At 68.8% G+C, this 54,693-nt stretch carries 52 protein-coding genes, 1 tRNA gene and 1 pseudogene (2 of these 54 cut by a window edge); 24 read left to right on the top strand and 30 right to left on the bottom strand.

The genetic code is table 11. The annotated features are described in order from the left end of the window. Window positions 1–845 carry the end of an AsmA family protein gene (locus AC1IQ6_RS23615; RefSeq protein ID WP_102775458.1) on the top strand. 1,246 nt of this gene lie to the left of the window's left edge, so only the last 845 of its 2,091 coding nucleotides appear in the window; the start codon falls outside the window, past its left edge; its stop codon occupies window positions 843–845. A gap of 13 nt (window positions 846–858) precedes the next feature. Here the strand turns inward: AC1IQ6_RS23615 and AC1IQ6_RS23610 are convergent, their stop codons facing one another. After that, window positions 859–1,470: a TetR/AcrR family transcriptional regulator gene (locus AC1IQ6_RS23610; RefSeq protein WP_102775459.1), complete on the bottom strand. Its 612-nt coding sequence runs from the start codon at window positions 1,468–1,470 to the stop codon at window positions 859–861. A 116-nt stretch (window positions 1,471–1,586) separates the two neighbouring features. On the opposite strand from AC1IQ6_RS23610, the gene AC1IQ6_RS23605 reads away from it, so the two are divergent. Together AC1IQ6_RS23605 and AC1IQ6_RS23600 are read left to right on the top strand one after the other, a co-directional pair. After that, on the top strand, window positions 1,587–2,333 hold the full coding sequence (locus AC1IQ6_RS23605) for an SDR family oxidoreductase (protein ID WP_102775644.1): 747 nt from the start codon (window positions 1,587–1,589) through the stop codon (window positions 2,331–2,333). A gap of 119 nt (window positions 2,334–2,452) precedes the next feature. Beyond that, window positions 2,453–2,528, top strand: a tRNA-Lys gene (locus tag AC1IQ6_RS23600). A 246-nt stretch (window positions 2,529–2,774) separates the two neighbouring features. On the opposite strand, the gene AC1IQ6_RS23595 is transcribed toward AC1IQ6_RS23600, so the two are convergent. Beyond that, complete coding sequence (locus tag AC1IQ6_RS23595; protein WP_102775460.1) at window positions 2,775–3,365, bottom strand: hypothetical protein; 591 nt, start codon at window positions 3,363–3,365, stop codon at window positions 2,775–2,777. A gap of 366 nt (window positions 3,366–3,731) precedes the next feature. Between AC1IQ6_RS23595 and AC1IQ6_RS23590 the strand changes: the two genes are divergently transcribed. The 5 genes from AC1IQ6_RS23590 to AC1IQ6_RS23570 all read left to right on the top strand — a co-directional run bounded on the left by AC1IQ6_RS23590 (window position 3,732) and on the right by AC1IQ6_RS23570 (window position 6,383). Beyond that, window positions 3,732–4,052, top strand: coding sequence for a hypothetical protein (locus tag AC1IQ6_RS23590; protein WP_485865386.1), 321 nt, complete (start codon window positions 3,732–3,734; stop codon window positions 4,050–4,052). A gap of 119 nt (window positions 4,053–4,171) precedes the next feature. Continuing rightward, window positions 4,172–4,465 (top strand): antibiotic biosynthesis monooxygenase family protein, encoded by a 294-nt coding sequence (locus tag AC1IQ6_RS23585; RefSeq protein ID WP_102775645.1) that lies wholly within the window; start codon window positions 4,172–4,174, stop codon window positions 4,463–4,465. Between the two features lie 103 nt (window positions 4,466–4,568). Further along, window positions 4,569–5,216 carry an HAD family hydrolase gene (locus AC1IQ6_RS23580; protein WP_485865385.1) on the top strand — a complete coding sequence of 216 codons (648 nt, stop codon included), beginning with the start codon at window positions 4,569–4,571 and terminating at the stop codon, window positions 5,214–5,216. A 107-nt stretch (window positions 5,217–5,323) separates the two neighbouring features. Beyond that, a complete protein-coding gene (locus AC1IQ6_RS23575) occupies window positions 5,324–5,971 on the top strand; it encodes a YiaD family glycine zipper/OmpA-like lipoprotein (RefSeq protein ID WP_102775463.1) in 648 nt (215 codons plus the stop codon). Between the two features lie 82 nt (window positions 5,972–6,053). Next, the gene (locus AC1IQ6_RS23570) at window positions 6,054–6,383 is read left to right on the top strand and encodes a 4a-hydroxytetrahydrobiopterin dehydratase (protein ID WP_111826384.1); all 330 of its coding nucleotides are present in this window, start codon (window positions 6,054–6,056) and stop codon (window positions 6,381–6,383) included. Between the two features lie 55 nt (window positions 6,384–6,438). Here the strand turns inward: AC1IQ6_RS23570 and AC1IQ6_RS23565 are convergent, their stop codons facing one another. The 3 genes from AC1IQ6_RS23565 to AC1IQ6_RS23555 form a co-directional block, all read right to left on the bottom strand. Then, window positions 6,439–7,137 (bottom strand): DUF6776 family protein, encoded by a 699-nt coding sequence (locus AC1IQ6_RS23565; protein WP_102775465.1) that lies wholly within the window; start codon window positions 7,135–7,137, stop codon window positions 6,439–6,441. A gap of 171 nt (window positions 7,138–7,308) precedes the next feature. Beyond that, window positions 7,309–7,995, bottom strand: coding sequence for an N-acetylmuramate alpha-1-phosphate uridylyltransferase MurU (gene murU, locus AC1IQ6_RS23560; RefSeq protein ID WP_111826385.1), 687 nt, complete (start codon window positions 7,993–7,995; stop codon window positions 7,309–7,311). After that, window positions 7,995–9,035, bottom strand: a complete 1,041-nt coding sequence (locus AC1IQ6_RS23555; protein WP_111826386.1) for an aminoglycoside phosphotransferase family protein — start codon at window positions 9,033–9,035, stop codon at window positions 7,995–7,997. Before AC1IQ6_RS23555 ends, murU begins: the two co-directional genes overlap by 1 nt. 188 nt (window positions 9,036–9,223) lie before the next feature. Between AC1IQ6_RS23555 and AC1IQ6_RS23550 the strand changes: the two genes are divergently transcribed. From AC1IQ6_RS23550 to rsmA, 3 genes are read left to right on the top strand one after another with little or no spacing between them, the layout of a single operon-like run. Then, window positions 9,224–11,623, top strand: coding sequence for an LPS-assembly protein LptD (locus AC1IQ6_RS23550; protein ID WP_485865384.1), 2,400 nt, complete (start codon window positions 9,224–9,226; stop codon window positions 11,621–11,623). Further along, window positions 11,620–13,221, top strand: a complete 1,602-nt coding sequence (locus AC1IQ6_RS23545) for a peptidylprolyl isomerase (RefSeq protein WP_102775469.1) — start codon at window positions 11,620–11,622, stop codon at window positions 13,219–13,221. Before AC1IQ6_RS23550 ends, AC1IQ6_RS23545 begins: the two co-directional genes overlap by 4 nt. 18 nt (window positions 13,222–13,239) lie before the next feature. Continuing rightward, a complete protein-coding gene (rsmA, locus tag AC1IQ6_RS23540; protein ID WP_102775470.1) occupies window positions 13,240–14,031 on the top strand; it encodes a 16S rRNA (adenine(1518)-N(6)/adenine(1519)-N(6))-dimethyltransferase RsmA in 792 nt (263 codons plus the stop codon). A 26-nt stretch (window positions 14,032–14,057) separates the two neighbouring features. Here the strand turns inward: rsmA and AC1IQ6_RS23535 are convergent, their stop codons facing one another. Further along, window positions 14,058–15,200 (bottom strand): glycerate kinase, encoded by a 1,143-nt coding sequence (locus AC1IQ6_RS23535; RefSeq protein WP_485865383.1) that lies wholly within the window; start codon window positions 15,198–15,200, stop codon window positions 14,058–14,060. A 103-nt stretch (window positions 15,201–15,303) separates the two neighbouring features. On the opposite strand from AC1IQ6_RS23535, the gene pyk reads away from it, so the two are divergent. Then, window positions 15,304–16,746: a pyruvate kinase gene (gene pyk, locus AC1IQ6_RS23530; protein WP_485865382.1), complete on the top strand. Its 1,443-nt coding sequence runs from the start codon at window positions 15,304–15,306 to the stop codon at window positions 16,744–16,746. A gap of 13 nt (window positions 16,747–16,759) precedes the next feature. Here pyk and AC1IQ6_RS23525 read toward each other — a convergent pair whose 3' ends face one another. Beyond that, complete coding sequence (locus AC1IQ6_RS23525; protein WP_485865381.1) at window positions 16,760–17,989, bottom strand: nucleoside recognition domain-containing protein; 1,230 nt, start codon at window positions 17,987–17,989, stop codon at window positions 16,760–16,762. Window positions 17,990–18,121: 132 nt separating this feature from the next. Here AC1IQ6_RS23525 and AC1IQ6_RS23520 point away from each other — a divergent pair, with 132 nt between their 5' ends. Beyond that, window positions 18,122–20,398, top strand: coding sequence for an acyl-CoA dehydrogenase (locus AC1IQ6_RS23520; protein ID WP_102775473.1), 2,277 nt, complete (start codon window positions 18,122–18,124; stop codon window positions 20,396–20,398). Here AC1IQ6_RS23520 and def read toward each other — a convergent pair. The 7 genes and pseudogenes from def to glyQ all read right to left on the bottom strand — a co-directional run bounded on the left by def (window position 20,352) and on the right by glyQ (window position 26,619). Further along, on the bottom strand, window positions 20,352–20,885 hold the full coding sequence (gene def, locus AC1IQ6_RS23515) for a peptide deformylase (protein ID WP_102775474.1): 534 nt from the start codon (window positions 20,883–20,885) through the stop codon (window positions 20,352–20,354). The two genes, AC1IQ6_RS23520 and def, sit on opposite strands and share 47 nt — an antisense overlap. Before the next feature lie 18 nt (window positions 20,886–20,903). Beyond that, complete coding sequence (gene gloA / locus AC1IQ6_RS23510; protein ID WP_102775475.1) at window positions 20,904–21,299, bottom strand: lactoylglutathione lyase; 396 nt, start codon at window positions 21,297–21,299, stop codon at window positions 20,904–20,906. Between the two features lie 36 nt (window positions 21,300–21,335). Next, complete coding sequence (locus tag AC1IQ6_RS23505; protein ID WP_485865380.1) at window positions 21,336–22,313, bottom strand: M48 family metallopeptidase; 978 nt, start codon at window positions 22,311–22,313, stop codon at window positions 21,336–21,338. Next, window positions 22,300–23,028: a lysophospholipid acyltransferase family protein gene (locus AC1IQ6_RS23500; protein ID WP_102775477.1), complete on the bottom strand. Its 729-nt coding sequence runs from the start codon at window positions 23,026–23,028 to the stop codon at window positions 22,300–22,302. Before AC1IQ6_RS23500 ends, AC1IQ6_RS23505 begins: the two co-directional genes overlap by 14 nt. A 4-nt stretch (window positions 23,029–23,032) precedes the next feature. Continuing rightward, a pseudogene (gene gmhB / locus AC1IQ6_RS23495) lies at window positions 23,033–23,632 on the bottom strand (D-glycero-beta-D-manno-heptose 1,7-bisphosphate 7-phosphatase); the annotation flags it as partial. Beyond that, the gene (gene glyS / locus AC1IQ6_RS23490) at window positions 23,569–25,707 is read right to left on the bottom strand and encodes a glycine--tRNA ligase subunit beta (RefSeq protein ID WP_485865379.1); all 2,139 of its coding nucleotides are present in this window, start codon (window positions 25,705–25,707) and stop codon (window positions 23,569–23,571) included. The gene glyS and the pseudogene gmhB, both read right to left, overlap by 64 nt. Next, window positions 25,708–26,619, bottom strand: coding sequence for a glycine--tRNA ligase subunit alpha (gene glyQ, locus AC1IQ6_RS23485; protein WP_102775480.1), 912 nt, complete (start codon window positions 26,617–26,619; stop codon window positions 25,708–25,710). It abuts the gene before it with no gap. 235 nt (window positions 26,620–26,854) lie between these two features. Between glyQ and AC1IQ6_RS23480 the strand changes: the two genes are divergently transcribed. Beyond that, entirely contained in the window at window positions 26,855–27,622 is a 768-nt protein-coding gene (locus AC1IQ6_RS23480; protein WP_102775481.1) for a crotonase/enoyl-CoA hydratase family protein, read from the top strand. Window positions 27,623–27,781: 159 nt separating this feature from the next. Further along, window positions 27,782–29,305: a fumarate hydratase gene (locus AC1IQ6_RS23475; RefSeq protein ID WP_111826394.1), complete on the top strand. Its 1,524-nt coding sequence runs from the start codon at window positions 27,782–27,784 to the stop codon at window positions 29,303–29,305. Here the strand turns inward: AC1IQ6_RS23475 and AC1IQ6_RS23470 are convergent, their stop codons facing one another. The 3 genes from AC1IQ6_RS23470 to AC1IQ6_RS23460 are packed head-to-tail and all read right to left on the bottom strand — an operon-like array spanning window position 29,306 to window position 32,317. Further along, window positions 29,306–30,538, bottom strand: a complete 1,233-nt coding sequence (locus AC1IQ6_RS23470) for a CaiB/BaiF CoA transferase family protein (protein ID WP_111826395.1) — start codon at window positions 30,536–30,538, stop codon at window positions 29,306–29,308. It abuts the gene before it with no gap. Then, a complete protein-coding gene (locus tag AC1IQ6_RS23465) occupies window positions 30,535–31,395 on the bottom strand; it encodes a MaoC/PaaZ C-terminal domain-containing protein (protein ID WP_485865378.1) in 861 nt (286 codons plus the stop codon). The genes AC1IQ6_RS23470 and AC1IQ6_RS23465 overlap by 4 nt, the downstream gene beginning before the upstream one ends. Window positions 31,396–31,402: 7 nt before the next feature. After that, entirely contained in the window at window positions 31,403–32,317 is a 915-nt protein-coding gene (locus tag AC1IQ6_RS23460; protein ID WP_102775485.1) for an SDR family NAD(P)-dependent oxidoreductase, read from the bottom strand. A 134-nt stretch (window positions 32,318–32,451) separates the two neighbouring features. Here AC1IQ6_RS23460 and AC1IQ6_RS23455 point away from each other — a divergent pair, with 134 nt between their 5' ends. After that, on the top strand, window positions 32,452–33,348 hold the full coding sequence (locus AC1IQ6_RS23455; RefSeq protein ID WP_102775486.1) for a LysR family transcriptional regulator: 897 nt from the start codon (window positions 32,452–32,454) through the stop codon (window positions 33,346–33,348). Here the strand turns inward: AC1IQ6_RS23455 and AC1IQ6_RS23450 are convergent. Genes AC1IQ6_RS23450 through AC1IQ6_RS23430 form a run of 5 tightly spaced genes read right to left on the bottom strand, consistent with a single transcriptional unit; the run spans window position 33,314 to window position 38,462 of the window. Further along, on the bottom strand, window positions 33,314–34,306 hold the full coding sequence (locus AC1IQ6_RS23450) for an NAD(P)H-dependent flavin oxidoreductase (RefSeq protein WP_102775487.1): 993 nt from the start codon (window positions 34,304–34,306) through the stop codon (window positions 33,314–33,316). The two genes, AC1IQ6_RS23455 and AC1IQ6_RS23450, sit on opposite strands and share 35 nt — an antisense overlap. Beyond that, complete coding sequence (locus AC1IQ6_RS23445) at window positions 34,307–35,284, bottom strand: tripartite tricarboxylate transporter substrate binding protein (RefSeq protein ID WP_209166240.1); 978 nt, start codon at window positions 35,282–35,284, stop codon at window positions 34,307–34,309. A gap of 54 nt (window positions 35,285–35,338) precedes the next feature. Next, window positions 35,339–36,859 carry a class I adenylate-forming enzyme family protein gene (locus tag AC1IQ6_RS23440; protein ID WP_485865377.1) on the bottom strand — a complete coding sequence of 507 codons (1,521 nt, stop codon included), beginning with the start codon at window positions 36,857–36,859 and terminating at the stop codon, window positions 35,339–35,341. Window positions 36,860–36,876: 17 nt separating this feature from the next. Continuing rightward, window positions 36,877–38,049: a thiolase gene (locus AC1IQ6_RS23435; RefSeq protein WP_479730499.1), complete on the bottom strand. Its 1,173-nt coding sequence runs from the start codon at window positions 38,047–38,049 to the stop codon at window positions 36,877–36,879. Beyond that, window positions 38,046–38,462, bottom strand: a complete 417-nt coding sequence (locus AC1IQ6_RS23430) for a Zn-ribbon domain-containing OB-fold protein (protein WP_102775647.1) — start codon at window positions 38,460–38,462, stop codon at window positions 38,046–38,048. The genes AC1IQ6_RS23435 and AC1IQ6_RS23430 overlap by 4 nt, the downstream gene beginning before the upstream one ends. A 201-nt stretch (window positions 38,463–38,663) precedes the next feature. Here AC1IQ6_RS23430 and AC1IQ6_RS23425 point away from each other — a divergent pair, with 201 nt between their 5' ends. Both AC1IQ6_RS23425 and AC1IQ6_RS23420 read left to right on the top strand, forming a co-directional pair. Continuing rightward, complete coding sequence (locus tag AC1IQ6_RS23425) at window positions 38,664–39,854, top strand: acyl-CoA dehydrogenase family protein (protein WP_111826399.1); 1,191 nt, start codon at window positions 38,664–38,666, stop codon at window positions 39,852–39,854. 13 nt (window positions 39,855–39,867) lie between these two features. Then, on the top strand, window positions 39,868–40,980 hold the full coding sequence (locus AC1IQ6_RS23420; RefSeq protein ID WP_485865376.1) for an acyl-CoA dehydrogenase family protein: 1,113 nt from the start codon (window positions 39,868–39,870) through the stop codon (window positions 40,978–40,980). A 19-nt stretch (window positions 40,981–40,999) separates the two neighbouring features. Here the strand turns inward: AC1IQ6_RS23420 and AC1IQ6_RS23415 are convergent, their stop codons facing one another. Beyond that, entirely contained in the window at window positions 41,000–41,893 is an 894-nt protein-coding gene (locus AC1IQ6_RS23415) for a LysR family transcriptional regulator (RefSeq protein ID WP_102775493.1), read from the bottom strand. 131 nt (window positions 41,894–42,024) lie between these two features. Here AC1IQ6_RS23415 and AC1IQ6_RS23410 point away from each other — a divergent pair, with 131 nt between their 5' ends. From AC1IQ6_RS23410 to AC1IQ6_RS23395, 4 genes are read left to right on the top strand one after another with little or no spacing between them, the layout of a single operon-like run. Further along, on the top strand, window positions 42,025–42,855 hold the full coding sequence (locus AC1IQ6_RS23410) for an HTD2 family dehydratase (RefSeq protein ID WP_111826402.1): 831 nt from the start codon (window positions 42,025–42,027) through the stop codon (window positions 42,853–42,855). Further along, a complete protein-coding gene (locus AC1IQ6_RS23405; RefSeq protein WP_485865375.1) occupies window positions 42,852–44,045 on the top strand; it encodes a CaiB/BaiF CoA transferase family protein in 1,194 nt (397 codons plus the stop codon). The genes AC1IQ6_RS23410 and AC1IQ6_RS23405 overlap by 4 nt, the downstream gene beginning before the upstream one ends. After that, window positions 44,042–44,872, top strand: a complete 831-nt coding sequence (locus AC1IQ6_RS23400; RefSeq protein ID WP_111826404.1) for an HpcH/HpaI aldolase/citrate lyase family protein — start codon at window positions 44,042–44,044, stop codon at window positions 44,870–44,872. Before AC1IQ6_RS23405 ends, AC1IQ6_RS23400 begins: the two co-directional genes overlap by 4 nt. Before the next feature lie 24 nt (window positions 44,873–44,896). Continuing rightward, window positions 44,897–45,793, top strand: coding sequence for a sugar kinase (locus AC1IQ6_RS23395; protein ID WP_102775496.1), 897 nt, complete (start codon window positions 44,897–44,899; stop codon window positions 45,791–45,793). A 194-nt stretch (window positions 45,794–45,987) separates the two neighbouring features. Here AC1IQ6_RS23395 and AC1IQ6_RS23390 read toward each other — a convergent pair whose 3' ends face one another. From AC1IQ6_RS23390 to hda, 4 genes are read right to left on the bottom strand one after another with little or no spacing between them, the layout of a single operon-like run. Beyond that, entirely contained in the window at window positions 45,988–46,473 is a 486-nt protein-coding gene (locus AC1IQ6_RS23390) for a 2-amino-4-hydroxy-6-hydroxymethyldihydropteridine diphosphokinase (protein WP_111826405.1), read from the bottom strand. Window position 46,474: 1 nt separating this feature from the next. Next, window positions 46,475–47,833, bottom strand: a complete 1,359-nt coding sequence (gene pcnB / locus AC1IQ6_RS23385) for a polynucleotide adenylyltransferase PcnB (RefSeq protein WP_102775498.1) — start codon at window positions 47,831–47,833, stop codon at window positions 46,475–46,477. Beyond that, complete coding sequence (locus tag AC1IQ6_RS23380; RefSeq protein WP_102775499.1) at window positions 47,834–48,532, bottom strand: HAD family hydrolase; 699 nt, start codon at window positions 48,530–48,532, stop codon at window positions 47,834–47,836. After that, window positions 48,529–49,230, bottom strand: coding sequence for a DnaA regulatory inactivator Hda (gene hda, locus AC1IQ6_RS23375; RefSeq protein ID WP_102775500.1), 702 nt, complete (start codon window positions 49,228–49,230; stop codon window positions 48,529–48,531). Before hda ends, AC1IQ6_RS23380 begins: the two co-directional genes overlap by 4 nt. A gap of 290 nt (window positions 49,231–49,520) precedes the next feature. On the opposite strand from hda, the gene purM reads away from it, so the two are divergent. Next, window positions 49,521–50,570: a phosphoribosylformylglycinamidine cyclo-ligase gene (gene purM, locus AC1IQ6_RS23370; RefSeq protein ID WP_102775501.1), complete on the top strand. Its 1,050-nt coding sequence runs from the start codon at window positions 49,521–49,523 to the stop codon at window positions 50,568–50,570. 74 nt (window positions 50,571–50,644) lie between these two features. On the opposite strand, the gene miaA is transcribed toward purM, so the two are convergent. Then, complete coding sequence (miaA, locus tag AC1IQ6_RS23365; protein ID WP_485865374.1) at window positions 50,645–51,607, bottom strand: tRNA (adenosine(37)-N6)-dimethylallyltransferase MiaA; 963 nt, start codon at window positions 51,605–51,607, stop codon at window positions 50,645–50,647. Window positions 51,608–51,609: 2 nt separating this feature from the next. Continuing rightward, a complete protein-coding gene (mutL, locus tag AC1IQ6_RS23360) occupies window positions 51,610–53,529 on the bottom strand; it encodes a DNA mismatch repair endonuclease MutL (RefSeq protein WP_485866598.1) in 1,920 nt (639 codons plus the stop codon). A gap of 97 nt (window positions 53,530–53,626) precedes the next feature. Between mutL and AC1IQ6_RS23355 the strand changes: the two genes are divergently transcribed. Continuing rightward, window positions 53,627–54,265, top strand: coding sequence for a VTT domain-containing protein (locus AC1IQ6_RS23355; protein WP_102775648.1), 639 nt, complete (start codon window positions 53,627–53,629; stop codon window positions 54,263–54,265). Here AC1IQ6_RS23355 and AC1IQ6_RS23350 read toward each other — a convergent pair. After that, a protein-coding gene (locus tag AC1IQ6_RS23350; RefSeq protein ID WP_146196949.1) for an N-acetylmuramoyl-L-alanine amidase crosses the window boundary here: on the bottom strand, window positions 54,262–54,693 show its end. The gene runs 954 nt beyond the window's last position; 432 of the gene's 1,386 nt are visible here — the last part of the coding sequence; its start codon lies off the right edge, out of view; it ends in the stop codon at window positions 54,262–54,264. The genes AC1IQ6_RS23355 and AC1IQ6_RS23350 overlap by 4 nt on opposite strands.

Genomic DNA, 54,693 nt, shown 5'->3' with positions numbered 1-54,693 from the left:
ACGTGGCGCTGGAGGCCGGCCGCATCGTGCACGACAGCAAGCTGCCGCTGTCCGACCTCAGCGTCCACGTGATCCTGCAGGACGGCAAGCTCACGCTGGACCCGCTGCGCTTCGGCATGGCCGGCGGCAGCATCAATTCCACGGTCCGCCTCGACGGCGCCGGCGCGCCCCTGACCGGCCGCGTGGAACTGCATGCGCGCCGCCTGCGGCTCAAGCAGCTCTTTCCCGCCACGCCCGCCATGCAGAAGACATTGGGCGAACTGAACGGCGACATGGCGGTGAGCGGCACCGGCAACTCGGTCGCCGCGCTGCTGGGCTCGGCCACCGGCGACGTCAAGATGCTGGTCAACGACGGCGTCATCAGCCGCAGCCTGATGGAGATCGCCGGGCTGAACGTCGCCAACTACGTCGTCTCCAAGCTGTTCGGCGACGACGAAGTGAAGATCAATTGCGGCGCCGCCGACCTGGCCATGAAGAACGGCGTCATGACTCCGCGCGTGTTCGTGTTCGACACCGAAAACGCCTTGATCAGCATCACCGGCACGGCCGACTTCAAGAACGAAACGCTGAACATGGACGTCACGCCGGACAGCAAGGGGTTTCGCATCTTCTCGCTGCGTTCGCCGCTGTATGTCAAGGGCACCTTCGGTTCGCCGGACGTGGGCGTGCACGCGCTGCCGCTGGCCGCGCGCGGCGCCGGCATGGTGGCCCTGGGGGTGCTGCTGACGCCGGCGGCCGGCCTGCTGGCCCTGATCGCGCCCAGCGCCAACGAAGAAAACGCCTGCGGCCCGCTGCTGGAACAGATGCGCAAGCCGCCCAAGGCGCCGGCGCCGGGCAAGAAATAACGGAGAAGGAGACTCAGGCGGGCGTCGCGGTCAGCGCGTCCCAGGCGCACATGGCCTGACGCGCCACCGCCTGCAAGGTCTTGCGGCTCGCGCCGTCGCGCGCCTGGATCGACATGCCGTGCAGCACCGTGGTGTAGAACGCGGCCAGGGCCTTCAGATCCGCGTCGGGCGGCAGTTCGCCCGCGGCGGCGCCGGCCTGCAGGCGCGCCAGGATGCGGCCTTGCATCTCGCGGCGGCTGTCGCTCAGGAAATCGCCCACGCTGGCGTGGTTCACGCAGCCCGCGGGCGCGCCCAGCACGATCATGCATCCGTGCGGATGGCCCGGCGCGGTGAAGCGCTCGGCCGAGGCCAGCAGCATGGCCTCGATGGCCGCGCGCGCCGTCGGCGCGTCCTGCAGCGCGCGCCGGCCCGCGCCGCCCTCGGTCTCGCGGTACAGCTCCACCGCTTCGCGGAACAGGCTTTCCTTCGAGCCGAAAGCGCCATAAAGACTGGGCGAGTTGATGCCCATCGCTTCCGTCAGATCGGTCAGCGATGCCGCTTCATATCCCTTCGACCAGAACACATCCATGGCCTTGCGCAAGGCCTGGGCCCGGTCGAAGTTACGAGGACGCCCACGTTCTGCCATGGCCGGGATTTTACCCGCGGCGTGAATTTTGTGTCGGTCGATAAAAAAATCATTGACGCCCGGTCATCCGTTCGGCGAAGATATTTGTACCGATCACTACAAATATGGATCCCGTCATGCACAAGCTCACTGGAAAAATCGCCTTCGTCACCGGCGGCAGCCGCGGAATCGGCGCCGCCATCGTGCGCCGCCTCGCCGCCGACGGCGCCGACGTGGCCTTCACCTACGTCAGCGCCTCCTCGGCCGCCGCCGCGCAGGCGCTGGCCCAGGAACTGTCCGCCGACGGCCGCCGCGTGCGTGCCATCCAGGCCGATGCCGCCGACGCCGCCGCCGTCAAGCAGGCCGTCGAACGCGCCATCGCCGAACTCGGCCCGATCGACGTGCTGGTCAACAACGCCGGCGTCTTCCTGGCGGGCGTCATCGGCGAAGCCAGCCTGGACGACTACGAGCGCACCATGGACATCAACGTCCGCGCGCCGTTCGTCGCGATCCAGGCGGCCCAGGCGTCCATGCCCGACAACGGCCGCATCATCAACATCGGCAGCTGCCTGGTGGAGCGCGCCGGCCGCCCCGGCGTGGCGCTGTACGCCGCCAGCAAGGCCGCGCTGGTCGGCCTGACCCAGGGCCTGGCCCGCGACCTGGGCGCGCGCGGCATCACCGCCAACGTCGTGCACCCCGGCCCGATCGACACCGACATGAATCCCGCCAACGGCGAACGCGCCGACGCCCTGATCGCCACCCTGTCCCTGCCGCACTACGGCGAAACCCGCGACATCGCCGGCATGGTCTCCTTCCTGGCCGGCCCCGACGGCCGCTACGTCACCGGCGCCAGCCTGGCGGTCGACGGCGGCTACGCAGCCTGACGCGCGAGTCGCCAGATTTTTTTGCAGCTGACTTGCACAAACCAAAAAAGCTGCATATAATCTTTCTTCTTCGCACTGCACGCATCGCTGAACGAGCTTCGGGGTTGTGTGGATTGCAAGGGCTGTTAGCTCAGTTGGTAGAGCAGCGGACTCTTAATCCGTAGGTCGAGTGTTCGAGCCACTCACAGCCCACCACCAAGATTCGAGATCGGGCACCCCAGTTGGGGTGCCCGATTTCATTTCCGGCGCGTGTTCTTCGGCACCGCCAGGGTTGATTTCTTGCCCAGAAATGGGTAATTTGTTCACAGATAGATGAACCGGGGCCTGAGAAGGCGTCTATCTGCCTCCTGGCAACAGGATCCAGCCGTGCTGGTATTTCAAAGAGCGCCCGCGACACATGAGGCCCCGTTCTACGGGGCCTCACCTTTTCTGGCTTGCGAATCAACGCCGATTGCGGCCCGGGTCGCGCAGCGGCTCTCCGCGGGCGATCTTGGCGGCCATCACCTGAAACCGTATCCGGCCTTTGCGTGCATGGGGAATGCCCGGACCAGGTGAACCGGGTGCGCGAACGTAGGCGCTTTCGACCACCATGCGCAGTGTGTGCTCGCCCAGGCGGCGCAGGCGGAAGTAAATCTCATAGTCCACCTCCCGGCCCTGATCGTCGATGGCCCGGATAACCAGCCAGTTTCCCTGACCGGTGAAGTTGCAGTCGTGGCGCTCGATGGTGCGGATCAGGTCGGGCAGGGACAGCGACCAGCGGTAGCGATCGAAGCAAAAGGCGCGAGCTACGTTTCGATGGTCGAGAATTCGGCGGTCCTGGCCGAGGACGTCGAAATCGAGGGCCTGGCCTGCTTTAGGCCCGAACGATACGCAATGCGAGGTGAATTCCACTTGGATACGCAACAGCAAGGCCCGATAGCGCGGCGTTGCTGCGATGGCAAGCTCCAAGACGGGGCCATGCATGTGCATGAGATCGTAGCGTTGGCTCTCTACTTCTATGAAACCCTGCTGCAGATACTGAATCCACCTCATGTTGGAGCCACCCAATGAACCCGGATACCAAGCGTCTTGCGAAGCGTAGATCAGCGGCTGGCATGTAGTAGAGACCGACTGCGTCCTATTTCTCTCGCATCCATCGCCGTCCGTCCTCCCGATCCCGAAAATGTGCCAAATTCGACCCTGTCGCCGACAGGTGGCGGGGCGCAGCGGGTTTTGGCGTACGGGGAATCCGGCCAGCAAGCAACAAGTCCCGGTCCGCCAGAATTGATAGAGATCAATGCCGAAACATCGATACTGAAAGAGGGTAACGGCTTCCCATTCTCTCCTCGTCGCCTGGTCGGCGGCACCTGCAGGCGGTGCATGGTGCTTCGCGGTCCTCGGGGTCCATTGGTTGGTTTTATGAGTTTTCTTCATCACTTCTCCGGCGCGTTGGCGCTGCTGGCGTTCTTGCCGTTTGTGCATGCGCAGCCGACGCCTGCCCCGTCGTCGCGGGACACGGGTTCTATCTTTCAGGCGCAGGACGAGGGAGCGCAGAAGCATTGCAAGGCCTTGCAGCGCAAGATCGAGCAGGCGCGCAACAATCCCGGCAATGAAGCCAACCGGGTGGTGCCGCCGGGTTCCATGTCGCGCTCCCAGCGGGAGTTGGCCAGGCAGGGCTTGCAGGACAACCGCCATGCCTTCGAGCGGCAATGGCTGGAGGCGGGCTGCGACGCGCCGTGAACCTATCCGGGTTTTCCCATGGCCCGGCATTCCGCGCGGTTGATGGGAGTCAAGGATTCCGGGCTGTCCATGTCGATACCATGGGTTGCAACGGTCCGCGCGGCACATCGGGAGGCATCGTGTTCGTCAATTTGATTTACTTTCCGGAAATCAAGAAAGGCAAGGAGGAGGCCTTTCTTGCGTGGTTCGACGAGTCCAACCGGCGGCTGTCGAGCTTTCCGGGGTTTGTGCGGCGCACGCTGCTGGAGCCGGTCAGCGCGGGGCAGTACGTCGGGTTGATCGAGCATGCGAGCAAGAAGACGTTCATGGACATGCATCACAGTCCGACGCAGGCGGAACTGCGCATGCTGGGGCGAAGCATTTTCGACGGCGAGCCCGACCCGCAGTTTTACGAAATCGTGCGGGGCGTCTGAGCCGCATTAAGCTGCGGCTTAATCGTGGCTAAACCCGCGGTTCACCATGGAGCGCGCGGCGATATTTATAGTGGGCCTCTGTCTTTTATGGAGAGCGCGCCACATGTCCCATCCATCCGCCTATCCCCGTGTGGTGCTGTTCGACCTGCTGACCGCCTTGCTCGATTCGTGGACGGTCTGGAACCGGGCCGCGGGCTCGGAATCCGCCGGCCGGGCCTGGCGCGCGGAATATTTGCGCATCACTTATGGCTGCGGCGCCTATCGGCCCTATGAGCAGCTGGTGGAGGAGGCTGCGGCCGCCGTGGGCCTGCCGGCCTCGGCCGCGGCGGCGCTGGAGGCGCAATGGGACGGCCTGCCGGTCTGGGACGGAGCGCGCGAGTTGTTGGCGGCGTTGCGTCCGCATTGCCGGCTGGGCGTGGTGACCAACTGCTCGAACCGGCTGGGGCGGCGCGCCGCTGCCTTGCTGGGCGTGGATTGGGACGTGGTGGTGACCTCGGAGGAGGCCGGCTATTACAAGCCTGACCCGCGCCCTTATGCGCTGGCGCTGTCGCGTCTGCAGGCCGCGCCGGCGCAGGCGGCCTTCATCGCCGGTTCGGGCTACGACATGTTCGGCACGCGCCAGGTGGGGCTGCGCACGTACTGGCACAACCGGGCGGGGCTGGCCTTGCCCGAAGGGGCGGCGCGGCCCGAGCTGGAGTCGCCGCGGCTGGAGGCGGCGCTGCCGTGGCTGGCCGGTTTCAGCGCCGGGTGACCGGTCCTGCCGGGCAATACAAAATGTTGCCTGTTGTCGCAGTGGCGCTTGCTAGCATGGGCAGGCCGGAATGATCCGGCATACCGATGGGCTAAGTGGAGGTTGCCATGCGTTCAAGAACAATATTCAACCGTATCGCAATTGTTGCGGCATCTGGGGCCTTGCTGGCGGGATGCGCCACGCAACAGCAGACCAATACGGCCGTGGGCACGGGCGCCGGGGCGGCGATCGGCGCGGGCATAGGCGCGCTGATCGGGCACGGCAAGGGTGCGGCCATCGGCGCCGGCATCGGCGCGGTGGCGGGCGGGCTGGTCGGCTATAACTGGAAGGTCGTCAAGGAAGACGTGCAGAATTCGGGCGCGTCCTCGCTCGGGATCGACGTGGTGGAAATGCCCGACGGCAGCCTGAAGGTCAATATTCCCAGCGGCGTGTCGTTCGATACCGACAAGACGCAGCTCAAGCCCGCCCTGCTGCCCGTGCTGGACAGCGTGGCGCGCTCGCTCAACCAGCATGCCGAACTGCGGGCGAAGGTGGTCGGCCATACCGACAGCACCGGTTCGCTGGCTCACAACCAGACCCTGTCGGTCAACCGGGCCAAGAGCGTGACGGACTACCTGAGCAAGCAGGGCGTGGCCGCCAGCCGGCTGTCGGTGGAAGGGCGCGGGCCCAACGATCCGATCGGCGACAATGCGACCGCCGAAGGCCGCGCGCTGAACCGGCGCGTCGAAATCTACCTTTACGCAGTGAAGCAGTAATGCGGGCCTAGGCCCCTGTTCCTGTGTTTCGGGCGGCCGGCGCGTTGCGCGGGGCCGCCCTTTGTTTTTTCAGGAGTCCGTCATGAGCATGTTTCCTCCCGCCCGTATAGGCACCGATACCGCGGTCGCCGCGCTGTCCGGCTGGCAGGCGGTGGCGATGCGAGACGCCATCGAGAAGCGCTTTCGCTTCGCCAGTTTCAACGCCGCGTTCGGCTTCATGGCACGCGTGGCGATGTTCGCGGAGAAGCTGAACCATCATCCCGAATGGACCAACGTCTATAACCGGGTGGACGTGATCCTGACCACCCACGATGCCGGCGGGGTGACCGAGCTGGACGTGCGCATGGCGCAGTTCATGGACGAGGCCGCCGCGCAACTGGGCGCGACCGCGCCGAAGGCGCACGGGGCCTGAGCGAAAAAAAAACCCGCCGTCGGTCGGGCGGGTTTCGGCGGTGGCCGGAGCCGGTTCAGTTGCGCACGTAGTAGATGCGCATCGCGTGCTGCTTCTGCGCGGCGTCCACGACGCGCAGCGTCACGACCTTGGAGGTGAAGCCGTCGGGCAGCTTGAGCTGGCCCATCGCGTAGTCGTAGCGGTCCACGTTCACCGGAGCGCCTTCGGGCGTGATGGTGGCGGAACGGCCGTTGGGGTAGGTGCCCTGAATGGAGAAGGTCAGCGTGCCCTGGAACGGAGCGCCCTGGCGGTCTTCGCGCATGACCAGGACCTGGAAGTCGAGCAGGCCGGGGGCGCGCTTGAAGGTGGCCGAGCGGATGCCGAGGTTGCCGCCGCGCGGGTCGGCGGGCATGGCGTCCTGGAACAGGACCAGCTCCTTGTTCAGGGTTTCGATCTTGCTGCGGGCCGCGGCCAGGTCGGTGGTCAGCTTTTCATGGGTGGACTTGTTGGCGTCGCGCTGCTGCGTGGCTTCTTCGAGCTGGCTTTGCAGGCGCTGGCGCTCGAGGTTGGCCGCGCTCAGTTCGCTGTGCAGCTGCTCGGATTGCTCGACGGTCAGCCGTTGCGGGCCGTAGTTGGTCTGCAGGAAGAGCACGCCGCCCGCGCCCAGGGCTATGCCTACCAGCAGCAGCACCAGCCAGCGCGGCATGCGGCGCGTGCGTTGGCCCGGCTGGTATACGGAGGGCTTGAACACGGCCCGTTGCGATCTTCCGAACATCCCCATTTCCTAGAAAACTTCCTGTAGTGATTGCCCGCTGTGCGAGTGCCGACTGAGGTTTTGCCCGCGCCTTGCGCGCGGCAAAACGCAGAAGAATACCCCGTCAGCCCGGGCGGTTGGGTGCGCGGACAATCCTGGTTGCGCACGTTGATATTGTGAAATATGTGGACATCAGCGGACCGTACCGGCCAGTTCGGCGTCCAGGTCGGCCAGCCGCTGCGGCGTGCCGACGTCGGTCCAGCGGCCGTCGTGGCGGGCGCCGCGCACCAGGCCGCGGGCCATGGCCTGCCTGAGCAGCGGCGCCAGCGGCGCCGCCGTGCCCGCGGCGATGTCCGCGAATAACGAAGGATGGTAGACGCCGATGCCGGCGAAGGTCAAACGCGGTTCCCCCTGGGCATGGACGCGGCCGTCGGCCGCCAGATGGAAATCGCCGGCCGGGTGCTGCACGGGGTTGTCCGCCAGCAGCAGCCAGGCGCCGCCCGCCGGCAGCTCGCGGGCCAGGCCGGGCGCCCGGGCCGGGTCCCAGTCGCACCAGACGTCGCCGTTGATGACCAGGAAGGGCGCGTCGCCCAGCAGCGGCAGCGCCTGGGCGATGCCGCCGGCGGTTTCCAGGGCGCTGGCCTCGGCCGAATAGCGGATGCGCACGCCCAGGGCGCCGCCGTCGCCCAGGGCGCGTTCGATTTCGTGGCCGAGCCAGGCATGGTTGATGACCACGTCGCGGATGCCGGCGGCGGCCAGCCGCCGCAGGTGCCAGACGATCAGCGGCTGGCCGCCCACGGACAGCAGCGGCTTGGGCAGGCGGTCGGTCAGCGGGCGCATGCGCTCGCCGCGGCCGGCCGCAAGTATCATGGCCCGCATCAGAAGGTGTATCCGACGGTGACCTGGCGGTCGTCCAGCTGGTCCAGCAGGCGCAGCAGCGGCGTGAACACGCCGTAGCGCTGGGCGACCTGGCGCACGTAGCCGTTCACGCGGGGCATGTGGGCCAGGTAGTGCGCCTTGCCGTCGCGATGGTTCAGGCGCGCGAACACGCCCAGGATGCGCAGGTTGCGCTGCAGGCTCATCCATTCGTAGGCGCGGTGGAACTCGGCGAAGTCGGCGTCCACCGGCAGGCCGGCCTTGCGCGCCATTTCCCAGTAACGGATGGCCCAGTCCAGCTGCTGGGGTTCTTCCCAGGTGGTGCGGGCGTCGGTGACCAGCGAGGCCAGGTCATAGGTGATGGGGCCGGCCAGCGCGTCCTGGAAGTCGATGATGCCGGGATTGGGGCCGTACTGCGGCTGGTCACAGACCATCAGGTTGGGCGAGTGGTAATCGCGGTGCACCAGCACGCGGGCCTGGCCGCCGTTGCTGGCCGAGAGCAGCGCGAAGATCTTGTCCAGCGCGTTGGCGGTCTTGTCGTCCAGCGTGACGCCGTGGTGCCGGCCTACGTACCATTCGGGAAACAGCTTCAGTTCTTCGGCCAGGCGCGCCGTGTCGTAGACGCCCAGGCCGGCGGTGGAGGCCTGCTGCAGCTGGACCAGCGCGGCCAGGGCCTCGCGGTACAGCGTCTGGAGCTGGGCGTCGGTCAGTCCGGCCTGGATGCGCTGGTAGTAGGTCTGCTCGCCCAGGTCGGTCAGCAGCATCAGGCCGAGGTCCAGGTTCTTTTCCAGCACCGCGGGCACGTTCAGGCCGGCGTCGGCCAGCAGCTGGCCCACGTGCAGGAACGGGCGGGAATCTTCGTGCTCGGGCGGGGCGTCCATTACTATCAGGGTGCGCTCGCCGGCGTCCAGCCTGAAGTAGCGCCGGAAGCTGGCGTCGGCCGAGGCCGGGCGCAGCGTGTCCACGGCGAGATTCAGGGCGGCGGGCAGGCTGCCCAGCCAATTGCGGATCAGCTCCAGGCGGGGGTCGTGATCGTTTTTCAAGAAAGATCCGTATCAGAAAGGCAATATTGCAGAAGTGTTTCGTGCGCGCGCGGGCGGCATGCCGTGAGCAACCGGGGCTGGGCCTGTGGCGCGGCTTCTCTATAATACCGGCTCGTTTCCGTTAGCATTGGCCCTTCGTGGGTGCCGGTGTCGGGTTTCCCCATCGTCGAAAAGGGCTGTTTACACTCGTGCGCAAGGTTCGCTGGTTGATCCTCTCCGCTGTCGGCATGGCCGCCGGGGCCGTCCAGGCTCAGGGCAGCCAGGGCGCCGTTCCCGCCGCCACGTCGGCCACGCAGGCGCCGGTGCTGCGTACATCGCCCGGGCTGCGGATGCACCGGCTGCCGGACGACGACATCCCGGCCTTCATGGAAGCGGACACGATCGAGGGCGATCCCGAGTCGGACCTGACCCTGTCGGGCAACGCGCAGGTGCGCCGCATCGACGGCGTGATCAAGGGCGACCGCATCAATTACCGCAAGGACACGGGCGAAGTCGACGTCCAGGGCAGCGCGCGCATGATGCGCGACGGCACCCTGGTGACCGGGCCGAACGCCAAGTTCAACGTGGACAAGTATTCGGGCGAGGTCGAAAAGCCGAATTTCTGGATGGGCGCCACCGGCGGCTTCGCGGTCGCCGAGCACGCGGACATTTTCAGCAAGTCGCAGATGCGGCTGCATACGGTGACCTACAGCGGCTGCGCCTGCGAGACGCCGTCCTGGTACATCAAGGCCAAGACCGTCGACGTGGATTTCGACGAGAACGAAGGCGTGGCGCGCAACGGCGTGCTGTATTTCAAGGATTTCCCGATTCTGGCCTCGCCCTACATGACCTTCCCGGTCAAGAAAGAGCGCAAGTCGGGTTTTCTGATGCCGACCTACGGCACCACCAGCCAGGGCGGCATCGACATTTCGCTGCCGTACTACCTGAACCTGGCGCCCAACTATGACATGACCATCCAGCCGCGCTATTTCTCCAAGCGCGGGCTGCAGCTGGGCGGCGAGTTCCGCTATCTGGGACCCAGCTACGCGGGCACCCTGGACGGTACCTATTTGCCCAACGACAACGTCACCGGCGACGACCGGTGGATGTACTGGTGGCGCCACCAGCAGCAGTTCTCCCACGGTTTCTACACGGATTGGGACATTGCCAAGGTATCGGACGACGATTACTTCCGCGATATTTCCCAGCTGGGGCTGAACCAGGCGTCCACCACCTATCTGCCGCAGCGCGCGCGGGTGGGCTGGGCTTCCACTTACTGGAGTGCATACGCCCAGGTCTACAAGTACCAGACGCTGCAGGATCCCGAAGCGCCGCTGGTGCCGCCGTACGACAAGGTGCCCGAGCTGTACCTGCGCGGCGCGCGCTACGACTGGGGCGGTTTCGACGTCGACTGGACCTCGACCGCCGTGCGTTTCAGCATTCCCAAGGTCGGCGGCGTGCGCCAGGGCCCGCAGGGCGACCGGCTGCAGAGCTATCCGACGGTGTCATACCCGATCGTCAAGCCGGGCTGGTTCATCGTGCCCAAAGCGGGCGTGAACTACACGCAGTATCAGACCAGTTGGTACGGCCGCGACTGGCTGGGCTTGAACCGTGGCGATAGCGTCAACGAGAACACCTCGTTTGGATATCCGCGCTCGCAGTCACGTACAGTGCCCATCATGTCGCTGGACACTGGCCTGATCTTCGAGCGCGACACCACGCTGTTCGGCAAGGCCTCGACCCAGACGCTGGAGCCGCGGCTGTACTACCTGTACGTGCCGTATCGAGACCAGTCCAAGATACCCGTCTACGATACCTCGCTGGCCGACTTCAGCTTCTCACAGGCCTTCGAGGAAAACATCTATACCGGCGGTTGGGATCGCATTGCCAACGCCAACCAGCTGACCGCGGCGCTGACCACGCGCTGGCTGGACGCCAACACTGGTTTCGAGCGCCTGTCGCTGGCCGTGGCGCAGCGCCTGTATTTCGCCGACCAGAAGGTGACGCTGCCCGGCGAGACGCCGCGCGAGAACGTGCGTTCGGACTTCCTGGTGGGCGCCAGCGCCGCCCTGACCGATACGCTGACGACCGAGGTCGCGGCCCAGTACAACCCGTACGACAACAACTGGTCGCGCGGCCTGGTGAGCGCGCGCTGGTCGCCGCAGCGCCTGACCACCGTGGCGCTGTCCTACCGCTACCAGCGCGATCCCCAGCAGGGCGTCGCCTACCAGCCGCAGGGCCAGAACCAGGTCAGCCTGGCGTTCCAGTGGCCGTTCAGCAAACGCTGGTACGGCGTGGGCCGGGTCGACTACTCCTTGCGCTCCGGTCCCTCCAGCACGGTCGCCAACACCACCGAGTCTCCCCGCGTGACGCAGGCCATCGCCGGCCTGGAGTACAAGGGGGATTGCTGCTGGGTGGGCCGCGTGGTCTACCAGCGCTACGCCGTGTCATCCACGGACACCAACTCCGCAGTGTTCCTGCAGCTGGAGCTGACCGGCCTGGGTTCCCTGGGAACCGACCCGATGAACCTGCTGAACAGAAGCATCCCCGGCTACTCGCGCATTACGCCGCCTGTACCCACCGGGACCACATTTGAAAGGTATGAATGATGCGTAGGTTGCACTCTTTGCGCCGCCTCTCCCGCAATGCACTGCTGCTGGCCGTCTGCGCCGGCTTGCCTGCCGCGTATGCGGCCGAGCAGAACGGCAAGGGCACGAACAACGGCGCCAAGCCCGCCTCCGCACAGAACGGCGCGAAGACAGCGGCCGCGCAGAAGAACGCCGCTCCCGCGGCGCCGCGCGAGCAGTTCGTCGACGGCATCGCCGCGGTGGTCGACAAGGACGTGATCACGCTGCGCGAGCTGCGCGAGGCGTCCCTGCGCATCAGCGGCGAGCTGAAGGCGCGCGGCATCCAGGTGCCCGACGACCAGACCCTGCAGCACCAGGTGCTGCAGCGTCTCATCATGGAGCGCGTGCAGCGCCACGAGGCCGACCGCATGGGCATCCGCGTGGACGACGCCCAGGTCGACAAGGCCGTGGAGGCCATCTCCGCGCGCAACAAGATCACCGTGGCGCAGTTGCGCCAGGAGATCGAGAAATCCGGCATCACCTGGGACGCCTATCGCAAGTCGCTGCGCGAAGAGATCCGCTCCGACCGCCTGCGCCAGCGCGCGGTGGACTCGACCATCGTGATTTCCGACGCGGAAGTCGACGCCTTCCTGAAGGACCAGCGGCGCAATCCGGCCTTCGGCGCGGCGCCCGCGGCGCAGCAGCCCCAGGCGCAGCCGCAACCCGCGCCCGAGCAGGCGCAGGCGCCTGCCGGCCCGATGCTTTACGCGCTGGCCCAGATCCTGGTGCGGGTGCCGGAAGGCTCCTCGCCCGAGCAGCTGGCGGTGCTGCGCAAGAAGGCCGAAGGCCTGCTGGCGCGGGCCAAGCGCGGCGACGACTTCGCCAGCCTGGCCGCGGCGTCCTCGGACGGCCCCGAAGCGCTGCAGGGCGGCGTCATGGGCGTGCGTCCGCTGGACGGCTGGCCCGACCTGTTCGTGCAGGCCATCAGCAATCTGCAGAAAGGCCAGGTCAGCGGCCTGATCCAGAGCGGCAACGGTTTCCACATCATCAAGGTGATGGACCGCGGCTCGGCCCAGCCGGCGCCGGCCCGCACGGCCCGCGCCCCGGCGCCCGCTCCCGCGCCGGCGCCCGCCGCGCGCCCGCAGCCGGCGCAGCAGGGGCCGGTCGAAGTGGTGCAGACCCGCGCCCGCCACATCCTGATCAAGACCTCCACCGTCATGAGCGACGAGCAGGCCCGCCAGCGCCTGGAACAGGTGCGCCAGCGCCTGGTGAGCGGCAGCGCCAAGTTCGAGGACATGGCTCGCCAGTACTCGCAGGACGCGACCGCTCCGCAGGGCGGCGAGCTGGGCTGGCTGAACCCGGGCGAAACCGTGCCGCCGTTCGAGGCCGCCATGAACGCGCTGCAGCCGGGCGAGATCAGCCCGCCGATCCAATCGCCTTTCGGCTGGCACCTGATCCAGGTCGAAGAGCGCCGCCAGCATGACGCGTCCGACGAAGTGGCGCGGATGAAGGCGCGCCAGGTGCTGTTCGAGCGCCGCGCCCAGCCCGCATTCGAAGACTGGCTGGAGCAGCTGCGCGCGCAGGCGTATATCGACAACCGCCTGGAAAAGCAGCAGCAGATCCAGCAGAACAACCGCTAAACGCATTACGGGCCTTACATGTCTCAGCACCAGGCGCGCAAGCGTTTCGGCCAGAACTTCCTGACCGACGAAAGCGTGGTCGAGTCCATCGTCCGGGCGGTGGCTCCCGCCCGCGGCGATACCGTGGTCGAAATCGGTCCGGGCCTGTCGGCGCTGACCCGGCCGCTGCTGGAACGCCTGGACCACCTGACCGCGGTCGAGATCGACCGCGACCTGGCGGCCCGCCTGCGCAAGCAGTTCGAACCCGGCCGCTTGACCGTGGTCGAGGCGGACGCCCTGACGGTGGATTTTTCCCAGTTCGGCGGCGCGCTGCGCGTCGTGGGCAATTTGCCCTACAACATCTCCAGCCCCTTGCTGTTCCATCTGATGACCTGGGCCGACCACGTGCGCGACCAGCATTTCATGCTGCAGCGCGAAGTGATCGACCGCATGGTGGCGCAGCCGGGCTCGGGCGACTTCAGCCGGCTGTCGGTGATGCTGCAGTCGCGCTACCGCATGCACAAGCTGTTCGACGTGCCGCCCGAGGCCTTCGACCCGCCGCCCAAGGTGGTGTCGGCGATCGTGCGCATGGTGCCGCTGCCGGCCGAGCGCCTGCGCCCGGTCAGCGAACGCGCTTTTGAAACCGTGGTCGCGCGCGCGTTCTCGCAACGCCGCAAGATGCTGCGCCGGGTGCTGGCCGACTGGGCCGCGCAAGTGCCATGGGAAGCGCTGGACATCGCGCCCACCGCCCGCGCCGAGGATATCTCGGTGGACCGCTACATCCGCCTGTCGGACGCGCTGGTCGAGGCGGGGGTGTTGCAGGCGGCGTGAGGCGGTTTCGCGTCACGCGCGTCCTTCTACAACATCCGTTTCTGCGCCGCCATCCACAGTTGCATGACGTCGCGCGCGCGCTCGGTCAGCAGTTTTTCCGCGTCCGTCAGCGCCAGTTGCAGCGTGATGGGGCCGGGCGCCAGGCTGAACGCGGCGCTGATGCCGGCCGCGTGCAGGCCTTCGTAGCCGGCGCCCAGCGAGCCGGCCAGCGCCACCACCGGCACGCCGGCGCGCTGCGCGATCCGGGCTACGCCGGCGGGCGTCTTGCCGCGCAGGGTCTGCGCGTCCATGCGGCCTTCTCCGGTGAAGACCAGCGCGGCGCCTTCGACCGCTGCGGCCAGGCCGCCCAGTTCCGCCACGATCTCCACGCCCGGACGGAAGCGGGCGTTCAGGAACGCCTTGGCCGCGAAACCCAGGCCGCCGGCCGCGCCGGCGCCGGGGTTGTCGCGGTGGTCCGCCGCCAGATGGCGCGCGCACACGTCGGCGAAGTTCGCCAGCATCCGGTCGAGGATTTCCACCTGTTCCGGCGTGGCGCCTTTCTGCGGGCCGAACACGTGCGAGGCGCCCTGCGGGCCGCATAGCGGGTTGTCCACGTCCGAAGCGATGTCGATCCGGATCTGCGCCAGGCGCGGGTCCAGGCCGCGGGCGTCGATGCTGGCCAGCCTGCCGAGCGCGCCGCCGCCCGGCGGCAGAGTGCGGCCGTCGGCGTCGAGCAGCCGCACGCCCAGCGCGGTCAGCATGCCGGCGCCGGCGTCGTTGGTGGCCGATCCGCCCAGGCCCAGGATGATGCGGCTGGCGCCGGCGTCCATGGCGGCCAGCATCAGCTCGCCCACGCCGTGGCTGCTGGCGCGCATCGGGTCGCGCCGCGCGGGCGGAATCAGTTCCAGGCCGGCGGCGGCGGCCATTTCGATCACCGCCGTGCCGTCCGCCAGCAGGCCCCAGTCCGCGTCCACCTTGTAGCCCAGCGCATCGTTCACCGTCTGCTGGCGGGCCTGGCCGCCGGTGGCCGCGAGCACGGCCTCGACCGTGCCTTCGCCGCCGTCGGCCATGGGGATGCAAACGGTATGGGCGCCGGGGAAGGCGAGCTTGACGCCGCGCGCGATGGCCGCGGCCGCGTCGGGCGCGGAAACGCTTTCTTTGAAAGAGTCGGGGGCGATGACGATTTTCACGGGTTCGGACGGGTCTGTTGGGGTTGTCTGATCACCATGATACCTGCGCGCGCGCAGCCGGCGTACCATAACGCTTTTGTCGTTTTAGCGAGAGTGGACCGTCATGCCCGTACTGCGCCGCACCAAAATTGTCGCCACCCTGGGACCCTCGACTTCGACGCCGGAACGCATCGAAGCCATGATCCGCGCCGGGCTGGACGTCGCCCGTCTCAACTTCTCGCACGGCAGCGCGGACGACCACCGCGCACGCGCCCGGCTGGTGCGCGAGATCGCCGCCAGCCAGGGCCGCTTCGTGGCCATCATGGGCGATCTGCAAGGGCCCAAGATCCGCATCGCGCGCTTCATCGACAAGCAGGTGCAGCTGCAGGTGGGCCAGCCTTTCACGCTGTCGCGCGCGCATCCCAAGGAGGCCGGCACCGCCAGCATCGTGGGCATCGATTATCCGGAGCTGGTGCAGGACTGCCGGGTGGGCGACGAGCTGCTGCTCGATGACGGGCGCGTGGTGCTGGTGGTCGACCGGGTCGAGGGCGACGAGGTCCACACCACCGTGACCGTGGGCGGCCCGCTGTCGAACAACAAGGGCATCAACCGGCGCGGCGGCGGCCTGTCCGCGCCCAGCCTGACCGACAAGGACCGCGTCGACATCAAGCTCGCCGCCGAGATGGAGCTGGACTACGTGGCGGTGTCGTTTCCGCGCTATGGCAGCGATATCGAAGAGGCCCGCACGCTGCTGGCGGCGGCCGGCAGCCAAGCCTGGATCATCGCCAAGATCGAGCGCGCCGAGGCCGTGGCCGACGACGAGGCGCTGGACTCGCTGATCCGCGCCAGCGACGGCGTGATGGTGGCGCGCGGCGACCTGGGCGTGGAAGTGGGCGACGCCGAGCTGGTCGGCATCCAGAAACGCATCATCCAGCACGCGCGCACGCTGAACAAGGTCGTCATCACGGCCACGCAGATGATGGAGTCCATGATCTCCAGCCCCATGCCGACGCGGGCCGAGGTGTCCGACGTGGCCAACGCGGTGCTGGACTACACCGACGCCGTCATGCTGTCGGCCGAAAGCGCCTCGGGGCAGTATCCGGTCGAGACGGTGCAGGCCATGGCGCGCGTCTGCCTGGGCGCCGAAAAACACCCCACCTCGACCAAGTCGCACCATCGCCTGGGCGAGACCTTCTCGCGCTGCGACGAGACCATCGCGCTGGCCGCCATGTACGCGGCCAACCATTTCCCGGGCGTCAAGGCCATCATCTCGCTGACCGAAAGCGGGCACACGCCGCTGATCATGTCGCGCATCCGCTCGGGCGTGCCGATCTACTGCTACAGCCCGCACAGCGTTACGCAGAACCGCGTGGCGATGTTCCGCGGCGTCTACACCATCCCGTTCTCGCCGTCCGACTACGATCCGGCCGATCTCAGCAATGCCGCCATCGACGAGCTGCGCCGCCGCAACCTGGTGCAGACCGGCGACTGGGTGATCCTGACCAAGGGCGATTTCTACCGCGACAGCGGCGGCACCAACGGCATGAAGATCCTGCTGGTGGACTGAGGCCGCGGCGGCCTCAGCCGAAGAACCAGTAGCACACGCCGATGGCCGCCAGCACGCCGGCCAGGTCGGCGACCAGCGCGCAGCCCACGGCGTGGCGCGCGCGCAGGATGCCCACCGAGCCGAAGTACACCGCCAGCACGTAGAAGGTGGTCTCGGTGCTGCCCTGGACCACCGCCGACAGCAGCGCCGGGAAGCTGTCCACCCCGAAATGCGTCATGGTCTCCAGCATCATGGCGCGGGCCGCGCTGCCCGAGAACGGCTTGACCAGGGCCGTGGGCAGGGCGTCCACGAAGCGCGTGTCCCAGCCGGCCGACTGCGCCAGCCAGCGGATGCTGTCGAGCAGGAAATCCAGCGCGCCGGAGGCGCGCAGCACGCCCACCGCGCACAGCATGGCCACCAGATACGGCAACAGGGTCTTGGCGATGTCGAAGCCTTCCTTGGCGCCTTCGATGAAGGCTTCGTAGACCGGCACCTTCTTCCAGGCGCCCGCGATCAGGAACGCCAGCAGGATGCCGAACAGGGTCAGGTTGCCCAGCAGCGAGGACAGCGACGCGATGGCGGCGGCCGACATGCCCGCCAACAGCGCCATGAAGCCGCCCATCAGCAGCGCCGCGCCGCCCAGCCACAGCATGACGACCGGGTCGGCCAGGCGCAGGCGCTGGCAGGCCGCCACCGCCAGAAAGCCGGCCAGCGTCGAGGCGCTGGTGGCCAGCAGGATGGGCAGGAACACCAGGGTCGGGTCGGCCGCGCCCTGCTGCGCGCGGAACATGAACAGCGTGACCGGCAGCAGGGTCAGCGACGAGGCGTTGAGCACCAGGAACAGGATCTGCGCGTTGCTGGCGGTCTCGGGCGTGGGGTTGAGCGACTGCAGCTCGCGCATGGCGCGCAGCCCGATGGGCGTGGCGGCGTTGTCCAGCCCCAGGCCGTTGGCCGCGAAGTTCAGCGTGATCAGGCCGATGGCGGGATGGTTGCGCGGCACTTCCGGCATCAGGCGCGCGAACAGCGGCCCCAGCAGATGCGCCAGCTTTTCCACCAGCCCGGCGCCCTCGGCGATGCGCAGAAAGCCCAGCCACAGGGTCAGGGTGCCGAACAGCAGCACCATCACCTCCACCGACACGCGCGCCATGTCGAACAGGCTGGTCACCATCAGGTGGAACACTTCGGGTTCGCCGGCGATCAGCCAGCGGTACAGCGCCGCCGCTGCCGCGGTAAGAAAAAAGCCCAGCCAGAGTTTGTTCAGCATGCGGAAGTTGCCCGGATAGCGATTCGTTGCGCCGCCCATTGTCGCATCCCGACAGGGCTAGGATTGGTCCGAGGGCTGCAATTCTGGTACTTTGGCCCCAAGGGGAGCAACCCGTCACTGCGAGGACCGCTCATGGATTTCAATGCCTGGCGCCGACGCCGCATTTCGGAACCCGCGTACCGCTGGGCGCGCAAGGCGCTGCCGCCGATGTCGGCCACCGAGCGCGAAGCCATCGAGGCCGGCGACACCTGGTGGGACGCGGACCTCTTCACCGGCAACCCCGACTGGCGCAAGCTGCTGGACGTCCCCGCCGCCGCGCTCACCCCGGATGAACAGCGCTTCATCGACGGCCCGGTGGCCCGGCTGTGCGCCATGCTGGACGAATGGGACATCACCTGGACGCGGCGCGACCTGCCGCCCGAGGTCTGGGCCTTTCTCAAGTCCGAACGCTTTTTCGGCATGATCATCCCGCGCCGCTACGGCGGCCTGGGTTTCTCCCCCTATGCGCATTCCGAGGTGGTGCGGCGGATCTCGGCCTATTCCATCACCGCCGGCGTGACCGTCATGGTGCCCAACTCGCTGGGGCCGGGCGAACTGCTGCTGCAGTTCGGCACCCCGGAACAGCGCGACTACTGGCTGCCGCGCCTGGCCGACGGCACCGAAGTGCCGTGCTTCGGCCTCACCAGTCCGGAGGCCGGCTCGGACGCGGCCTCGATGGTGGACACGGGCGTGGTCTGCAGGCAGGTGGTGGACGGGCGCGAACTCGTCGGCATCCGGCTGAACTGGCGCAAGCGCTACATCACGCTGGGGCCGGTGGCCACCGTGCTGGGCCTGGCGTTCAAGATGTCGGACCCGGAAGGCATCCTGGGCGGCCCCGAGGACATCGGCATTTCGGTGGCGCTGGTGCCCACCGACGCGCCCGGCGTGGAGATCGGCCGCCGCCATCTGCCGGCCATGCAGGTGTTCCAGAACGGCCCCAACCGCGGGCGCGACGTGTTCGTGCCGCTGGACGCGCTGATCGGCGGGGCGGGGCGCGCCGGCCACGGCTGGCAGATGCTGATGAGCGCGCTGGCCGCGGGGCGCGGCATTTCGCTGCCGTCGCTGTCGGCCGCCGCCGCCGTCATGTGCGCGCACACCACCGGCATGTACGCGCGCGTGCGCGAGCAGTTCGGCATCCCCGTGGGCAAGTTCGAAGGCGTGCAGGAGCGGCTGGCCGCCCTGGCGGGCAACGCCTATCTGGTGGAGGCCGCGAGGCGCCTGACCTGCGCCGCGCTGAACCAGGACGTCAAGCCGGCGGTGGTGTCGGGCATCATGAAGTACCACGCCACCGAACGCATGCGCGGCTCGGTCAACGACGCGATGGACATCCACGCGGGCCGCGCCGTCATGGACGGCCCCGGCAACTACCTGGGCGCGCTGTACCGCGCCGTGCCCATCGCCATCACGGTCGAGGGCGCGAATATCCTGACGCGCAACCTGATCATCTTCGGCCAGGGCGCGATCCGCGCCCATCCCTACCTGATGCCGGAAATGCTGGCGCTGGCCAATCCCGACGAGGAGCGCGGCATCGCCGTGTTCCACGACGTGTTCTGGCGCCACCTGCGCCATGCGGCGCGCAACGCCCTGCGCGCGATCGGCCGCGCCTGGACCGGCGGGGTGCTGGCGCCCGCGCCGGTCTCCGGCCCCACGGCCGGGCATTACCGCCGGCTGGGCCGCTACGCCGCGGGCTTCGCCCTGCTGGCCGACGCCACGCTGGCGCAGCTGGGCGGCGCGCTCAAGCGCCGCGAGATGATCTCGGCCCGGCTGGGCGACATCCTGTCGGAGCTGTACCTGCAGTCCGCGGTGCTCAAGCGCTGGGAGGACGAGGGCCGCAAGCACGACGACCTGCCCCTGGTGCACTGGTGCCTGGAGCAGGGCTATGCAAGCATCGAGAAAAGCATGGACCAGGTGCTGCGCAACCTGCCCGGGCGCGCGCTGGCCTGGGGCCTGCGCGCGGCCATCCTGCCGCTGCGCCTGGCGCGCGGGCCGGGCGACGCGCTGACGCGCGAATGCGCCGAACTGCTGCTCAGGCCTTCGCCGACCCATGCGCGGCTGGCCGCCGACCTGCAGCGCGAGCCGGGTGGCGCACAGGCCGGCGACGATCCGGTAAGCCTGCTGACGCGCGCCTTCGCGCTGGCCGACGCGGTGCAGCCGCTACGCGACCGGCTGCGCCAGTCCGGCGTGCGCGACTGGCGCGAGGCGCACCGGCGCGGCGCCATCACGGATACCCAGGCCGCTCAGATCGAGGAGGCCGAGACCGTGGTGTCGCGGGTGTTGCAGGTGGATGATTTCGCGCCGGAGGAATTGACGCCGCCGGACGGCGTCAATCGTCCTGCTTCGGGTCCATGCCCGGAAACAGGATCTCGGTGAATCCGAACTTCGAGAAATCCTCGATGCGCGACGGGTACAGGCGGCCGATCAGGTGGTCGCATTCGTGCTGCACCACGCGGGCGTGGAAGCCTTCGGCCTCGCGTTCGATGAGCTGGCCGTAGGGGTCGCGTCCGCGGTAGAGGATGCGGCGGTAGCGCGGCACCAGGCCGCGCAGGCCCGGCACCGACAGGCAGCCTTCCCAGCCGTCCTCGCGCTCGTCGGACAGCGGCGTGATGACGGGATTGCACAGGATGGTCTGCGGCACCGCGGGCGCGTCGGGATAGCGCTCGTTGCGGTCGAAACCGAAGATCACCAGCTGCAGGTCCATGCCGATCTGCGGCGCGGCCAGGCCCACCCCCTGCGCGGCGGCCATGGTCTCGAACATGTCGTCGATCAGCGCGTGCAGCTCGGGCGTGTCGAAGCGTTCCACGGGCGCGGCCACGCGCAGCAGGCGCGGGTCGCCCATTTTCAGGATGGGGTGGATCATGGGCGGGCCTCTTGGCGCTCAGTCTTCGCGGCCTTTCTTCTCGATGAACTCGATCTTGTAGCCGTCAGGGTCCTCGACGAAGGCGATGACGGTCTTGCCGTGCTTCATGGGGCCGGCCTCGCGCGTGACCTTGCCGCCTTTCTGCTTGACCTTTTCACAGGCCTCGTAGGCGTTGTCCACTTCCAGGGCGATGTGGCCGTAGCCGGTGCCCAGGTCGTATTTGTCGGTGTCCCAGTTGTGGGTCAGTTCGATGACCGCGCCTTCGGACTCGTCTTGATAACCCACGAAGGCCAGCGTGAACTTGCCGTCGGGATAGTCCTTGCGGCGCAGCACGCGCATGCCGAGCACGTTGGTGTAGAAGTCGATGGATTTGTCGAGGTTGCCGACTCGCAGCATGGTGTGGAGCATACGCATGGAGATATTCCTTGTACGGTGGAGAGGCGCGCCGCCTCAGAACTGAGGGAGGGACGCGGGATCGTGGCGCCGCAGGATCTTCTTGGCGTCTTCGAAGCCGGGCAGGATCTGTCCCACTTCGCGCCAGAAGTCCTGACTGTGGTTCATTTCGCGCAGATGGGCAAGTTCGTGCGCGATGACGTAATCGATGATGGCGGGCGCGAAATGAATCAAGCGCCAGTTGAGCATGATGTTGCCGTCGCTGGTGCACGAGCCCCAGCGCGTGGCGGCCGAGGACAGGCGCCAGCGGCGGATCTTCAGCCCGCTGATTTGCAGGAAATGGGCCAGGCGCGCGCCGAACCAGGCGCCGGCCCGCTGCTGCAGCCAGGCCTGGGCGGCGTCGCGGATGCGGCCCTGATCGGCCGACGAAGGCAGCGCCAGCCACAGCGTGTCGCCGTCCTCGGGGGCCTCGGCGTCGCCCGACAGATAGGCCTGGCGGCTGTCGCCGCCCACGCCGATGACGATGCGCTTGCCCAGGTAGGGCAGTTCGCCGCCGGGCTGCCAGCGGGTGTGCGCCATGGCCAGCTGCTGCTTGCGGGAATGCCATTCGCGCAGCTTGGTGAGGATCCAACGGGATTTTTCGCGCACGGCGTCGTCGACCTGCCCCAGCGTGACCCAGTTGGGGGCGGTGACGCGCAAGCCGTCGTCCGTGACCACGAAGCCGATGCTGCGGCGGCGCGAGCGCAGCAGCACGAAGCCGATGGGCTGCTGCTCGGTCGCGACTTCGCGCCAGCGCGCGCCGGGCGGCAGCGGATCGGGGCAGGGCGTGGGCACGCGCGAGGCGGCGTTGGGAGACAGCGTCAGCAGCGGCTCGCCGGCGGCAGTGGAAGGCTGCGAGGCGCCGGGGTGGAGCGGTTTGGGCGGGACCGGCCTGGGCGCGGACGCGGCGGGTCCGGCGGGCGGCCGCGAGGCGCCTTCGGGCGCGCCTTGCGGCTGCACGTCGAACAGGAGCTCTAGCTGGTCAGGGCTGGACATACCTTTCAGGATTGAGACGCCGCATTTCCCCTTCGATCCAGTCCTGAACCTTCTGGTTCAGTTCTTCGGGGGAGAGTCCCTGGGATTCTATCGCGGGTCCGATCGACAGGGTGACCATACCCGGACGCTTTACGAAGGCGTTGCGCCGCCAGCATTCGCCGGCGTTGTGCGCCACCGGGATGACCACGGCGCCGGTGCGCGAGGCCAGCAGCGCGCCGCCCATCTTGTAGCGGCCGACCTTGCCGGGCGCGACCCGGGTGCCCTCCGGGAACAGCAGCGGCCAGCGGCCTTCGTCCAGGCGGGTCTGGCCCTGCCTGACCACCTGTTCGAAGGCGTCGCGCCCCTTGGCGCGGTCGATGGCGATCATGCGCAACAGCGCCAGGCCCCAGCCGAAGAACGGCACCATGTGCAGTTCTTTCTTGTAGACGAAGCAGACCTCGCGCGGCATATAGGCCGGGAAAAACAGCGTTTCCCAGGCGGACTGGTGCTTGGACAGCAGCACCGCCGGGCCGTCGGGCAGGTTTTCCCAGCCCTTGACCTGCCAGCGGATGCCGCAGAAAAAGCGCGCGCCCCAGATGGCCAGGCGCGGCCAGCCCACCGTCAGCCTGTAGCGCCAGTGCAGCGGCAGCGGCGCCCACAGGATGCAGGCGAAGGCGTAGGGGATGACCGTGACGGCCAGGAACAGGGCGTACAGCAGCGAACGGAGCCAGGCCATCGGGTCAGGCGTCCTGCAGCAGGGCGTCGACCACGGCCGACAGGTCGTCGCACACCCGCGTGTTCTCGGGCAGGCCGCCCTTGGCCAGCGCCTTCCTGCCGTTGCCGGTCAGCACCAGCCACGGCGAGCAGCCGGCCGCCGACGAGGCCTGCAGGTCGCGCAGCGAGTCGCCCACCGCCGGCACGCCGGCCAGGTCCACGTCGTAGCGGTGCCCGATCTGCTCGAACATGCCCGGCCGCGGCTTGCGGCAGCTGCAGTTGTCGTCGGGGCCGTGCGGGCACATGAAGATGGCGTCGATGGCGCCGCCCACGGCGGCCAGTTCGCGGCGCAGCTTGGCGTGGATGGCGGTCAGCGTGTCCATGTCGAACAGGCCGCGCGCCAGCCCGGACTGGTTGGTGGCGACCACCACTCGCCAGCCGGCCTGGTTCAGCCGGGCGATGGCCTGCAGGCTGCCGGGCAGGGCGATCCATTCGTCGGGATTCTTGACGAACGCATCGCTGTCCTGGTTGATGACGCCGTCGCGGTCGAGGATGATGAGTTTCACTGTGCGAGCCTGGAAATGTCTGCCACCTGGTTCATCAGGCCATGCAGCTGCGCCAGCAGGGCCAGCCGGTTGGCGCGCACGGCCGGGTCTTCGGCCATGACCATGACGTCGGCGAAAAAGGCGTCCACCGGCTCGCGCACCTGCGCCAGCGTGCTGAGGCTGCCGGCGAAGTCGCCGGCGGCCAGCTGCGCCTCGGCCTGCGGGCGCAGCGCCGACACGGCGGCGGCCAGCGCTTTCTCGGCGGGCTCGGCCAGCGCGGCCGCGTCGACCGCGCCGATCTCGCCTTCGGCCTTCTTCAGCAGGTTGCCGATGCGCTTGTTGGCGGCCGCCAGGCTGGCGGCCTCGGGCAGCTGCGCGAACGCGGCGGCGGCGCGCACGCGCTCGGCGGCCTGGTGCAGCGGCGGGGTCAGGGCGATCACGGCTTCCACCGCGTTGCGGTCGAAGTCGTTGATGAGCTGGTTGCGATAGCGTTCGTAGATGAAGGCGCGCACCTCGGCCAGCGTGCCGGCCGGGATCTTGCCGGCCGGGAAGGTGCCGGCGGCCAGTTCCAGCAGGCCGTCCAGCGACAGCGGACCGTCTTCGCTGATCTTCAGCCAGCCGCCCGCGGCCAGCTGCTCGAACGCGCTGATCAGGCCGAGCGCCGCGCGGCGCAGGCCGAACGGATCGCGCTCGCCGGTGGGGGCCAGGCCGATGGCCCAGATGCCGACCAGGGTTTCCACGCGTTCGGCGATGAACAGCACGGCGGCGGTCAGCGACTCCTGCGTGACGGGCGTGTCGTAGCGGTTGCGGTACTGGTTGCGCAGGGCCTGCACCACGCTGTCGGGCTCGCCGTCGCCCGCCGCGTAGTACGCGCCCATGACGCCCTGCAGCTCGGGGAATTCGCCCACCATGTTGGAGCCCAGGTCGGCCTTGGCCAGCAGGGCGGCGCGGTCGGCGGCGGCGACGTCGCCGCCCAGCTTTTCGGCCACGCCGCGGGCGATGGCGCGCACGCGCTCGACGCGTTCGAGCTGGGTGCCCAGCTTGTTGTGGTAGACGATGGAGCCCAGCTGCTCGACGCGCGCGGCCAGCGGCGTCTTGCGGTCGGTTTCAAAGAAGAACTGCGCGTCGGCCAGGCGCGGGCGCACCACGCGCTGGTTGCCTTCGATGATGTTCACCGGATCGTCCGTGCGCATATTGCTCACGATCAGGAAACGGTGGGTCAGGCGGCCGGTGGCCGGATCGAACAGCGGGAAGTATTTCTGGTTCAGCCGCATGGTCAGGATCAGGCATTCCTGCGGCACTTGCAGGAACTGTTCCTCGAACTGGCCGACGTAGACCGTGGGCTGCTCGACCAGCGCTGTGACTTCGTCCAGCAGCGCCGCCACTTCCGGGTCGTCGCCCAGGGTGGCGGACAGGCGGGCGGCGTGGTCCTGCAGCTGGCGCGCGATGTCGTCGCGGCGGCCTTCGAACGAGGCCACCACGTTGCCGCGCTCGGCCAGCGTGGCGGCGTAGGCGTCGGCGTCGGTAAAGGAAACGGGGCCGGCGCTCATGAAGCGGTGGCCCAGCGTTTCGCGGCCGGCCGCCAGGCCCAGCGCCGACACCGGCACCACGTCGGCGCCGAACAGCGCCACCAGCCCGTGCGCCGGGCGCACGAACTTGACGGTGGTGACCCCGTCGGCCAGCTGGTAGCGCATGACCTTGGGGATGGGCAGGCCGTCGATGGCGGCGTCCAGGCCTTCCTGCAGGCCGGCGGCCAGCTGCGCGCCGGGGGCCGTGCCGCGGGCCACCAGGTAGTCCTGCTTGCCGTCGGACTCGCGTTCCAGCTTGGCGACGTCCAGGTGCTCCAGGCCCTTGGCGGCCAGCTTCTTCTGCAGCGCGGGCGTGGCGCTGCCGTCTTCGGCCAGGCCGATCTTCACCGGCATCAGTTTTTCGGCGTAGGGCTGGTCGGGCGCCTGCGCCAGCACGGCCGACAGATGCACGGCCAGGCGGCGCGGCGTGGCGTAGGCGGTCGCGGCGCAGCCCTCGGCCAGCAGGCCGTGGCGTTCGAGCGTGGCGCGCACGCCTTCGGCAAAGGCCTGGCCCAGCTTTTGCAGGGCCTTGGGTGGAAGTTCTTCGGTCAGCAGTTCGACCAGCAGCGGGCGGATGTTCGTCGTCATTTATGCTGCCTCCCCGGCGGCCTTGTCGCGGCCCAGCATGGGAAAGCCCAGTCGTTCGCGGGAATCGTAATAGGCCTGTGCGACGGCGCGCGACAGGTTGCGGATGCGGCCGATGTAGGCGGCGCGTTCGGTCACGCTGATCGCGCCGCGCGCGTCCAGCATGTTGAAGGTGTGGGCGGCTTTCAGCGCGGCCTCGTAGGCCGGCAGCGCCAGCGGCACGTCCATTAGGCGCTTGGCCTCGGCTTCGTAGTCGTTGAAGTGCGCGAACAGCATCTCGGCCGAGGAATGCTCGAAGTTGTAGGTGGACTGCTCCACCTCGTTCTGGTGGAACACGTCGCGGTACAGCACGCGGTTGCCGTTGGCGCCTTCGGTCCAGACCAGGTCGTACACGCTTTGCACGTCCTGCAGGTACATGGCCAGGCGTTCCAGGCCGTAGGTGATTTCACCGGTGGTCGGGGTGCAGTCCAGGCCGCCCACCTGCTGGAAGTACGTGAATTGCGTGACTTCCATGCCGTTGAGCCAGACTTCCCAGCCCAGGCCCCAGGCGCCCAGCGTGGGGTTTTCCCAGTCGTCCTCGACGAAGCGGATGTCGTGCTGCGCGGGGTCGATGCCCAGCGCCTTGAGCGAACCGATGTACAGATCCAGGATTTCGGGCGGCGCCGGCTTCAGCACGACCTGGTATTGGTAATAGTGCTGCAGGCGGTTGGGGTTTTCGCCGTAGCGCCCGTCCTTGGGACGGCGCGAGGGCTGCACGTAGGCGGCGCGCCAGGGCTCCGGGCCGATCGCGCGCAGGAACGTGGCGGTGTGCGAGGTGCCGGCGCCGACTTCCATGTCGTAGGGTTGCAGCAGGGCGCAACCCTGCTTGTCCCAGTATTCCTGGAGCGTAAGGATGATTTGCTGAAAGGTGAGCATAGGATTCTTGGAATTCGGCCGCCGGGCAAGGCCTGCCCTGGGCGTGGGAAACCTGGCATTTTAACTGGCGCCGGGCCGGCCCGCCGGCGGGCGGCGCATGGACGGTTACATTCCTGCCCGCGCGGGGGCCGGAAGCAGGGGGCAACCAATGGTCGTATGATTCCGGGTTGAGCCAAGTCTTATATAAAAGCCAGGAACCCGATTCCTCGGAATCCCGAAAAAGGAGCAGCCCCTCATGTCCGACCTGATCAAGGTAGAAGTCACCGACGGCATCCAGATCATCACGATCAACCGTCCCGAGGCCAAGAACGCCATCAACCTGGAAACCGCGCAGGCCCTGGCCGCGGCGCTGGACCAGCTCGACGGCAGCGACGACATCCGCATCGGCATCCTGACCGGCGCCGGGGGCACGTTCTGTTCGGGCATGGACCTCAAGGCCTTCGCCGCCACCGGCCAGCGCCCCTACGTGGACGGCCGCGGTTTCGGCGGTCTGGCCGAACGCCCGCCCAAGAAGCCGCTGATCGCCGCGGTCGAAGGCTACGCACTGGCCGGCGGCTGCGAGCTGACCCTGGCCTCGGACCTGATCGTGGCCGCCAACAACGCCAAGTTCGGTCTGCCTGAAGTCAAGCGCGGCCTGGTGGCCGGCGCCGGCGGCATGCTGCGCCTGCCGCGCCGCCTGCCGTACCATATCGCCATGGAGGTCATCCTGACCGGCGACATGTTCACGGCCGAGCGCGCCCACGCCTTCGGCCTGGTGAACCGCCTGACCGAGCCGGGCGGCGCCCTGGCCGGCGCGCTGGAGCTGGCCCGCACCATCGTCGAGAACGGGCCCTTGTCGGTGCAGACCGCCAAGAGCATCGTGTCGCAGTCCGGCGACTGGACGCAGGAAGAAATGTTCGACCGCCAGCGTCCGCTGGCCGCCCACATCTTCACGTCGGCCGACGCGAAAGAGGGCGCCACCGCTTTCGCCGAAAAGCGCAAGCCGGTCTGGCAGGGGAAATGAGCCCCCACGCCGCGCACGCTATCGCGCGCTTGCTGCCCCCCGAGGGGGCGTTTTTTGCCTTGGGGCGGCCCGGCGGCAAAAAAGCTTTCTATTTCGCGTGTCTGACTGCTCCAGCTGGCCGCGCGTTCTTTTCGTTATTTCTTTAGATCGTATATAGCCATGTCCGTCATCATCAAAGAAGAAGACTTCATCCAGTCGATCGCCGACGGGATCCAGTTCATCAGCTACTACCATCCGGTGGACTACATCCGCCATCTGGCCCGCGCCTACGAGCGCGAGGAAAGCCCGGCCGCGCGCGACGCGATGGCCCAGATCCTGACCAACTCGCGCATGTGCGCCGAAGGCAAGCGTCCGCTGTGCCAGGACACCGGCATCGTCAACGTATTCCTGAAGGTCGGCATGGACGTGCGCTTCGACACCAAGCGCACCCTGCAGGAACTGTGCGACGAAGGCGTGCGCCGCGGCTACCTGAACCCGGACAATCCGCTGCGCGCCTCCGTGCTGGAAGACCCGCTCTTCACGCGCAAGAACACCCGCGACAACACGCCCTGTATCCTGCACGTCGAACTGGTCCCTGGCGACAAGGTCGACGTGCAGCTGGCCTCCAAGGGCGGCGGCTCCGAGAACAAGTCCAAGTTCGCCATGCTCAACCCCAGCGACTCGCTGGTGGACTGGGTGCTCAAGACGGTCCCGACCATGGGCGCCGGCTGGTGCCCGCCGGGCATGCTGGGCATCGGCGTCGGCGGCACGGCCGAAAAAGCCATGCTGATGGCCAAGCAGTCGCTGATGGAAGACATCGACATGTACGAGCTGCTGGCGCGCGGCCCGCAGAGCAAGCTGGAAGAGCTGCGCATCGAGCTGTACGAAAAGGTCAACGCGCTGGGCATCGGCGCCCAGGGCCTGGGCGGCCTGACCACGGTGCTGGACGTCAAGATCAACACCTTCCCCACGCACGCGGCCTCCAAGCCCGTCGCCATGATCCCGAACTGCGCCGCCACCCGCCACGCGCATTTCGAGCTGGACGGCTCCGGCCCGGCGCGCCTCGACCCGCCGGCCCTGTCGGAATGGCCGGAAGTGCACTGGGCGCCCGACTACAACAAGTCCAGGCAGGTGGATCTGAACACGCTGACCAAGGAAGAAGTGGCCAGCTGGAAGCCGGGCCAGACCCTGCTGCTGTCGGGCAAGATGCTGACCGGCCGCGACGCCGCGCACAAGCGCATCCAGGACATGCTGGCCAAGGGCGAGCCGCTGCCGGTGGACTTCACCAACCGCGTCATCTACTACGTCGGCCCGGTCGATCCGGTGCGCGACGAAGTGGTCGGCCCGGCCGGCCCCACCACCGCCACCCGCATGGACAAGTTCACCGGCATGATGCTGGAGCAGACCGGCCTGATCGCCATGATCGGCAAGTCCGAGCGCGGCCCGGTCGCCATCGACGCCATCAAGAAGCACGGCTCGGCCTACCTGATGGCCGTGGGCGGCGCGGCCTACCTGGTGTCCAAGGCCATCCGCGGCGCCAAGGTGCTGGGCTTCGCCGACCTGGGCATGGAAGCCATCTACGAGTTCGACGTGAAGGACATGCCGGTGACGGTGGCGGTCGACGCCCAGGGCACCTCGGTCCACACGACGGGACCGAAGGAATGGCAGGCCCGGATCGGCAAGATCCCGGTCGCCGTGGCGTAATTACGGGGCCTTCAACCCGGCGCGGTATGCGGCGATGTCCCGCGGCGATTTGCCCAGGACGTCGCGCAGCACTTCCTCGGTGTGTTCGCCCAGCAGCGGCGGCGCATTGCGGTACCGCACCGGGGTTTCCGACAGGCGCAGCGGGCTGGCCGTCACGGCCGCCTGTCCGCCCGCGGGATGCGGCAGGTCGCGGCGCAGCTGCCGCGCCTCGGCCTGCGGATGCGCGAAAGCCTGCGCGATGTCGTTGATGGGGCCGCAGGGCACGCCCGCGGCTTCCAGTTTCGCGATCCACTCGTCGCGCCGTCCCTGGCGCATGATCGCGGCCAGCATGCCGACCAGCAGCTCGCGGTTGGCGATGCGCAATCGGTTGGTGGCGAAACGCGGATCGTCGCCCAGTTCCGCCGCGCCGATGGCGGCGCAATACGCGCGGTACTGCGATTCATTGCCGGTGGCCACGATCAGGTGGCCGTCGCTGGCGGCGAACACCTGGTAGGGCACCACGTTCTGGTGCGCGTTGCCGGCGCGCGATGGCGCCACGCCGGAGTTGAAGTAATTGGAGTTCTGGTTGGCCAGCATCGCCACGTGGCTGTCGAACAGCGCGATGTCCAGGTGCTGGCCCAGGCCGCTGCGATGGCGCTCGTTGAGCGCGGCCAGTATCGCCACCGTGGCGTACATGCCGGTGATGATGTCGGTCACCGCCACGCCGGCCTTTTGCGGCCCGCCGCCGGGCAGGTCGTCGCGTTCTCCGGTGATGCTCATCAGGCCGCCCAGGCCCTGGATCATGAAGTCATAGCCGGGACGGCCGGCATACGGGCCGTCCTGGCCGAAGCCGGTGACCGAGCAATAGATCAGGCGCGGGTTGATTTCCCTGAGGCTGGCGTAGTCCAGGCCGTACTTGGCCAGCCCGCCCACCTTGAAATTCTCGACCAGGATGTCGCTGGCCGTCGCCAGCTCGCGGATCAGCGCCGCGCCCGCGGGCGTGGCCATGTCGGCCTCGATCGAGCGCTTGTTGCGGTTGGCGCTGAGGTAATAGGCGGATTCCTCGGTGTCGCGGCCCTCGCCATCCTTCAGGAACGGCGGGCCCCAGGCGCGGGTGTCGTCGCCCACGCGCGGACGCTCGACCTTGATGACGTCGGCGCCCAGGTCGGCCAGGTTCTGCGTGCACCAGGGGCCGGCCAGGATGCGCGAAAGGTCCAGCACGCGGATGCCGTCCAGGGCGGGAGCGCGCGTCATGGCCGCAGCTCCGCGGTGCCGTTGCTCAGCACCACCACGTCGCGCTCGCGGGCGCGGGCCAGGAAGCGGATCTGCCCGTCCGGCATGCGCCAGATGTCGCACTGCAGGGTCTCGCCGGGATAGACCGGCGCCGAGAAGCGCGTGTTCAGGCTGAGCAGGCGCGAGGCGTCGTAGTCGCAGCAGCTCCTGACGATGGCGTGCGCCGCCATGCCGTAGGTGCACAGCCCGTGCAGGATGGGGCGCGGATAGCCGGCGCGGCGCGCCACTTCCGGATCGGCATGCAACGGATTGCGGTCGGCGTTCAGGCGATACAGCAGCGCGGCGTTGGGCGCGATGCGCAGCTCGCAGCGCAGGTCCGGATCGCCGTCCGGGGCGGCCGGAAGCGGCGGCGGGCCGGCGTCGCCCTGGCCGAAGCCGCCGTCGCCGCGGCAGAAAGTGCTTTGCTGCAAGGTCGCCAGGCAGGCGCCGTCCTCGCCGTGCAGCGTGCGTTCGGTGACGATGAGCGCGCCCTTGTCCGCGCCCTTGTCGATCACGTGGGTGTTGCGGCTCCTGCCGACGACCACGCCGCTGGCCGGCAGCGGCGCGTGCAGCGTCAGGCGCTGCTCGCCGTGCACCACCTTGACCCAGTCGATGCCGGCGCGCGGGTCCTGCACCCAGAAGCCGGGATAGCCCAGCACCACGCTCATGGTGGGAAAGGCCTGCAGGCCCTGTTCGTAGACGTAGCGCAGCTGGCCGGCGTCCTCGGGGTCCTGCCCCAGGCCGATGCCCAGCGCATAAAGCATGGCGTCTTTCTCGTCGTAGCGCTGGCGCACTTCGTCGAAGCGCCAGTTCTTCACGGTTGCATAGTCCAGGGGCATGGCGGCCTCAGATGGGGTCCCAGTCGATCACGTCGGGCGAACGCTCCAACGCATAGAAGTGCTTGCGCATCGCAGGCACGGCGATTTCGGCGATCAGTTCGGGCGTCCAGCCCTCGCCGTGGTGCACGCTGCGCAGCGGCCGCGGCTGGCTCATCAGCATGATCTCGTTGGCGCGCACCGCGAAGATCTGCGCCGTGACTTCGCGGGCCGCGTCGCTGGCCAGGTAGACCGCCAGCGGCGCGACCTTGCCGGCCTCCATTTTCTTGAGCTTCTCGACGCGCGCCTTCTCCGCGTCGGTTTCGGCGGGAATCGAGCTGGTCATGCGGCTCCAGGCGAACGGCGCGATGCAGTTCGAGCGCACGTTGTAGCGCGCCATGTCCAGCGCGATGGACTTCGACAGCGCGACGATGCCGAGCTTGGCCGCCGCGTAATTCGCCTGGCCGAAGTTGCCGATCAGGCCGGAGGTGGACGTCATGTGCACCAGCGCGCCGGACTCCTGTTCGCGGAAATAGGGGGCGGCGGCGCGGCTCATGTAGAACGAGCCGTTCAGGTGCACGTCCAGCACCTGGCGCCATTCCTCTTCGCTCATCTTGTGGAAGACGCGGTCGCGCAGGTTGCCGGCGTTGTTGACCACCGCGTCGATGCGTCCGTACGCGTCGATCGCGGTCTGCACGCAGCGGCTGGCGCTGTCGTAGGCGGCGACGCTGTCGGTGTTGGCCACCGCCTGGCCGCCGGCCGCCACGATCTCCCTGACCACCGCCTGCGCCGGACCTTCCGTGCCGCCTTCGCCCGTCAGCGATACGCCGATGTCGTTGACGACCACCTTGGCGCCGGCCTGCGCCATGGCCAGCGCGATGCTGCGGCCGATGCCGCCGCCCGCGCCGGTAACGATCACCACCTTGCCGGAAACGATACCGCTCATTGAAGCTGACTCCTGTGCCATGTGAAAACAGTTCCGCATCATCCCTTCTGGTTTGCGGGCATGGCCCATGGTAGATTCGTGACGGCATTCGCAGAATTCAAAATTAGAAATGCCCCCCTTCTGCGTGGTGGAACATGAGACATGACCTGACCGACCTGCGTTTGTTTCTGAACGTAGGCGAGACCCTCAACCTGACCCGCGCGGCCGAGCGCACCTTCCTGTCCCTGCCCGCCGCCAGCGCCCGGGTCAAGAACATGGAAGAAGCCTTCAAGGCCCGGCTGCTGGTGCGCATGGCCACGGGCGTGGCGCTGACCCCGGCCGGCGAAGTGCTGCTCAAGCACGCCAACGCCATCTTCCGCCAGCTCGAATGCCTGAACGCCGACCTGCAGCCCTACGCAAGCGGCCTCAAAGGGCGTCTGCGCCTGCTGGCCAACACCACCGCCACCAATTCCTTCCTGGCCGACGCGCTCTCCACGTTCCTGGCCGAGAACCCGGACGTGGACGTGGAGCTGGAAGAGAAGATCTCGGGCGACATCGTCATCGCGATCCGCGCGGGCGCCGGCGACCTGGGCCTGGTGGCCGGCAATATCGACGTCGAAGGGCTGGACGTCACGCCGCTGTTCCGCGACGAGCTCACCGTGGTGACGGCGCTGGACCATCCGCTGGCCGCGCAGGCGTCGGCGCATTTCGTGGACCTGGTGGACAACTACCAGTTCGTCGGCATCCATCCCAACAGCGCCATCCAGAGCTTTCTCGAAGACATCGCCAGCGGCCTGGGCAAACGCCTGTGCCAGCGCGTGCACGTGGGCAGCTTCGAGGCGGTGTGCCGCATGGTCGAAGCCGGCGCCGGCATCGCCGTGGTGCCGCGCGCCTGCGTCGCGCGCTACAGCCGCGCGGACGCGCTGCACGTGCTCCGGCTGGAGGACCCCTGGGCGCTGCGCGACCGCCTGCTATGCCGCCAGCGCGGCCGCGACCTGCCCAGTTTCGCGGAGCGCTTCATCGAGCATCTGCAGCGGGCGGCGCAGGCGTAGGCGCGCCAACCCGCAGCAAGGCCTCCCGGTACTCCGCCGCCAGCTGATCCACCAGCGTCTCCACCGGCAGAATCTCCTGCGCCGCGCCGACTCCCTGGCCCGCGCTCCACACGTCCTTCCAGGCCTTGGGCCGTGAGCTCTTGTCCAGGTTCGGCTCGCGGTCCGTGCCTACCCCCGCCAGCGCGGCCGGGTCCAGACCCGTGGCCCGGATGCTGGCCGCCAGGTAGTTCGCCGGCACTCCGGAAAAATACGGCGTGTAGACCACGTCGGCGGCCTGCGCCTGCAGCACCATCTCGCGGTAGGCGTCGCCGGCCAGCGATTCCTGCGTGGCGATGAAGCGCGTTCCCATGTAGGCGAAATCGCAGCCCATCACCTGCGCGGCCAGGATGTCCTTGCCGTGGCTGATGCAGCCCGACAGCGCCAGCGGGCCGTCGTAGAAGGCGCGGATCTCGTTGACCAGCGCGATCGGGTTGACCTGGCCGGCATGGCCGCCGGCGCCGGCGGCCACCAGGATCAGGCCGTCCACGCCGGCGGCCAGCGCGCGCTTGGCATGGCGCACCGTGGTCACGTCGTGGAACACCAGCCCGCCGTGCGCGTGCATGGCGCGCACCACGGCCTCGGGCGGATGCAGCGACGTGATCACCAGCGGCACCCTGCGCTCGGCGCAGATCGCCAGATCGCCTTCCCAGCGCGCATTGCTGGGATGGACGATCAGGTTCACGCCGTACGGCGCCACCCTGGCCGACGGGTCCGCGCGGCGCCGCGCGGCCAGCCCGTCCTCGATGCGGCTGATCCAGGCGTGCAGCTGTTCCTGGGGCCGGGCGTTGAGCGACGGAAACGTTCCGACGATGCCGGCGGCGCATTGCGCGATCACCAGCTCGGGGCCGGAGACCAGGAACATCGGCGCGCCGATGACCGGCAAACGGGTTTGGGCATGCAGCGAGGAGGGATTCGTCATCTAGTTTGCTTGAATGTTGGCGGTCTTGATCACGTCGGACCACAAGGCGTACTCGCGGTCGATGCGAGCCTGCAATGCCTTGGAATCGCCGTTGTTGATGGTGTAGCCGCCGTCGGTCATGGCCTGGCGGAACGCGGGATCGGCGGATACCTCGGCCAGCGCGCGCGTCAGCCGCCCGGATACGGCCTCGGGCAGTTTCCGCGGCCCGACCAGCGCGTACCAGCCGACCACTTCGTAGTCCTTCATGCCGGCCTCCATCATCGTGGGCACGTCCGGCAGCTCGGGGTTGCGCGTGCGCGAGGTGACCGCCAGCGCGCGCGCCTTGCCGCTCTTGATGAACGGAATGGCGGTGCTGGTGATGTCGAACATGAAGGTCACCTTGCCGCTGACCACATCCATCATGGCGGGCGAATTGCCGCGATAGGGCACGTGCAGCATCGGCGCCTGGGCCTGCGATTTCAGCAGCTCGGCCGACAGGTGGTTGGAGGCGCCGATGCCGGCCGACCCGAACGAGACCGCGTCCGGATGCGAGCGCGCATAGCTCACCAGTTCGCCCACGTTTTTGGCCGGGATCTGCGGGCCGATCAGCAGCACGTTGGCGTAGTCCACCACCAGACCGATCAGCGTGAAGTCCTTGCGCGGGTCGAACAGCGTGCTGCGCTGGACCAGCGGCGACATGGTGAGCGTGGGGCTGGCGGCGAAGCCCAGCATGTAGCCGTCCGGCGCCGCCTTGGCGGTCGCGTCCGAGGCGATCATGCCGCTGGCGCCGGCGCGGTTCTCCACCACCACGGGCTGGCCCAGCTTGTCGCCCAGGTACTTGGCGAACACGCGCGCCGTGGTGTCGACGGGGCCGCCGGGGGAATAGCCCACCAGCAGGCGGATAGGGCGGTCGGGATAGGCGGACTGGGCCCAGGCCGCCTGGCCGGTGGCGATCGTCGCCGCGGCGGCGGCCGCGGCGAACAAGGTCTTGATGCGCATGCTCATGTCTCCTTGTGTGCGTGGCCGGTCGTGCCGCGTGGCGTAGCGCCCGCCTTACGCCAGCCGTTCTCTCAGCGGCTGCTTCAGGATCTTGCCGCTGACTGTGGTGGGAATCGTGTCGATCGGAATGATCTGCGCCGGCCGCTTGTACGGCGCCAGCTGGTTCTGCAGGTGCAGCGCCAGCAGCCGCAGGTCGAGCGTCGCGCCCGGCAGCGGTTCGACGAAGGCGATGACTTCCTCGTTGTGGTCGGCAGTGGCGCGGCCCACCACGGCGGATAGGCGCACGCCGGGAAAGGCGTTGATCACGGACTCGACTTCCAGCGGATAGACGTTGAAGCCGGAGCGGATGATCAGGTCCTTGGAGCGCCCGGAGATGAACAGCGCGCCGTCGGCGTCCACATAGCCGATGTCGCCGGTATGCAGCCAGCCGCCGGGCAGCAGCGCCTGGGCCGTCTGCGCCGGGTTGCGGTAGTAGCCCAGCATCACGCCGGGGCCGCGGATCAGGATGTCGCCGCGTTCGCCGGGCTGGGGCGCGCCGCTGTCGGGCGTGCCGATGCGCAGCTCCACGCCGTCGACGGCGTAGCCGGCGGAGCAGTCGGCGCGCGGCGCGTCGATCGGCGTGATGAACATGGAGCCGGCGTACTCGGTGATGCCGTAGCCGTGGTGCATGGGCACGCCGAAATAGCGTTCCACGTCGCGCTTCTGGGTCGGGTCCAGCGCCGCGCCGCCGGTGTACACGTAGCGCAGCGCGGGCGCGCGCAGCGCGGCCTTGGGTGGGGCCGCGGCCAGCATGCGGCTGAACATGGTGGGCACGCCCTGCAGGATGCTGATGCCCGGGGTGGCGAGCGCGCGGAACGCGTCCTCGGGATCGAAGCGGCTGCGCAGCACCAGGCTGGCGCCGGCCTGCACGGTGGCCATCAGCACCGTGGCGATGCCGAAGATATGCGACATGGGCAGCGCCGCGTAGCCGATGTCCTGCGGACTCAGGCGGCGCGAGGCCGCCGACACCCGGGCGAAGTGCAGCAGGCCCCGGTGCGGCACCATGACGCCCTTGGGTGCGCCGGTGGTGCCGGACGTGTAGATCAGGGTGGCCACGGCCTCGGCCTGCTCGCCCGTCTCCGGCTCGGTGGGCGCGGCGGCCCGCCGCGCCCGGATGCCGGGGCCCCAGACTTCAGGATCGGCCTGATCGGCGCCAGCGGCGTCGGCATGGTCGCGCGCGGCGGGGGAGATGCCGCTGGTGTAGAGCGTCAGTTCCGGCTGCGCGTGCCGGCCGATGGCGTCGATCTCGCGCGCCGACAGCCGGGCGTTCACGCCCACCGGCCAGGCGCCGGCCAGGCTGCAGCCGAACAGGGCCGCGATCATGGCGCTGCAGTTTTCGCCCACGACCATGACGCGGTGGCCGGGCCGCACGCCCTCGCGCGCCAGCCAGGCGGCGACGTCCTGCACGCGCCGCCAGCATTGCGCGTAGCTCAGGATGCCTCCGCCTTCCTCGTACAGCAGGACGGCGTCGGGCTGGCGGCTCGCCTGCTGCGCCAGCAATTGGTGGATGCGGGTGCGGGGAGAAGTCTGCGGCATGGGACGTATCGTTTCGTTCAAAGCGTGGCCTGGGTGCCGAGGATGGCGGTGGACTGGCTCGACAGCGTGCCGCCGTTGCCATGCACCAGCGCCAGCTGCGCGCCGCCGACCTGGCGCGCGCCGCATTCGCCGCGCAGCTGCCGCACCGCCTCGATCATGATGAACACGCCGTACATGCCGGGATGCACGCAGCACAGCCCGCCGCCGTTGGTGTTCACCGGCAGCCGCCCGCCCGGGGCGATGGCGCCGTCGGCGATGAAGTCCTTGCTTTCCCCCTTGGCGCAGAAGCCCAGGTCTTCCAGGAACAGCAGGGTGTTGATGGTGAAGGCGTCGTAGAGCTCGACCACGTCGATGTCGGCCGGCGCAAGCCGCGCCATCTCGAAGGCGCGCCGGCCCGATTCGGTGGCGGCCGTGACCGTCAGGTCCTCCATGGACGAGATCTGGCGGTTCCAGACCGCCGTGGCGTTGCCCAGCACGTAGACCGGCGGGCGCGGCAGGTCGCGCGCGCGGTCGGCGCGCACCAGCACGTAGGCGCCGGCGCCGTCGGTCACCAGGCAGCAGTCGCGCACGCTCAAGGGGTCGGACACCATGCGCGCGGCCAGGATCTGCTCCAGCGTGGCCGGCTCGCGCAGCTGCGCCTCCGGATTCAGCTGCGCCCATTGGTTGGCCGCCAGCGCCACCTGCGCCAGGTGCTCGCGGCGCGTGCCGTACTGGTGCATGTGGCGCGAGGCGGCCAGCGCATAGGAAGACAGCGGGCTGAGCGGGTCGTAGGGCGTCTCGTAGGGCTGCGGGTCGAACTGCTTGCGGACCCGGCCGATCTCGGCGCGGCTCAGCGTGGACGTGCGCTGGGTGCTGCCGTAGCAGACCAGCACCGCGTTGCACTGGCCCGAGGCCAGCGCGTGCAGCGCCGGCAGCAGGTGCGCGACGAAGCTGGAGCCGCCCAGCATGGTGCTGTCGATGAAGCTGGGCCGGATGCCCAGGTGCTCGATGACGGGCATGGCCCACATCGGCGCGGCCACGCTGGCGGTGCAGATGCCGTCGATGTCGCGCATCGAGAGCCCGGCGTCGGCCACCGCGCGCTGCGCGGCCTGCACCAGGATTTCCATTTCGGTGAAGCCGTTCGCCTGTCCCAGGCCGGCGTGGCCCACGCCGGCCACCGCCACGGCGCCGCGCAGATCGTCGAGTGTCATTGCGCCTCCCGATTGGCAGTGGATGCGGGTACGAACACCACCAGGCCGCGCCCGTCCTGCTGCGCCACCTGGGCGCGCACCGCCATGCCGATCCGCACGGCCTCGGGCGCCACGCCCTCCACCCGGCTCATCATCCGGACGCCTTCCTGCAGGTCCACCAGGGCCACGTTGTAGTCGCCGCCGGCTTCGGGCTTGCGCCGCACCACGGTGGTGGCGTAGACGGTGCCGCGCCCGTCGGGCGCGACCCAGTCCAGCGCGCCCGCGCCGCAATGCGGGCAGATCATGCGGGGATAGAACACGGCGCGCTCGCAGCCGGCGCAGCGCTGGATGAGGAAGCGGCCCTGGTCCAGCGCCTGGCGGTATTGCGCCTCGGCGCCCTGGGGCGCGGTTTCCGGGATATCGGCAACGGTCATGATGCGATGGGACTCTTCTGGTGTGGACAGGCCCATAGTGTCGGCACAGGCGCGGCGCAGGGCCATTCTTCATTGCTGAAGCTGGGCTTTTGCCGGCCCGTAGAGTCCGCCGCCCTACGTCCCGCCCGAAGCCGGGCTTCGGCACAGGCAGATTGCCGCCGTGGCCGGGCCGTGGCTAGATAGCGGCAAAGGAGGTAGACCATGAACCTGACCTGGACGCCGCAAGAGCGTCGATTCCGCGAGGAGGTGCGCGCCTTCGCCGAGGCCAAGCTGCCGGCGGACATCCGCGACAAGGTGCTGCGGCACCAACGGCTGGAACGCGACGATTACGTGCGCTGGCACAACATCCTGGCCGACCAGGGCTGGGGCGCGCCGAGCTGGCCCGTCGAACACGGCGGCACCGGCTGGAACGCCTTGCAGCGCCTGATTTTCGAGGTGGAGTGCTTCAAGGCGGGGGCGCCGCGCCTGCTGCCGTTCGGGCTGTCGATGATCGGTCCGGTGCTGATGAAGTACGGCAGCCCCGCGCTGCAGGCCCGCTTCCTGCCGCGCATCCCCCGAGTCGAGGACTGGTGGTGCCAGGGCTATTCGGAGCCGGGTTCGGGCTCCGACCTGGCCTCGCTGAAGACGCGCGCCGTGCGCGACGGCGACGATTACGTGGTCAACGGCCAGAAGACCTGGACCACGCTGGCGCAGTATGCGGACTGGATGTTCTGCCTGGTGCGCACCGATCCCGAGGCGCGCGCGCAGCGCGGCATTTCCATGCTGCTGCTGGACATGGGCTCCCCGGGCGTCACCGTGCGGCCGATCCGCACGCTGGACGGCGGCCACGACGTCAACGAAGTGTGGCTGGAGAACGTGCGCGTGCCCGCGGCCAACCTGGTGGGCGAGGAGAACCAGGGCTGGACCTACGCCAAATACCTGCTGGGCCATGAGCGCACCGGCATCGCCGGGCTGGGCCACTGCCACCGGGAACTGGGCGTGCTCAAGCGCATGGCGGAAAACGCCCGCTCCCATGGACGTCCGCTGCTGTCGGACAGCCGCATGCGCGACCGCATCTCGCGCATCGAGGTGGACATCATGGCGCTGGAGATGCTGCTGCTGCGGGTCGCCTCCAGCAACGACGGCTCGCCCGGCCCGGAGGCCTCGGTGCTGAAGATACGCGGCTCCGAAATCCAGCAGGACCTGGCCATGCTGCAAATGGAAGTGGCGGGGCCGGACGCCTGGCCCTACGACCCGGACTGGATGATCGCCGAATCGGAATATCACGGCCCCGGTCCCGAGATGGCCGCGGCGGCGGGCGCGGGCTATGCCGACATGCGCAAGACTTCCATCTACGGCGGCACCACCGAGGTGCAGAAAGGCATCATCGCCCGCCAGGTGCTGGGCCTCTAGAGGAACGCGACGCATGGACTTCATCTATACCGAAGAACAGCGCATGCTGGCCGACAGCCTGCGCCGCCTGGTGGACCAGGCATGGACCTTTCCCCAGCGCCGCGCCCGGCAGGCCGCCGGCGCGCTGGATCCGCAGGCCTGGGGCGCGCTGGCCGAGCTGGGCGTGCTGGGCCTGAACATTTCCCAGGATTTCGGCGGCTTCGGCGAAGTGCCGGCCAGCCTGCTGCCGGTGCACCTGGAGCTGGGGCGCGGGCTGGTGTCCGAACCTGTCATCCCCAGCGCCGTCATGGGCGCGGCGCTGATCGCGGCCTGCGGCGAGGCGGCGCAGGCGCGCTGGCTGCCGCCGATCGCGGCGGGCGAGGCCATCGTCAGCGTGGCCTACCAGGAGCCGGGCCGCCGCTACGACACCGATCCGCAGGACTGCCGCGCTGTCGAGGCCGCCGACGGCTGGCGGCTGGACGGCGCCAAGCACCTGGTCTGGCACGGCGCGGCCGCCTCGGCCTGGCTGGTGAGCGCGCGCGCCGCCGACGGAACGCCGCTGCTGCTGGCGGCGCCGGCCGATGCCGGCGGGGTGCGCGTCACGGACACGCCCACGCTGGACGGCGCGCGCTGCGCCCGGCTTGATATGGATGGCGTGCGGGTGCCGTCCGAGGCCCTGCTGGCGCGCGGCGAGGCGGCGCAGCAGGCCCTGGCGCTGGCGCTGCAATGGGGCACGGCGGCCTTGTGCGCCCATGCGGCGGGCGCCATGGAGCGGCTGCTGGAGATCACGGTCGATTACCTGAAGACCCGCAAGCAGTTCGGCCAGCCGCTGGCCTCGTTCCAGGCCCTGCAGCACCGCCTGGCCGAGATGCTGGTGGCCAAGGAACTGGCCCTGTCCATGGCCTACGTGGCGGTGGCGGCCCTGACCGAGCCCGACGCCGCGCAGCGCCGGCGCATGATCGCCTCGGCCAAGCTGGAGGCCGCGCGCGCCGGCCGCCAGGTGGCGCAGATGGCGGTGCAGCTGCACGGCGGCATGGGCATGACGGACGAGCTGGAGGTGGGCGACTACTTCAAGCGCCTGACGATGGTGGACCAGCTGCTGGGCGACACCGCCGAACAGCTGGCCGTGCTGGAGGCGCTGGCCTGATGCGCCGCCGGCGCGGCCTTCAGGCCGCGCGCGGCGCCTGGATCTGCTCGATCAGTTCGCGCGCGCAGCCGGGCAGGGCGTCGATGTCGCGCACCAGCAGCTTGCGCTCGCGCACGACCCAGGGCTCGTCCAGCTCCAGCACGCGCAGCTTCATGTCCGCGCCGTAACGGCGCGCGGCGGAATCGGGGATGACGCCGATGCCCACGCCCGCCTGCACCATCCGGCAGATCGAATCGAAGCTGTAGAGCTGGATGCGCTGCGGCAGGCGCTGCCCGACCCGTTCGAGCTGGTCGCGCAGGAACGCCACCAGCGTGGAGCCTTCGTGCATGGTCACGAACGGGTAGCGCACGGCGTCGACCAGCTTGATTCTTTCCTGATCCTGCAGGGGATGGCCGTTGGGCACCACCACCACCAGCCGGTCGGTGCTGAAGTGGATGGTCTGCAGTTCGGGCGCGTCGACCGGCCCGGCCACGATGCCCAGGTCGGTGGTGCCGTCGAGCACGCCGCGCACGATGTCGCGCGTCAGCCGTTCCTGCAGGTCCACCGTAACCCCGGGGTGGACCGACAGGAATTGCGCCAGGATGTCCGGCATGAACTCGGTGACCGCCGTGGTATTGGCGAAGATGCGGATGTGGCCCGCGTCGCCGTCGGCCTGTTCCTGGAAGTCGTGCTTCAGGTGGTCGACCTGGCGCATGATGACCCGGGCGTGCTGCAGCAGCTTCTGGCCGGCGGGCGTGATCTCCACGCCGCGGCTGTCGCGGTATAGCAGCCGCGTGTTCAGCTGGTTTTCAAGCGCCTTGATCCGCACGCTGACCGCCGCCAGGGACAGGTGCGCCCGCTTGGCGGCCTGGGTCAGGCTGGGGGATTCGGCGATGTGGATGAACAGGCGGAGGTCGGCGAGGTCGAAGTGCATGGGCCATATATTACGGCGGGCGGGGCCGATTCAGGCGCCGCAAACCCCGCCTTGAGGAAAAACGAATTCACAACGGGAACGGCTTGCGGGCATGCTTCAGGCTGTGAAAAAACCCACCAGAGGACATGGGAATGACGACTAATGATCCGACCGCCTGGATCGGCAGCGGCGAACGCATGGCGGACGCCATGGACCCCGGCCACGCCGCGCGCATCGCGGCCACCCTGGGCGCGCCCGCGCCGGGCCAGGGCGAGGCCTTGCCGCCGCTGTGGCAATGGGCGTTCTTCATCAGCACGGTAGGCATGGACGGATTGGGGACGGATGGACATCCGGCGCGCGGCGGCTTTCTGCCGCCGGCCCACGACCGCAACCGCATGTGGGCCGGCGGGCGCGTGGAATTCCGCCAGCCGCTGAAGGTCGGCGTGCCGGCCGAGCGCGTGTCGCGCGTCATCGACGTCAAGGAAAAGACCGGCCGCACCGGCGCGCTGCTGTTCGTGACGGTGAGCCACGACTACCACCAGGCCGGCGAGATCGCCATCCACGAAGAGCAGGACATCGTCTACCGCCAGCCCACGCCGCCCAAGCTGGCGGGCAGCGAGCCGGCGCCCGAGGCGCAATGGCGCGACACGGTCGAGCCGTCCTCGGTGCTGCTGTTCCGCTATTCGGCGGTGACCTTCAACGGCCACCGCATCCATTACGACCATCCCTACGTGACCGGCACGGAAGGCTATCCGGGCCTGGTCGTGCACGGCCCGCTCATCGCCACGGAAATGGTCGCGGCCTTCGTGCGCGCCCATCCCAAGGCGCGCTTGACCCATCTTTCGTACCGCGGCCTGCGCCCGCTGATCGCGCCCAGGCCCTTCCAGGCGGCCGGCCGCTTGACCGAGCCGGGCGTGGCCCAGCTCTGGGCCGAGCAGGACGGCACCCTGGCCCACCAAGCCGAACTGAGGTTTTCCGAATGAGCAATCAGGCTCCCCGTCCGCTGGACGGCATCACCGTCGTCAGCCTGGAACACGCCATCGCCGCGCCTTTCTGCACCCGCCAGCTGGCGGACATGGGCGCGCGCGTGATCAAGATCGAGCGCCCCGGCAGCGGCGACTTCGCGCGCGGCTACGACGAACGCGTGCGCGGCCTGTCCTCGCACTTCGTCTGGACCAACCGCTCCAAGGAAAGCCTGACGCTGGATCTCAAGCGCGAGGAAGCCGGCGGCATCATGGAGCGCCTGCTGGCCTCGGCCGACGTGCTGGTGCAGAACCTCGCGCCCGGCGCGGCCGCGCGCCTGGGGCTGTCGTTCGAAACCCTGCACCGGAAGTATCCGCGCCTGATCGTCTGCGACATCTCCGGCTACGGCGAGGGCGGCCCCTACCAGGACAAGAAGGCCTACGACCTGCTGATCCAGAGCGAAAGCGGTTTCCTGTCGGTGACCGGCACCCAGGAAGATCCGGTCAAGGCGGGCAGCTCCATCGCCGACATCGCCGCCGGCATGTATGCCTATTCGGCCATCCTGAATGCGCTGCTGCTGCGCCAGAAGACCGGCCTGGGCAGCCGCCTGGACGTGTCCATGCTGGAGAGCATGGTCGAGTGGATGGGCTTCCCGATGTACTACGCATTCGAGGGCGGCTCGCCGCCGGTGCGCGCCGGCGCCTCGCACGCCTCGATCTATCCCTACGGGCCGTTCCCGGTGGGCGGCGGCGCCACCATCATGCTGGGCGTGCAGAACGACCGCGAATGGCGCGTGTTCTGCGCCCAGGTGCTGCGCCAGGCCGAATTGGCGGAAGACCCGCGCTTTACCTCGAATTCGCTGCGCACCGCGAACCGCGCGGACCTGCGCGCGCTGATCGTGGCGGCCTTCGCCGACCTGTCCATCGAGCAGGTGACCCAGCGGCTGGAGGACGCGCAGATCGCCAACGCCCGCGTCAACGACATGGCCGGCGTCTGGGCCCATCCGCAGTTGCAGGCGCGCGCGCGCTGGAGCCGCGTCGACAGCCCGGCCGGCGAGCTGCCGGCGCTGCTGCCGCCGGCCAGCAGCAGCGCGTTCGCGCCGCGCATGGACGCCGTGCCGGCGGTAGGCCAAAACACGGATGCGGTGCTAGCATCCTTGGGATACGCGCCCGAACAAGTGGCGCAATTCCATGCCTCGGAGGTCGTGTGACCCATCCTGTCGTCCGTAGCGCGCTGTTCGTGCCCGCCTCGCGGGCCGAGCGCATTCCCAAGGCGCTGGCCGCAGGCGCCGATACCGTCATCGTCGACCTGGAAGACGCGGTCGAGCACCTGGCCAAGGACGCGGCCCGCGAAGCGCTGTGCGATTTCCTGGGCACGCATCCGGGCGTGCGGCTGTGGGTGCGGATCAACGACGCCTCCACGCCCTGGCACGACGACGATCTCAAGGCCTGCCGGGGCAAGGCCGGCGTGGCCGGCATCCTGCTGCCCAAGGCCGAAAGCCTGGCGCAGGTGCGCCACGTGGCCCAGACCGGGCTGCCGGTGATCCCGCTGCTGGAAACCGCCCAGGGCATACTCAACGCCGCCGAGGTCGCGGCCACGCCCGGCGTGGCGCGGCTGGCCTTCGGCAGCCTGGACTACGGGCTGGACCTGGGGCTGGCGCCCGACACGCCGGGCGCCGCGGCGGTGCTGGACCAGGCGCGCGTGCAGGTGCTGCTGCACACCCGCGCCGCCGGCCTGGCGCCGGCGCTGGACGGCGTGTTCCCCGGCGTGCAGGACCAGGCCGGGCTGGCCCAGGCCGCCGGCCGCGCACAGCAGATGGGGTTCGGCGGCATGCTGTGCATTCATCCGACGCAGGTCGGCATCATTCATGCGGCCTTCGTGCCGGCGCCCGATGAGCTGGACTGGGCGCGCCGCGTCGTCGCCGCGCACCGCGATACCGCGGCCGGCACCTTCATGCTGGACGGCAGGATGGTCGACGCCCCCGTCGTCGCGCGCGCCCGGGTGGTGCTGGCGCAGGCGGGGGAATCCGGCGCCTAGCCGGCAGCTCTTTCCGGCGGCCCCATGCGAGAAGCGCTCTTCATCGGACATACCTACATCGACGTCACCGTGCTGGCCGACCATTGGCCCAGCGGCGACGAGAAGAGCGTGGCGCGCGACTACGCCGTGTCCTTCGGCGGCAACGCCGTCACGGCCGCGTTCGCCTGCGCGCGCCTGGGCATGCCGCCCGACCTGATCTGCACGCTGGCGCCCGACTGGCTGGGCCACATGTACAGCGACATGGCGGCGGCGCATGGCGTGTCGGTGCACGCGCGCCAGGTGCGGCGCTCGTCGCTGTCGTTCATCATGCCCAACGGCGGCAAGCGGGCCATCGTGCGCGCCCGCGACACGGAATACCTGAACGATTTTCCGCGCCTGGACATCGGCGGCTACCGCGCCCTGCACCTGGACGGCCACCAGCCCGATGCCGCGCTGCACTACGCGCGCGCCTGCCGCGAGGCGGGCGTGCTGACCTCGCTGGACGGCGGCGGCGTGCGCGAGAACACCGATGAACTGCTGCGCTACATCGACGTGGCGGTCTGCGCCGAGCGCATGTGCGAACAGCTCGGCCTGTCGCCGCAGGAAATGCTGGACCTGCTCAAGGCGCGCGGCTGCCGCATCGGCGCCGTGACGATGGGCGAACGCGGCATGCTCTGGTACGACGAGAGCGGCACGGTGGCCACGCTACCGTCGCTGGACGTGCCCGCCGCGCGCATCGTCGACACCTCGGGAGCGGGCGACGTGTTCCACGGCGCCTATGTCTGGTCCTATCTGAACCGGCCCGAACAGCCCTGGGCGGAACACTTCACCTTCGCGCGCGCCGCGTCCGCCCACAAGATCCAGCACCTGGGCAACGAGGCGGGCCTGCCGCGGGTCGAGGACGTGGAGCGGGCGATGATGCGTTTTGCGCCGAAGGCGTGAGGGTGTAGCGCGCGATTGTCTGAATAAGAACTCAAGTCTCGAGCGCGCGTAACCCATCGGCCGGCGCAAGCCGGCATTCTCCTGGTGAAAAGAACTGGCCTCTTGCCACGAAAATCGGCGGCTTGCGCCGCCTGATGGGTTACGCGCGGTTGAGATATGCGTTCTTGCTTAAGGATTCTCGCGCTGCACCCATCCTACGCAACCCGCGCTATCGCCTGGTCGTGGATTTCGCCGAGCCAGTCGTCCAGGCGCCTGCCTTGCAGCGTCAGGTCGGGGGCCAGGTCGCGCAGCGGCAGCAGCACGAAGGCGCGCTGGTGCATGCGGGGATGGGGCAGGGACAGGCGCTCGTGCGCCATGGCGGTGTCGCCGTACAGCAGCAGGTCCAGGTCCAGCGTGCGCGGCGCGTTCTTGTAGGGGCGCTGGCGGCCGTGGCGGTTTTCCAGCGCCTGCAGCGCATCCAGCAGCGCCAGCGGGGCCAGGCGCGTGTCCAGCGCCGCGACCGCGTTGACGAAGTCCGGGCCGGTCGCTTCCACCGGCGCGCTGCGGTAGAACGGCGAAGCCGTCACCGCCAGCACGCCTTCGGTGTCGCGCAGCTCGGCCAGCACCTGGCGCAGCGTGGCCGCGCCGTCGCCCAGGTTGGCGCCCAGGCCGACGTAGGCGCGCGCGGGGGCGGTCGCCATGTCAGCCGGCGCTGGGCGCGCTGCGCGGGCCGGAACGGCGCGGGCGGCGGCGCTTGCGCGGGGCCGGGGCGTCGCCGGCGTCGCGCGGCTGGCGCGCGACTTCTTCGATCATTTCGGCGCGGGCCACGTCGTCGGCGTTGGCCAGGTCCATCCACCATTGCGCCAGCACGCTGTCGAACTCGCCGGCGGCGGCGCGCAGCTGCAGGAAGTCGCAGGCCGCGCGGAAGCGCGGCTGCTCGATCATGCGGAAAATGCTCTTGCCCATGCGGCGCTCGAAGCGCGGCTGCATGAACCAGATCTCGCGCATGTCCGAGGAAAAGCGGCGCTGGATCGCGAGCTTCTCGGTCTGTTCGTCGAGCACCGAGTCGGCCGCCTGCGACAGCGCCGGTATGGTGTGCTCGCCCTGGGCGCGCAGCTGCTTCCAGCGCACGTCCACCTGCTGCCACAGCAGCGCGGCGAACAGGAAGCTGGGGCTGATGGTCTTGCCCGCGCGCACGCGCGCGTCGGTGCGTTCCAGCGCCAGTTCCACGAAATGCTCGCCGCCGGGCTGCTCCAGCACCACGTCCAGCAGCGGCAGCAGGCCTTTGTGCAGGCCGTCGGCGCGCAGCTGGCGCAGGCAGTCCATGGCATGGCCGCAGGTCAGCAGCTTGAGCATTTCGTCGAACAGGCGCGAGGCCGGCACGTTCTCGATCAGGTCGGCCATCGTGCCGATGGGTTCGCGCGTGGCCGGGTCGATGGAGCCGTTGAGCTTGGCGGCGAAGCGCACCGCGCGCAGCATGCGCACCGGGTCTTCGCGGTAGCGCCGGGCCGGATCGCCGATGATGCGGATCTGGCGCTTCTTCAGGTCGGCCACGCCGTTGTGGTAGTCGATGACTTCCTCGGTATGCGGGTCGTAGTACAGCGCGTTCATGGTGAAGTCGCGGCGCTTGGCGTCTTCTTCCTGGGTGCCGAACACGTTGTCGCGCAGGATGCGGCCGTGCTCGTCGGTCTCCTGGTCTTCCGAGGCGGGCGCGCGGAAGGTGGAGGTCTCGATGATCTCCTGGCCGAACACCACGTGCACCAGCTGGAAGCGGCGGCCGATGATGCGGGCGCGGCGAAACAGCGGCCGGATCTGCTCGGGCGTGGCGTTGGTGGCGACGTCGAAGTCCTTGGGTTCCAGGCCCACGATCAGATCGCGCACGGCGCCGCCGACGATATAGGCCTCATAGCCGTGCTGGCGCAGGACCTCGCAGACCTTGATGGCGTGACGCGACACGTTGCGGCGGTCGATGCCGTGCTTGTCGCGTGCGATGCGCTGGGGTCCCCGGGGAGCCGGCGCGAACAGTCGGCCGACGAATTTTTTTATGGTTTCTGTGATCATTTAGGACTTCGCATCTTCCATGTGGTCGAACAAGTCGATCACTTGCCAGCCGCGTTCCTGCGCGATCTTGCGCAGGGTGGGGCTGGGATTGGCGGCGATCGGACGGGTGACTTTCTCGAGCAGCGGAACATCGTTTACCGAATCGCTATAGAAGAACGATTCGGAGAAATCCGCAAGTCCCAGGTCCATGCCGGCCAGCCAGTGGTTGACGCGCAGGACCTTGCCTTCCTTGAAACTGGGGATGCCGAGGATGCGGCCGGTGTAGCGCCCGTGCAGGTATTCCGCGTCGGTGGCCACCAGGTGGGGCACGCCGAAGGCGCGCGCGATGGGCGCGGTGACGAAGCTGTTGGTGGCGGTGACGACCGCGCACAGGTCGCCGGCTTCCAGGTGCGATTGCACCAGCTCGCGCGCCGCCGGCGTCATGGACGGGCGGATCACCTCGTTCATGAAGGACTCGTGCCAGGCGGCCAGGTCGTAGGGCGCGTGCGCGGCCAGCAACCCGAGCATGAACTCGGCGGCCTGTTCGGCGGTGAGTTCGCCGCGGTTGTAGCGGTCCATCAGGTCGTCGTTGCGGCGGCGGGCGGCGTCGGGATCGCCCGCGCGGCCCGTGCGTGCCAGATAGTCGGCCCATTGATAGTCGCTGTCGAGCGGCAACAGGGTGTGATCCAGGTCGAACAGGGCGAGACGTCGGGAGGTCATTTGGGTTGCGAATCAGGGTCTGCGAGCATGGCGCGCAGCAGGGGCAGGGTGATGGGACGGCCGGTGGCCAGGGAATAGCGGTCCAGCGCGTCGAGCAGCGCCGTCAGCTTGCGGATGTCGCGTTCGTGGTGCGTGAGCATCCAGTTGATGATTTCCGGCGCCAGCTGCATGCCGCGCTCGGCGGCCTTGGCCGACAGGGCCGCCAGCTTGTCGGCGTCGGAAAGCGGATCGAGGCGGAAGACCAGGTCCCAGCCCAGGCGCGTGCGCAGGTCCTCGCGCAGCGGCATGGACAGCGGAGCGCGGTCGCCGGCCAGCGCCAGCGCGAAGGCGCGGCCGGTGGCCGCGGATTCGCGCCAGCGGTTGTACAGCGCGAACAGCGCCGCCTGGCGGCTGTCGTCCATGCGGTGCACGTCGTCGACGGCCACGAACTTGGGCATGGGCGACTTGGAATCGGCCTCGGCCAGGCGGCGCAGCATGTTTTCGCCGGTGGGGGCGTCGATGTAGACGGCGTCGCGGCGCGCGGTCAGGGCGCGCAGCAGGTGGCTGCGGCCGCAGCCCGCGGCGCCCCAGATGTACAGGGCGCGGCCGGGCGCGAGCGCGCGCACGGCGGCGAGCGCTTCGCCGTTGGGGCCGGCAATATAGTTGTTCAGCGATGGCGCTGGCGCGGGAAGAACGTCGAGCAGCAGCTGGCGGTTCATGAGAGCTTATCAATCAGGCTTTTGCGAAAGCGGGCGGTCCACATGGCGGGATTTCCGCGAGCGACTGGCCGGGTAGCGCGTCACCGGGGCCGAAAAGCCAAAAAACGGGTCCGGCGAACCCTACACTTTAAACCACCTGGGGCAGCGGTGTCGCGCCGGCCGGAAAGGGCCTGCCGGCGCGCGTTCCCGGCGCCCCGGGCGGCTTATCCCTGCCCGGGCCCGCAACATCGTAAAATGCAGGGCGTTCCACCCAAATCCCAGCAATTGTTACATACCCCACGGCATTTCACATGACGAATCAACCTACCGCCCCTCTGACCTACCGCGACGCTGGTGTCGATATCGACGCAGGCGACGCCCTGGTCGACCGTATCAAACCGCTTGCGGCCCGCACCATGCGTGCCGGAGTGCTGGCCGGTATCGGCGGCTTCGGCGGCTTGTTCGAAGTGCCCAAGACCTTCAAGGAGCCGGTGCTGGTCTCGGGCACCGACGGCGTGGGCACCAAGCTGCGCCTGGCTTTCGACTGGAACCGCCACGACACCGTGGGCATCGACCTGGTCGCCATGAGCGTCAACGACATCCTGGTGCAGGGCGCCGAGCCGCTGTTCTTCCTGGATTACTTCGGCTGCGGCAAGCTCTCGGTGGACACGGCGGCGGCGGTGGTGGGCGGTATCGCCAAGGGCTGCGAACTGTCGGGCTGCGCGCTGATCGGCGGCGAGACCGCCGAAATGCCGGGCATGTACCCCGACGGCGAGTACGACCTGGCCGGCTTTGCCGTGGGCGCGGTCGAAAAATCGGCCATCATCACCGGCAAGACCATCAAGGCCGGCGACGTGGTCCTGGGCCTGGCGTCCAGCGGCGCGCACTCCAACGGCTACTCGCTGCTGCGCAAGATCCTGGAACGCGCCAACGCCAAGCCCGACGACGATTTCCACGGCCAGCCGCTGGCCGACGTGGTCATGGCCCCGACCCGCATCTACGTCAAGCAGGTGCTGGCCGCGCTGGCCAAGCACGGCGCCGCCATCAAGGGCCTGGCCCACATCACCGGCGGTGGCCTGCTGGACAACGTGCCGCGCATCCTGCAGCCCGGCCTGTCGGCCAGGCTGCACCGCGCCAACTGGGAAATGCCCAAGCTGTTCCAGTGGCTGCAGCAGCAGGGCGGCGTCGAAGACACCGAGATGTACCGCGTATTCAACTGCGGCATCGGCATGGTGCTGGTGGTGGACCCGGCCCAGGCCGAAGCCATCGCCGCCACGCTGCGCGAGCAGGGCGAAACCGTCAGCACGCTGGGCGAAATCGTCGAGCAGCAGGAAGGCATGGCGCAGACCTTCGTCGTCTGACCGCCGTCTTTCGCGGAAAGAAAACCGCAAGGCCCGATGAGGGGCTTGCGGTTTTTTTTCGTCCCGGCCGATCGTCAGTGCGGCAGGACGGCCGCCACCGCGTCTATGGTCCGCGCCACGGCGTCGGCCGCCAGACAGTCCACGATGACACGCCCGGGTTGGGCGCGCAGCCACGTGATCTGGCGCTTGGCCAGCTGGCGCGTGGCGGCGATGCCCTGTTCGCGCGCGGCGTCCAGGTCGATCTCGCCGTCCAGGTGCGCCCACATCTGGCGGTATCCCACGCAGCGCACGGAAGGCAGGCCCGGATGCAGGTCGGCCCTGGCGTGCAGGCCGCGCACCTCGTCGAGCAGGCCCTGTTCCAGCATGGCGTCGAAGCGCTGCGCGATGCGCGCATGCAGCGCGGCGCGGTCCGAGGGTTCCAGGCTGATGGTGAGATAGCGGTGGGCGCCCTCATCGGGCTGGCGCTGGCCGCGCAGCAGCAGGGCGGACATGGGCTGGCCCGAAAGCATGCAGACCTCGAGCGCGCGCTGGATGCGTTGGCTGTCGTTGGGCGCCAGCCGCGCCGCGGTGGCCGGGTCGAGCCGCGCCAGTTCGGCATGCAGCGCCGGCCAGCCTTGCTGCGCCGCGCGCGCCTCGAGTTCGGCGCGCAGCGCCGGATCGGCCTGGGGCAGGTCGTCCAGGCCGTCGCGCAGGGCCTTGTAGTACATCATGGTGCCGCCGGCCAGAAGCGGAATGCGGCCGCGCGCGCGGACCTCGTCGATCAGGCGCAGCGCGTCGGCCACGAACTCGGCCGCCGAGTACGACTGGGCCGGATCGCGGATGTCCAGCAGGTGCTGCGGCACCAAGGCCTGTTCGGCCGGCGAGGGCTTGGCCGTGCCGATGTCCATGCCGCGATAGATGGTGGCCGAGTCCACGTTGACGATTTCCAGCGGCCAGCGCCGCGCCAGCGCCAGCGTAGACGCGCTCTTGCCGGCCGCGGTGGGGCCGGCCAGGCAGATCACCGGCGGCGCCGGATGGGATAGGGAAGTGGAAGACAAGGCTATTGCCCGCGCAGGAAGAGTTTGTCCAGGTCGGACACCGACCACTGCACCCAGGTCGGGCGGCCGTGGTTGCACTGGTCTGCGCGTTCGGTCGCTTCCATCTGGCGCAGCAGCGCGTTCATTTCTTCGAGCGTGAGCTTGCGGTTGGCGCGCACCGAGCCGTGGCAGGCCATGGTGGCCAGCAGTTCGTTGCGCTGTTCGGTCAGCAGGCGCGACACGCCCACCGCGCCCAGGTCGCGCAGCACGGCGCGCGCCAGGGTTTCGATGTCGCCGCGCGCCAGCAGCGCCGGCACGCTGCGCACCGCGATCGAGGTGGGGCCCGACGGACGCAGTTCGAAGCCGAGTTCATCGAGCTGCGCTTCGAACTCCTCGACCAGCGCCACGTCCTTTTCCTGGGCGTGGAACACCACCGGCACCAGCAGGTCCTGGCGCGGCAGGCTGCGCGCGTCCAGGGCCTGCTTGAGCTGTTCGTAGACCACCCGTTCGTGGGCGGCGTGCATGTCCACCAGCACCATGCCGCGGCGGTTCTGCGCCAGGATGTAGATGCCGTGCAGCTGCCCCAGCGCCATGCCCAGCGGATGCTCTTCGTCGGCGGGCAGGGGCGCGGCCGGCGCCGCCGCTGCCGGAGCGGGCTCGCGCAGGGTCTGGGCCTTGGGAGCCATGCCGTCGTCCAGCGGGCGGTAGAGCGATTTCCAGTCAGCCGCCGGTATGCCGGCGGGCTCGGCGTGCAGCCGGAACGGGACCTGGGTGTGCGGGCGTTGCGGCGCGGGCGAGGGCCGCAGGCCGTAGGATGCCGCGGCGCCGCCGTCGTGGGACGGCCTGGCGGGCTCGGTGGGACGGGGCGCGGGGGCCGGGGTCGAAGCCGGTGGCGCAACGGCCTGCGTCTCGAAGCCGGCGTCGTCCGGTTCGTTTGGCGTCACCGCCGACGAGCCGCCGGTCTGCGCCAGCGTCTGGCCGACGGCATGGGACACGAAGCGATGCACCGCGCCGCTGTCGCGGAAGCGCACCTCGTGCTTGGCGGGGTGGACGTTGACGTCGACCGCGGCCGGATCGATGTCCAGGAACAGCACGTAGGCCGGCTGGCGGTCGCCGTGCAGCACGTCCGCGTAGGCCGCGCGCAGCGCGTGGCTGACGGTGCGGTCGCGCACGTAGCGGCCGTTGACGTACAGGTACTGGCGGTCGGCCCGGGCGCGCGCGGCGGTGGGGCGGGTGATCATGCCGGCCAGGCTGACATTGCCCACCGAGTGCGACAGCAGCAGGCCGTGCTCGGCGAACTCGGCGCCCAGCACGTCGCGGATGCGCTGCGGCGGCTCGGCCGGCAGCCATTGGCGCTGCGCGCGGTCGTGGTGGAACAGGCGGAACGCGATCTGCGGGTGCGCCAGCGCGATGCGCTCCATCGCGTCGACGCAATGGCCGAACTCCGTGGCCTCGGAACGCAGGAACTTGCGGCGGGCCGGCACGGCGTCGAACAGCTGGCGCACGTCCACCGTGGTGCCGGGCGGGCCCGAGGCGGGGCTGACCTGCATGCTGCCGGCGTCGATCTGCCAGGCGTGCTCGCCGTCGCGGGTGCGGGAAATGATGCTTACCTGCGCCACCGACGCGATCGAGGCCAGGGCCTCGCCGCGAAACCCCATGGAAGCCACCGACTCCAGCTCGTCGAGCGAGCGGATCTTGCTGGTGGCGTGGCGCGCCAGCGCCAGCGGCAGTTCCTCGGGCGGGATGCCGCCGCCGTCGTCCGTGACGGCGATACGGCGGATGCCGCCGCCTTCGAGCCGCACTTCGATCGCGCGCCCGCCAGCGTCGATCGCGTTCTCGAGGATTTCCTTGAGCACGGAAGCGGGCCGCTCGATGACCTCGCCGGCAGCGATCTGGCTGATCAGCAGGTCGGGAAGCGCAAGAATGGAACGGCGGTCGGTCATGTGGCTGGATATTTCTGGCATGGCTATGCGGACGATTTTAGCGTCATGGATGCCTGGGCTATAGTCGCTGACACGTTCCCACCTCAAGGTTGGCTTGATGCTCGAATTTTTCAATATGGTGCTCCACATCGACCAAACGCTGGGCGTCTGGGTCGAGCAATACGGCGTGTGGGTGTACCTGGTGCTGTTCCTGATCGTCTTCGCGGAGACGGGGCTGGTGGTCCTGCCCTTCCTGCCCGGGGATTCGCTGCTCTTCATCGCCGGGGCGTTCGGCGCCACCGGCCACATCGATCCCTTCCTGATGGCGGCCCTGCTGATCGCCGCGGCCATCATCGGCAATACCGTCAACTACACGATCGGCCGCTATATCGGGCCGCGAGTGTTCTCGATGAACCTGCGTTTCCTGGACCGCGGCGCGCTGATGCGCACGCACGCGTTCTATGAAAAGCACGGCGGCAAGACCATCGTGATGTCGCGCTTCATCCCGGTCGTGCGCACCTTCGCGCCCTTCGTGGCCGGCGTGGCCGACATGTCGCTGGCGCGCTTCCAGATGTTCAATATCCTGGGCGCGCTGCTGTGGGTGGTGAGCCTGGTGGCCGCGGGCTATTTCTTCGGCAACATCCCGCTGGTGCGCGAGCACCTGAACACCATCGTGCTGATCGGACTGGCCGCGGCCATCGTGCCGGTGGTGGGCGCCGGGCTGTTCAAGCTGATCAAGGCCCGGCGGGGCAGCTAGCTCACATCCCCCAGCCGCGCCAGCGGCGGGTTGGCGGTGAAATACCGCTGGATGCCGGTCATCATGGCCTGCGCCAGCTTGTCCTGGTGCGAGGCGCTGCGCAGCAGCGCTTCTTCCTGCGGGTTGCTGATGAAGGCGGTCTCGACCAGCACCGAGGGGATGTCCGGCGCCTTCAGCACCGCGAAGCCGGCCTGTTCGACGCTGTTCTTGTGCAGCCGGTTGATCTTCTTGATTTCGTCCAGGAAGGCGCTGCCGACCTTGAGCGAATCGTTGATCTGCGCGGTGGTGGACAGGTCCAGCAGCACCTTGGCGACCTGGCGGTCGTGGCCGCCCAGGTTGACGCCGCCGATCAGGTCGGCCGCGTTTTCCTTGTCGGCCATCCAGCGCGCCTGGGCGCTGGTGGCGCCGCGCTGCGACAGCGCGAACAC

The sequence above is a fragment of the Achromobacter sp. MUI-25009338 genome, assembly GCF_057359325.1.
The sequence above is the reverse complement of the archived record's forward strand: the minus strand, read 5'-3'. Positions and strand labels throughout refer to the sequence as shown.

What these genes read in the sequence shown, in the direction of transcription:
- AC1IQ6_RS23450 (WP_102775487.1), bottom strand. Translation starts at nt 34,306, where the DNA reads ATGACGAATCCCTCCTCGCTGCATGCCCAAACCCGTTTGCCGGTCATC.
- AC1IQ6_RS23445 (WP_209166240.1), bottom strand. Translation starts at nt 35,284, where the DNA reads ATGCGCATCAAGACCTTGTTCGCCGCGGCCGCCGCCGCGGCGACGATC.
- AC1IQ6_RS23430 (WP_102775647.1), bottom strand. Translation starts at nt 38,462, where the DNA reads ATGACCGTTGCCGATATCCCGGAAACCGCGCCCCAGGGCGCCGAGGCG.
- mutL (WP_485866598.1), bottom strand. Translation starts at nt 53,529, where the DNA reads ATGACCGACCGCCGTTCCATTCTTGCGCTTCCCGACCTGCTGATCAGC.
- AC1IQ6_RS23520 (WP_102775473.1), top strand. Translation starts at nt 18,122, where the DNA reads ATGGATTTCAATGCCTGGCGCCGACGCCGCATTTCGGAACCCGCGTAC.
- AC1IQ6_RS23460 (WP_102775485.1), bottom strand. Translation starts at nt 32,317, where the DNA reads ATGAGCGGTATCGTTTCCGGCAAGGTGGTGATCGTTACCGGCGCGGGC.
- AC1IQ6_RS23425 (WP_111826399.1), top strand. Translation starts at nt 38,664, where the DNA reads ATGAACCTGACCTGGACGCCGCAAGAGCGTCGATTCCGCGAGGAGGTG.
- AC1IQ6_RS23390 (WP_111826405.1), bottom strand. Translation starts at nt 46,473, where the DNA reads ATGGCGACCGCCCCCGCGCGCGCCTACGTCGGCCTGGGCGCCAACCTG.
- rsmA (WP_102775470.1), top strand. Translation starts at nt 13,240, where the DNA reads ATGTCTCAGCACCAGGCGCGCAAGCGTTTCGGCCAGAACTTCCTGACC.
- AC1IQ6_RS23355 (WP_102775648.1), top strand. Translation starts at nt 53,627, where the DNA reads ATGCTCGAATTTTTCAATATGGTGCTCCACATCGACCAAACGCTGGGC.
- hda (WP_102775500.1), bottom strand. Translation starts at nt 49,230, where the DNA reads ATGAACCGCCAGCTGCTGCTCGACGTTCTTCCCGCGCCAGCGCCATCG.
- AC1IQ6_RS23570 (WP_111826384.1), top strand. Translation starts at nt 6,054, where the DNA reads ATGAGCATGTTTCCTCCCGCCCGTATAGGCACCGATACCGCGGTCGCC.
- AC1IQ6_RS23410 (WP_111826402.1), top strand. Translation starts at nt 42,025, where the DNA reads ATGACGACTAATGATCCGACCGCCTGGATCGGCAGCGGCGAACGCATG.
- AC1IQ6_RS23440 (WP_485865377.1), bottom strand. Translation starts at nt 36,859, where the DNA reads ATGCCGCAGACTTCTCCCCGCACCCGCATCCACCAATTGCTGGCGCAG.
- pyk (WP_485865382.1), top strand. Translation starts at nt 15,304, where the DNA reads ATGCCCGTACTGCGCCGCACCAAAATTGTCGCCACCCTGGGACCCTCG.
- AC1IQ6_RS23420 (WP_485865376.1), top strand. Translation starts at nt 39,868, where the DNA reads ATGGACTTCATCTATACCGAAGAACAGCGCATGCTGGCCGACAGCCTG.
- AC1IQ6_RS23610 (WP_102775459.1), bottom strand. Translation starts at nt 1,470, where the DNA reads ATGGCAGAACGTGGGCGTCCTCGTAACTTCGACCGGGCCCAGGCCTTG.
- glyQ (WP_102775480.1), bottom strand. Translation starts at nt 26,619, where the DNA reads ATGCTCACCTTTCAGCAAATCATCCTTACGCTCCAGGAATACTGGGAC.
- AC1IQ6_RS23605 (WP_102775644.1), top strand. Translation starts at nt 1,587, where the DNA reads ATGCACAAGCTCACTGGAAAAATCGCCTTCGTCACCGGCGGCAGCCGC.
- AC1IQ6_RS23505 (WP_485865380.1), bottom strand. Translation starts at nt 22,313, where the DNA reads ATGTCCAGCCCTGACCAGCTAGAGCTCCTGTTCGACGTGCAGCCGCAA.
- AC1IQ6_RS23475 (WP_111826394.1), top strand. Translation starts at nt 27,782, where the DNA reads ATGTCCGTCATCATCAAAGAAGAAGACTTCATCCAGTCGATCGCCGAC.
- AC1IQ6_RS23580 (WP_485865385.1), top strand. Translation starts at nt 4,569, where the DNA reads ATGTCCCATCCATCCGCCTATCCCCGTGTGGTGCTGTTCGACCTGCTG.
- glyS (WP_485865379.1), bottom strand. Translation starts at nt 25,707, where the DNA reads ATGACGACGAACATCCGCCCGCTGCTGGTCGAACTGCTGACCGAAGAA.
- AC1IQ6_RS23465 (WP_485865378.1), bottom strand. Translation starts at nt 31,395, where the DNA reads ATGCCCCTGGACTATGCAACCGTGAAGAACTGGCGCTTCGACGAAGTG.
- purM (WP_102775501.1), top strand. Translation starts at nt 49,521, where the DNA reads ATGACGAATCAACCTACCGCCCCTCTGACCTACCGCGACGCTGGTGTC.
- AC1IQ6_RS23455 (WP_102775486.1), top strand. Translation starts at nt 32,452, where the DNA reads ATGAGACATGACCTGACCGACCTGCGTTTGTTTCTGAACGTAGGCGAG.
- AC1IQ6_RS23435 (WP_479730499.1), bottom strand. Translation starts at nt 38,049, where the DNA reads ATGACACTCGACGATCTGCGCGGCGCCGTGGCGGTGGCCGGCGTGGGC.
- gloA (WP_102775475.1), bottom strand. Translation starts at nt 21,299, where the DNA reads ATGCGTATGCTCCACACCATGCTGCGAGTCGGCAACCTCGACAAATCC.
- def (WP_102775474.1), bottom strand. Translation starts at nt 20,885, where the DNA reads ATGATCCACCCCATCCTGAAAATGGGCGACCCGCGCCTGCTGCGCGTG.
- AC1IQ6_RS23415 (WP_102775493.1), bottom strand. Translation starts at nt 41,893, where the DNA reads ATGCACTTCGACCTCGCCGACCTCCGCCTGTTCATCCACATCGCCGAA.
- AC1IQ6_RS23500 (WP_102775477.1), bottom strand. Translation starts at nt 23,028, where the DNA reads ATGGCCTGGCTCCGTTCGCTGCTGTACGCCCTGTTCCTGGCCGTCACG.
- AC1IQ6_RS23575 (WP_102775463.1), top strand. Translation starts at nt 5,324, where the DNA reads ATGCGTTCAAGAACAATATTCAACCGTATCGCAATTGTTGCGGCATCT.
- AC1IQ6_RS23480 (WP_102775481.1), top strand. Translation starts at nt 26,855, where the DNA reads ATGTCCGACCTGATCAAGGTAGAAGTCACCGACGGCATCCAGATCATC.
- AC1IQ6_RS23565 (WP_102775465.1), bottom strand. Translation starts at nt 7,137, where the DNA reads ATGTTCGGAAGATCGCAACGGGCCGTGTTCAAGCCCTCCGTATACCAG.
- AC1IQ6_RS23545 (WP_102775469.1), top strand. Translation starts at nt 11,620, where the DNA reads ATGATGCGTAGGTTGCACTCTTTGCGCCGCCTCTCCCGCAATGCACTG.
- AC1IQ6_RS23470 (WP_111826395.1), bottom strand. Translation starts at nt 30,538, where the DNA reads ATGACGCGCGCTCCCGCCCTGGACGGCATCCGCGTGCTGGACCTTTCG.
- murU (WP_111826385.1), bottom strand. Translation starts at nt 7,995, where the DNA reads ATGCGGGCCATGATACTTGCGGCCGGCCGCGGCGAGCGCATGCGCCCG.
- AC1IQ6_RS23405 (WP_485865375.1), top strand. Translation starts at nt 42,852, where the DNA reads ATGAGCAATCAGGCTCCCCGTCCGCTGGACGGCATCACCGTCGTCAGC.
- AC1IQ6_RS23595 (WP_102775460.1), bottom strand. Translation starts at nt 3,365, where the DNA reads ATGAGGTGGATTCAGTATCTGCAGCAGGGTTTCATAGAAGTAGAGAGC.
- AC1IQ6_RS23380 (WP_102775499.1), bottom strand. Translation starts at nt 48,532, where the DNA reads ATGACCTCCCGACGTCTCGCCCTGTTCGACCTGGATCACACCCTGTTG.
- AC1IQ6_RS23590 (WP_485865386.1), top strand. Translation starts at nt 3,732, where the DNA reads ATGAGTTTTCTTCATCACTTCTCCGGCGCGTTGGCGCTGCTGGCGTTC.
- pcnB (WP_102775498.1), bottom strand. Translation starts at nt 47,833, where the DNA reads ATGATCACAGAAACCATAAAAAAATTCGTCGGCCGACTGTTCGCGCCG.
- AC1IQ6_RS23395 (WP_102775496.1), top strand. Translation starts at nt 44,897, where the DNA reads ATGCGAGAAGCGCTCTTCATCGGACATACCTACATCGACGTCACCGTG.
- AC1IQ6_RS23525 (WP_485865381.1), bottom strand. Translation starts at nt 17,989, where the DNA reads ATGCTGAACAAACTCTGGCTGGGCTTTTTTCTTACCGCGGCAGCGGCG.